The organism is Streptomyces sp. NPDC001920 (assembly GCF_053594495.1).
Genome location: NZ_JBSFEP010000013.1, coordinates 228,705 through 284,505, shown reverse-complemented (window position 1 = coordinate 284,505; position 55,801 = coordinate 228,705). Strand labels below are relative to the sequence as shown.

Annotated in this window: 54 protein-coding genes, 1 pseudogene and 2 riboswitches (2 of these 57 only partly in view); of the genes and pseudogenes, 33 read left to right on the top strand and 22 right to left on the bottom strand. The window is 70.9% G+C overall.

Annotated features, from left to right (window positions below; translation table 11 throughout):
- Together ACWCPI_RS23875 and glgX are read right to left on the bottom strand one after the other, a co-directional pair.
- A protein-coding gene (locus ACWCPI_RS23875; protein ID WP_451040002.1) for an ABC transporter ATP-binding protein crosses the window boundary here: on the bottom strand, window positions 1-443 show its beginning. The gene continues 1,486 nt to the left of window position 1, outside the view; the window shows 443 of its 1,929 coding nt (coding positions 1-443); it begins with the start codon at window positions 441-443; its stop codon lies off the left edge, out of view.
- Window positions 444-627: 184 nt separating this feature from the next.
- A complete protein-coding gene (gene glgX, locus ACWCPI_RS23870; protein WP_451040001.1) occupies window positions 628-2,883 on the bottom strand; it encodes a glycogen debranching protein GlgX in 2,256 nt (751 codons plus the stop codon).
- A 156-nt stretch (window positions 2,884-3,039) separates the two neighbouring features.
- Here glgX and ACWCPI_RS23865 point away from each other — a divergent pair, with 156 nt between their 5' ends.
- From ACWCPI_RS23865 to ACWCPI_RS23850, 4 genes are all read left to right on the top strand, one after another.
- Complete coding sequence (locus ACWCPI_RS23865; RefSeq protein ID WP_451040000.1) at window positions 3,040-4,287, top strand: Ig-like domain-containing protein; 1,248 nt, start codon at window positions 3,040-3,042, stop codon at window positions 4,285-4,287.
- Window positions 4,288-4,458: 171 nt separating this feature from the next.
- A complete protein-coding gene (locus tag ACWCPI_RS23860) occupies window positions 4,459-5,691 on the top strand; it encodes a L,D-transpeptidase (RefSeq protein WP_451039999.1) in 1,233 nt (410 codons plus the stop codon).
- 92 nt (window positions 5,692-5,783) lie between these two features.
- Window positions 5,784-6,551 (top strand): enoyl-CoA hydratase/isomerase family protein, encoded by a 768-nt coding sequence (locus ACWCPI_RS23855; protein WP_451039998.1) that lies wholly within the window; start codon window positions 5,784-5,786, stop codon window positions 6,549-6,551.
- Between the two features lie 319 nt (window positions 6,552-6,870).
- Complete coding sequence (locus tag ACWCPI_RS23850) at window positions 6,871-7,374, top strand: ATP-binding protein (RefSeq protein ID WP_451039997.1); 504 nt, start codon at window positions 6,871-6,873, stop codon at window positions 7,372-7,374.
- Window positions 7,375-7,413: 39 nt separating this feature from the next.
- Here ACWCPI_RS23850 and ACWCPI_RS23845 read toward each other — a convergent pair whose 3' ends face one another.
- Entirely contained in the window at window positions 7,414-8,385 is a 972-nt protein-coding gene (locus ACWCPI_RS23845; protein ID WP_451039996.1) for a helix-turn-helix transcriptional regulator, read from the bottom strand.
- A gap of 130 nt (window positions 8,386-8,515) precedes the next feature.
- Between ACWCPI_RS23845 and ACWCPI_RS23840 the strand changes: the two genes are divergently transcribed.
- The 3 genes from ACWCPI_RS23840 (at window position 8,516) to ACWCPI_RS23830 (ending at window position 10,813) form a co-directional block, all read left to right on the top strand.
- Window positions 8,516-8,911 (top strand): RidA family protein, encoded by a 396-nt coding sequence (locus ACWCPI_RS23840; protein ID WP_451040023.1) that lies wholly within the window; start codon window positions 8,516-8,518, stop codon window positions 8,909-8,911.
- A 52-nt stretch (window positions 8,912-8,963) separates the two neighbouring features.
- On the top strand, window positions 8,964-9,440 hold the full coding sequence (locus tag ACWCPI_RS23835; RefSeq protein WP_451040022.1) for a DUF488 family protein, N3 subclade: 477 nt from the start codon (window positions 8,964-8,966) through the stop codon (window positions 9,438-9,440).
- A 188-nt stretch (window positions 9,441-9,628) separates the two neighbouring features.
- The gene (locus ACWCPI_RS23830; RefSeq protein ID WP_451039995.1) at window positions 9,629-10,813 is read left to right on the top strand and encodes a YncE family protein; all 1,185 of its coding nucleotides are present in this window, start codon (window positions 9,629-9,631) and stop codon (window positions 10,811-10,813) included.
- Here the strand turns inward: ACWCPI_RS23830 and ACWCPI_RS23825 are convergent.
- A pseudogene (locus tag ACWCPI_RS23825) lies at window positions 10,810-11,369 on the bottom strand (GNAT family N-acetyltransferase). The gene ACWCPI_RS23830 and the pseudogene ACWCPI_RS23825 overlap by 4 nt on opposite strands.
- Window positions 11,370-11,508: 139 nt before the next feature.
- Between ACWCPI_RS23825 and ACWCPI_RS23820 the strand changes: the two are divergent.
- The gene (locus ACWCPI_RS23820; RefSeq protein WP_019757682.1) at window positions 11,509-11,727 is read left to right on the top strand and encodes an EF-hand domain-containing protein; all 219 of its coding nucleotides are present in this window, start codon (window positions 11,509-11,511) and stop codon (window positions 11,725-11,727) included.
- Between the two features lie 70 nt (window positions 11,728-11,797).
- Here ACWCPI_RS23820 and ACWCPI_RS23815 read toward each other — a convergent pair whose 3' ends face one another.
- The 6 genes from ACWCPI_RS23815 to gcvT all read right to left on the bottom strand — a co-directional run bounded on the left by ACWCPI_RS23815 (window position 11,798) and on the right by gcvT (window position 17,425).
- Window positions 11,798-12,340: an MOSC domain-containing protein gene (locus ACWCPI_RS23815; protein WP_451039994.1), complete on the bottom strand. Its 543-nt coding sequence runs from the start codon at window positions 12,338-12,340 to the stop codon at window positions 11,798-11,800.
- A 35-nt stretch (window positions 12,341-12,375) separates the two neighbouring features.
- Entirely contained in the window at window positions 12,376-12,933 is a 558-nt protein-coding gene (locus tag ACWCPI_RS23810) for a glycoside hydrolase family 25 protein (RefSeq protein WP_451039993.1), read from the bottom strand.
- A gap of 93 nt (window positions 12,934-13,026) precedes the next feature.
- Window positions 13,027-14,394, bottom strand: coding sequence for an L-serine ammonia-lyase (locus ACWCPI_RS23805; protein WP_451039992.1), 1,368 nt, complete (start codon window positions 14,392-14,394; stop codon window positions 13,027-13,029).
- Between the two features lie 93 nt (window positions 14,395-14,487).
- Window positions 14,488-15,759, bottom strand: coding sequence for a serine hydroxymethyltransferase (gene glyA, locus ACWCPI_RS23800; RefSeq protein WP_451040021.1), 1,272 nt, complete (start codon window positions 15,757-15,759; stop codon window positions 14,488-14,490).
- Between the two features lie 25 nt (window positions 15,760-15,784).
- A complete protein-coding gene (gene gcvH, locus ACWCPI_RS23795) occupies window positions 15,785-16,162 on the bottom strand; it encodes a glycine cleavage system protein GcvH (RefSeq protein ID WP_019759220.1) in 378 nt (125 codons plus the stop codon).
- Window positions 16,163-16,306: 144 nt separating this feature from the next.
- Window positions 16,307-17,425: a glycine cleavage system aminomethyltransferase GcvT gene (gene gcvT / locus ACWCPI_RS23790; RefSeq protein ID WP_451039991.1), complete on the bottom strand. Its 1,119-nt coding sequence runs from the start codon at window positions 17,423-17,425 to the stop codon at window positions 16,307-16,309.
- Window positions 17,426-17,462: 37 nt separating this feature from the next.
- A riboswitch (glycine riboswitch) is annotated at window positions 17,463-17,586 on the bottom strand.
- Window positions 17,587-17,685, bottom strand: a riboswitch (glycine riboswitch).
- A gap of 220 nt (window positions 17,686-17,905) precedes the next feature.
- Between gcvT and ACWCPI_RS23785 the strand changes: the two genes are divergently transcribed.
- From ACWCPI_RS23785 to ACWCPI_RS23745, 9 genes are all read left to right on the top strand, one after another.
- On the top strand, window positions 17,906-18,574 hold the full coding sequence (locus ACWCPI_RS23785) for an AAA family ATPase (RefSeq protein ID WP_451039990.1): 669 nt from the start codon (window positions 17,906-17,908) through the stop codon (window positions 18,572-18,574).
- Between the two features lie 101 nt (window positions 18,575-18,675).
- On the top strand, window positions 18,676-19,467 hold the full coding sequence (locus ACWCPI_RS23780) for an enhanced serine sensitivity protein SseB (RefSeq protein ID WP_451039989.1): 792 nt from the start codon (window positions 18,676-18,678) through the stop codon (window positions 19,465-19,467).
- Between the two features lie 167 nt (window positions 19,468-19,634).
- Window positions 19,635-20,435 carry an enhanced serine sensitivity protein SseB C-terminal domain-containing protein gene (locus tag ACWCPI_RS23775; protein WP_451039988.1) on the top strand — a complete coding sequence of 267 codons (801 nt, stop codon included), beginning with the start codon at window positions 19,635-19,637 and terminating at the stop codon, window positions 20,433-20,435.
- A 361-nt stretch (window positions 20,436-20,796) separates the two neighbouring features.
- Window positions 20,797-21,795, top strand: a complete 999-nt coding sequence (locus ACWCPI_RS23770) for an ABC transporter permease (RefSeq protein WP_388801241.1) — start codon at window positions 20,797-20,799, stop codon at window positions 21,793-21,795.
- Window positions 21,796-21,853: 58 nt separating this feature from the next.
- Complete coding sequence (locus tag ACWCPI_RS23765) at window positions 21,854-23,602, top strand: ABC transporter substrate-binding protein (protein WP_451039987.1); 1,749 nt, start codon at window positions 21,854-21,856, stop codon at window positions 23,600-23,602.
- 69 nt (window positions 23,603-23,671) lie between these two features.
- Window positions 23,672-24,679, top strand: a complete 1,008-nt coding sequence (locus tag ACWCPI_RS23760) for an ABC transporter permease (RefSeq protein ID WP_388801236.1) — start codon at window positions 23,672-23,674, stop codon at window positions 24,677-24,679.
- Window positions 24,676-25,767 (top strand): ABC transporter ATP-binding protein, encoded by a 1,092-nt coding sequence (locus tag ACWCPI_RS23755; protein WP_451039986.1) that lies wholly within the window; start codon window positions 24,676-24,678, stop codon window positions 25,765-25,767. Before ACWCPI_RS23760 ends, ACWCPI_RS23755 begins: the two co-directional genes overlap by 4 nt.
- The gene (locus tag ACWCPI_RS23750; protein WP_451039985.1) at window positions 25,764-27,170 is read left to right on the top strand and encodes a dipeptide ABC transporter ATP-binding protein; all 1,407 of its coding nucleotides are present in this window, start codon (window positions 25,764-25,766) and stop codon (window positions 27,168-27,170) included. Before ACWCPI_RS23755 ends, ACWCPI_RS23750 begins: the two co-directional genes overlap by 4 nt.
- 70 nt (window positions 27,171-27,240) lie before the next feature.
- On the top strand, window positions 27,241-27,897 hold the full coding sequence (locus tag ACWCPI_RS23745; protein WP_388802676.1) for a trimeric intracellular cation channel family protein: 657 nt from the start codon (window positions 27,241-27,243) through the stop codon (window positions 27,895-27,897).
- Here the strand turns inward: ACWCPI_RS23745 and ACWCPI_RS23740 are convergent.
- Entirely contained in the window at window positions 27,806-29,044 is a 1,239-nt protein-coding gene (locus tag ACWCPI_RS23740; RefSeq protein ID WP_451039984.1) for an alpha/beta hydrolase, read from the bottom strand. The genes ACWCPI_RS23745 and ACWCPI_RS23740 overlap by 92 nt on opposite strands.
- 142 nt (window positions 29,045-29,186) lie before the next feature.
- On the opposite strand from ACWCPI_RS23740, the gene ACWCPI_RS23735 reads away from it, so the two are divergent.
- A complete protein-coding gene (locus ACWCPI_RS23735) occupies window positions 29,187-30,050 on the top strand; it encodes a thioesterase family protein (RefSeq protein ID WP_451039983.1) in 864 nt (287 codons plus the stop codon).
- 133 nt (window positions 30,051-30,183) lie between these two features.
- Here ACWCPI_RS23735 and ACWCPI_RS23730 read toward each other — a convergent pair whose 3' ends face one another.
- A complete protein-coding gene (locus ACWCPI_RS23730; protein WP_451039982.1) occupies window positions 30,184-30,810 on the bottom strand; it encodes a TetR family transcriptional regulator in 627 nt (208 codons plus the stop codon).
- Window positions 30,811-30,954: 144 nt separating this feature from the next.
- On the opposite strand from ACWCPI_RS23730, the gene ACWCPI_RS23725 reads away from it, so the two are divergent.
- From ACWCPI_RS23725 to ACWCPI_RS23715, 3 genes are all read left to right on the top strand, one after another.
- Window positions 30,955-31,107, top strand: coding sequence for a hypothetical protein (locus ACWCPI_RS23725; protein WP_451039981.1), 153 nt, complete (start codon window positions 30,955-30,957; stop codon window positions 31,105-31,107).
- 43 nt (window positions 31,108-31,150) lie between these two features.
- Window positions 31,151-31,417: a DUF4190 domain-containing protein gene (locus ACWCPI_RS23720; protein ID WP_451039980.1), complete on the top strand. Its 267-nt coding sequence runs from the start codon at window positions 31,151-31,153 to the stop codon at window positions 31,415-31,417.
- 108 nt (window positions 31,418-31,525) lie between these two features.
- Window positions 31,526-32,701, top strand: coding sequence for a cysteine desulfurase family protein (locus ACWCPI_RS23715; protein WP_451040020.1), 1,176 nt, complete (start codon window positions 31,526-31,528; stop codon window positions 32,699-32,701).
- A 238-nt stretch (window positions 32,702-32,939) separates the two neighbouring features.
- Here ACWCPI_RS23715 and ACWCPI_RS23710 read toward each other — a convergent pair whose 3' ends face one another.
- Window positions 32,940-33,605, bottom strand: a complete 666-nt coding sequence (locus ACWCPI_RS23710) for an N-acetylmuramoyl-L-alanine amidase (RefSeq protein WP_451039979.1) — start codon at window positions 33,603-33,605, stop codon at window positions 32,940-32,942.
- A gap of 60 nt (window positions 33,606-33,665) precedes the next feature.
- Between ACWCPI_RS23710 and mnmA the strand changes: the two genes are divergently transcribed.
- The 4 genes from mnmA to ACWCPI_RS23690 all read left to right on the top strand — a co-directional run bounded on the left by mnmA (window position 33,666) and on the right by ACWCPI_RS23690 (window position 37,153).
- Window positions 33,666-34,796: a tRNA 2-thiouridine(34) synthase MnmA gene (mnmA, locus tag ACWCPI_RS23705; RefSeq protein WP_451039978.1), complete on the top strand. Its 1,131-nt coding sequence runs from the start codon at window positions 33,666-33,668 to the stop codon at window positions 34,794-34,796.
- A 338-nt stretch (window positions 34,797-35,134) separates the two neighbouring features.
- Window positions 35,135-35,824, top strand: coding sequence for a sensor histidine kinase (locus ACWCPI_RS23700; RefSeq protein WP_451039977.1), 690 nt, complete (start codon window positions 35,135-35,137; stop codon window positions 35,822-35,824).
- A gap of 201 nt (window positions 35,825-36,025) precedes the next feature.
- On the top strand, window positions 36,026-36,685 hold the full coding sequence (locus ACWCPI_RS23695; protein WP_451039976.1) for a response regulator: 660 nt from the start codon (window positions 36,026-36,028) through the stop codon (window positions 36,683-36,685).
- 129 nt (window positions 36,686-36,814) lie between these two features.
- Entirely contained in the window at window positions 36,815-37,153 is a 339-nt protein-coding gene (locus ACWCPI_RS23690) for a TcmI family type II polyketide cyclase (RefSeq protein ID WP_451039975.1), read from the top strand.
- 94 nt (window positions 37,154-37,247) lie between these two features.
- Here the strand turns inward: ACWCPI_RS23690 and ACWCPI_RS23685 are convergent, their stop codons facing one another.
- Window positions 37,248-39,470: an MMPL family transporter gene (locus ACWCPI_RS23685; protein ID WP_451039974.1), complete on the bottom strand. Its 2,223-nt coding sequence runs from the start codon at window positions 39,468-39,470 to the stop codon at window positions 37,248-37,250.
- 111 nt (window positions 39,471-39,581) lie between these two features.
- On the opposite strand from ACWCPI_RS23685, the gene ACWCPI_RS23680 reads away from it, so the two are divergent.
- The 4 genes from ACWCPI_RS23680 to ACWCPI_RS23665 all read left to right on the top strand — a co-directional run bounded on the left by ACWCPI_RS23680 (window position 39,582) and on the right by ACWCPI_RS23665 (window position 45,436).
- A complete protein-coding gene (locus ACWCPI_RS23680) occupies window positions 39,582-40,322 on the top strand; it encodes a response regulator transcription factor (protein WP_451039973.1) in 741 nt (246 codons plus the stop codon).
- Window positions 40,319-41,785: a HAMP domain-containing sensor histidine kinase gene (locus tag ACWCPI_RS23675; RefSeq protein WP_451039972.1), complete on the top strand. Its 1,467-nt coding sequence runs from the start codon at window positions 40,319-40,321 to the stop codon at window positions 41,783-41,785. The genes ACWCPI_RS23680 and ACWCPI_RS23675 overlap by 4 nt, the downstream gene beginning before the upstream one ends.
- Window positions 41,786-41,897: 112 nt before the next feature.
- Window positions 41,898-44,552, top strand: coding sequence for an alpha/beta fold hydrolase (locus ACWCPI_RS23670; RefSeq protein WP_451039971.1), 2,655 nt, complete (start codon window positions 41,898-41,900; stop codon window positions 44,550-44,552).
- Complete coding sequence (locus ACWCPI_RS23665; protein WP_451039970.1) at window positions 44,552-45,436, top strand: ABC transporter permease; 885 nt, start codon at window positions 44,552-44,554, stop codon at window positions 45,434-45,436. The genes ACWCPI_RS23670 and ACWCPI_RS23665 overlap by 1 nt, the downstream gene beginning before the upstream one ends.
- Before the next feature lie 83 nt (window positions 45,437-45,519).
- Here ACWCPI_RS23665 and ACWCPI_RS23660 read toward each other — a convergent pair whose 3' ends face one another.
- The 7 genes from ACWCPI_RS23660 to ACWCPI_RS23630 are packed head-to-tail and all read right to left on the bottom strand — an operon-like array spanning window position 45,520 to window position 50,712.
- On the bottom strand, window positions 45,520-46,767 hold the full coding sequence (locus ACWCPI_RS23660; protein ID WP_451039969.1) for a beta-ketoacyl synthase N-terminal-like domain-containing protein: 1,248 nt from the start codon (window positions 46,765-46,767) through the stop codon (window positions 45,520-45,522).
- A complete protein-coding gene (locus ACWCPI_RS23655) occupies window positions 46,764-48,050 on the bottom strand; it encodes a beta-ketoacyl-[acyl-carrier-protein] synthase family protein (RefSeq protein ID WP_451039968.1) in 1,287 nt (428 codons plus the stop codon). The genes ACWCPI_RS23660 and ACWCPI_RS23655 overlap by 4 nt, the downstream gene beginning before the upstream one ends.
- The gene (locus tag ACWCPI_RS23650) at window positions 48,047-48,931 is read right to left on the bottom strand and encodes a cupin domain-containing protein (protein ID WP_451039967.1); all 885 of its coding nucleotides are present in this window, start codon (window positions 48,929-48,931) and stop codon (window positions 48,047-48,049) included. Before ACWCPI_RS23650 ends, ACWCPI_RS23655 begins: the two co-directional genes overlap by 4 nt.
- A gap of 20 nt (window positions 48,932-48,951) precedes the next feature.
- Complete coding sequence (locus tag ACWCPI_RS23645; RefSeq protein ID WP_451039966.1) at window positions 48,952-49,203, bottom strand: phosphopantetheine-binding protein; 252 nt, start codon at window positions 49,201-49,203, stop codon at window positions 48,952-48,954.
- Window positions 49,200-49,598 (bottom strand): antibiotic biosynthesis monooxygenase family protein, encoded by a 399-nt coding sequence (locus ACWCPI_RS23640; RefSeq protein WP_451039965.1) that lies wholly within the window; start codon window positions 49,596-49,598, stop codon window positions 49,200-49,202. Before ACWCPI_RS23640 ends, ACWCPI_RS23645 begins: the two co-directional genes overlap by 4 nt.
- Complete coding sequence (locus ACWCPI_RS23635) at window positions 49,595-50,353, bottom strand: SDR family oxidoreductase (RefSeq protein ID WP_451039964.1); 759 nt, start codon at window positions 50,351-50,353, stop codon at window positions 49,595-49,597. The genes ACWCPI_RS23640 and ACWCPI_RS23635 overlap by 4 nt, the downstream gene beginning before the upstream one ends.
- Complete coding sequence (locus ACWCPI_RS23630; RefSeq protein WP_388801166.1) at window positions 50,350-50,712, bottom strand: SchA/CurD-like domain-containing protein; 363 nt, start codon at window positions 50,710-50,712, stop codon at window positions 50,350-50,352. The genes ACWCPI_RS23635 and ACWCPI_RS23630 overlap by 4 nt, the downstream gene beginning before the upstream one ends.
- Before the next feature lie 411 nt (window positions 50,713-51,123).
- Here ACWCPI_RS23630 and ACWCPI_RS23625 point away from each other — a divergent pair, with 411 nt between their 5' ends.
- From ACWCPI_RS23625 to ACWCPI_RS23610, 4 genes are read left to right on the top strand one after another with little or no spacing between them, the layout of a single operon-like run.
- Window positions 51,124-52,356 (top strand): FAD-dependent oxidoreductase, encoded by a 1,233-nt coding sequence (locus ACWCPI_RS23625; protein WP_451039963.1) that lies wholly within the window; start codon window positions 51,124-51,126, stop codon window positions 52,354-52,356.
- Window positions 52,353-53,216 carry an SAM-dependent methyltransferase gene (locus tag ACWCPI_RS23620; protein WP_451039962.1) on the top strand — a complete coding sequence of 288 codons (864 nt, stop codon included), beginning with the start codon at window positions 52,353-52,355 and terminating at the stop codon, window positions 53,214-53,216. Before ACWCPI_RS23625 ends, ACWCPI_RS23620 begins: the two co-directional genes overlap by 4 nt.
- 43 nt (window positions 53,217-53,259) lie before the next feature.
- Entirely contained in the window at window positions 53,260-54,462 is a 1,203-nt protein-coding gene (metK, locus tag ACWCPI_RS23615; RefSeq protein ID WP_451039961.1) for a methionine adenosyltransferase, read from the top strand.
- 1 nt (window position 54,463) lies between these two features.
- Window positions 54,464-55,477, top strand: coding sequence for a carbohydrate kinase family protein (locus ACWCPI_RS23610; RefSeq protein WP_451039960.1), 1,014 nt, complete (start codon window positions 54,464-54,466; stop codon window positions 55,475-55,477).
- A 106-nt stretch (window positions 55,478-55,583) separates the two neighbouring features.
- Here the strand turns inward: ACWCPI_RS23610 and ACWCPI_RS23605 are convergent, their stop codons facing one another.
- Window positions 55,584-55,801 carry the final stretch of an alpha/beta fold hydrolase gene (locus ACWCPI_RS23605; RefSeq protein ID WP_451039959.1) on the bottom strand. 565 nt of this gene lie beyond the right edge of the window, so 218 of the gene's 783 nt are visible here — the last part of the coding sequence; its start codon lies beyond the right edge, outside the window; its stop codon occupies window positions 55,584-55,586.

Sequence of the window (55,801 nt, the reverse complement as noted above, 5' to 3'; positions counted from 1 at the left end):
AACATCCGCAGCAGCATCAGATCGGTCGTGCCCCGCGACAGCAGCTGTCCCGACGCCCACCGGTCGTGGAAGGCCACCGGCAGCCGCTGGAGATGCCGGTACAGATCCGCCCGCATCGAGGCCTCGACCCCCGCCAGCGGCCGCGCCACCAGCCACCGGCGCAGTCCGAACAGCAACGCCTCCGCGACCCCGAGCAGCAGGAGGTACAGCGCCCCCAGCCACACCCCGGCCGGGTCCCGGTCGGCCACGGGCCCGTCCACCATCCACTTCAGGACGAGCGGAATGACCAGGGCCAGACAGGAGGCGACGACCGCCACGAACGCGGCCGTGAACAGCCGCAGCCGCACGGGCCGCACATACGGCCACAGCCGCAGCAGCGTGCGTACGGCGGAACGGCCGGCTCGGTCAGGGCTGTCTTCGGCGGTTGCTCGTGTCGTCACCATCAGTAGCGAGCGTACGGATCGCCACTGACACTGCCCACTGAGTTTTGGCCCGTCCGGGTTCGGCCGTCGGTCCTACGACCTGGGGGGTGTGCGAGGGACGTCCCGGCAGACGGGGCCGTACCCGCGTACGCGGCGCGGGCCGCGTCGCCGGGGCGGCCGGTCCGGGGTGTCGGGCGGGGCCGCCTCAGCCGTGCGCCCTCAGCAGCAGCACCGCCCGCGCCGGCACCGTGATCTCCGTCCCCGCCCGATGTTCCTCGCCCGGCGCTTCCCGCTGCTCCTCGCGCGAGGTGTCGACGACCACCTCGTACCGCTGCGCCCACGGCGGACCGGGCAGCACGAAGCTCACCGGCCGGTCGCCCGCGTGCAGCACGGCCAGGAAGCTGTCGTCGACGATCGGCGCCCCCCGCTCGTCCCGCCCCGGGATGTCCCGTCCGGACAGATACATGCCCAGCGTGGCGGCGGGCGCGTACCAGTCCCGTTCCGTCATCTCCGTGCCCCGCACGGTGAACCAGGCCAGGTCCCGCAGCCCGTCGGCCGAGTGCGCCCGCCCGGAGAAGAACGCCCGCCGCCGCAGCACGGGATGCCGGTGCCGCAGCTCGATCAGCCGGGACGTCAGGTCGAACAGGGCCCTCCAGGCCGGGTCCTGCAGCAGTCCCCAGTCCAGCCAGCTGATCTCGTTGTCCTGGCAGTAGGCGTTGTTGTTGCCGCGCTGGGTCCGCCCCAGCTCGTCACCGGCGACCAGCATCGGCACCCCCGTGGACAGCAGCAGGGTCGTCAGCAGGTTCCGCAGCTGCCGCCGCCGCAGCGCCCGTACCCGCTCGTCGTCCGTCTCGCCCTCGGCACCGCAGTTCCAGGACCGGTTGTCGTCCGTGCCGTCCCGGTTGCCCTCGCCGTTGGCCTCGTTGTGCTTGCGCTCGTAGGACACCAGGTCCCGCAGGGTGAAACCGTCGTGCGCGGTCACGAAGTTGACGGAGGCGTACGGCCGTCGCCCGCCCCACGCGTACAGGTCGCTGGACCCCGACAGGCGGTACCCCAGGTCCCGTACGTCCGGCAGCGCGCCTCGCCAGTAGTCCCGTACGGCGTTGCGGTAGCGGTCGTTCCACTCCGTCCACAGCGGAGGGAAGGCGCCCACCTGGTAGCCGCCCGAGCCCACGTCCCAGGGCTCGGCGATCAGCTTCACCCGCCGCAGCACCGGGTCCTGGGCGATGACGGCGAGAAACGGGGACAGCATGTCGACGTCGTGCATCGAGCGCGCCAGTGCCGCCGCCAGGTCGAAGCGGAAGCCGTCCACCCCCATCTCCGTCACCCAGTACCGCAGCGAGTCCGTGATCAGCCGCAGCACGTGCGGCTGGACGACGTGCAGGGTGTTTCCGCAGCCCGTGTAGTCCGCGTACCGGCGCGGGTCCGACTGCAACCGGTAGTACCCCCGGTTGTCGATGCCCTTCAACGACAGCATCGGGCCCAACTCGCCGGCCTCCGCCGTGTGGTTGTAGACGACGTCGAGGATGACCTCGATCCCGGCCGCGTGCAGCGCGCGGACCATCCGCTTGAACTCGCCGACCTGCTGGCCGGTCGTACCGGTGGCGGCGTACGCGGCGTGCGGCGCGAAGTAGCCGATGGAGTTGTAGCCCCAGTAGTTGCGCAGCCCCTTGCGGAGCAGATGGTCCTCGTGCGCGAACTGGTGCACCGGCAGCAGTTCCACCGCCGTCACGCCCAGCTTCACCAGGTGCTCGATCGCCGCCGGATGGGCCAGACCGGCGTAGGTGCCGCGCAGTTCCTCCGGGATCCCGGGGTGCAGCCTGGTGAAGCCGCGCACATGCACCTCGTAGATCACCGAGTCCGCCCACGGCGTCTTCGGCCGGCGGTCGTCCAGCCACTCGTCGTCGGGCGCCTCGTCGTGGACGACCACGCCCTTCGGGACGTACGGCGCCGAGTCCCGCTCGTCGCGCACCGTGTCGGCGACATGCTGCTGCGGCCAGTCCCGGACATGGCCGTACACCTCCGGCGGCAGGCTGAAGTCGCCGTCCACCGCCCGCGCGTACGGATCCAGGAGCAGCTTCGCCGGGTTCCAGCGGGCACCGGTCCACGGGTCCCAGCGGCCGTGCACCCGGTAGCCGTAGCGCTGGCCCGGCATCACACCCGGCACGAAGCCATGCCAGATCTCATGCGTCAGTTCGGTCAGCCTGGCGCGCGTCTCCTTGCCGTGTTCGTCGAACAGGCACAGCTCGACCGCCTCCGCCCCGCCCGCCCACAGCGCGAAGTTGGTGCCCGCCACCCCGTCCGGTCCGACCCGGAAGCGGGCGCCGAGCGGCACCGGCGTGCCCGGCCACACGGGCACCGCGGGCACCTTGCGCCGCGCCCCGTTCACCACCGAGGCCGGGCGCCCCTCCTCAGCGGCGACCTGCTGGGGCACCGCCTCCTGCTCGGCTGCGCTCGACACCTGTCGGCCTCCCACGGCTCAGGGACCACACGAACGGGGAAGGAGCCCACGGAGTCCCGGTCCGCGGCTCCCCTCGCGTCGTCCTCCCCACTGTTCTGCCCACCGGGTGCCTCGCACTCACGTTTCCCCAGGGCCACCCCGGTCGTTGGGGTCTTCGTGAGGCACGTACAAGGGCGCGCGCGGCGCGCGGGGGCCGTGTTGGCCGCCGTACTGACATGGGCCGGCCTGCTGGCCGGGGCGGCCGGCTGCACCTCGGACGCCGGCCGGAGCGGCATCGACCGGATGCTCGGCAAACCGCCCGCGCCCGAGGACGTCATCCGGGTCACGCCGGACGACGACACCGAAGGCGTACGCCCCGACGACCGGCTCGGTGTCCGTGTGCTCAGCGGGCGCCTGGAGTCGGTGAAGGTCGTCAGGTCCCAGGACGCTCAGGAGTCCGAGGTGCCCGGCCGCATCTCCGAGGACGGCCTGCGCTGGGAACCCCGGGACACCGGCCTGGCGCTGGCCGCCAGGTACACGGTCGACGCGGTGGCCGTCGACGGCCACGGGCGGCGCAGCGCCCGGCACACGACCTTCACCACGTACGTCCCCGAGGAGCGCTTCATCGGATACGTCACCCCGGAGAACCGCGCCACCGTCGGCACCGGGATGATCGTCTCCCTGGAGTTCAACCGGCAGATCGCGAACCGCGCCGAGGTCGAACGCGCCGTCCAGGTCACCGCCGAGCCGGCCGTGGAGATCCGCCCGCACTGGTTCGGCAGGGCCCGCCTCGACTTCCGCCCCGAGCGCTACTGGAATCCCGGCACCCGGGTCACCGTCGCGCTGCGCCTGCGGGACGTCGAAGGGGCGCCCGGGGTGTACGGGCTGCAGTACAAGACGTTCTCCTTCACCGTGGGCCGCCACCAGGTCTCCCTCGTCGACGCCGCGAAGCACACCATGGAGGTACGGCGCGACGGCGAACTGCTCACCAGTGTCCCCATCACGGCCGGCGCCCCGAGAACCACCACCTACAACGGCAAGATGGTCGTCACCGAGATGCTCGAACTGACCCGCATGAACGGTGCCACGGTCGGCTTCAAGAAGAAGAACGGCAAGGGCGAGTACGACATCCCGGACGTCCCGCACGCCATGCGCCTGACCGACTCCGGCACCTTCCTGCACGGCAACTACTGGGCGGACGCCTCGGTCTTCGGCCGCAGCAACGTCAGCCACGGGTGCGTGGGACTCAGGGACGTCAAGGGCGGCGGCTCCGAGACGCCCGCGGGCTGGTTCTTCGACCGCAGCCTCGTCGGGGACGTCGTCGAGGTCGTCCACAGCAACGACAAAAAGGTCGCTCCCGACAATGGCCTCGGGGGCTGGAATATGGGTTGGAAGGAGTGGAAGGCGGGGAGTGCGGTGAAGTAACCGGACAGGGGGGTGTGTTGCTCGACCAACCGGCTATCTGCCGATGTTGGAACGGAACGGTGACAATCGCGCGGCGCCGACGCCCCTGGCCTTGTGGTTAATATGCGCCGGTGCGCGCGGTAGCCGCGCGGGGGAGCGGGTCCTGGGGGGCCCGGGGAGGGGAGAACGACTTTGAACGTGCGGCCGATATCGGGGGCGTCGGTTGATGCGCGCAGGCGCAAGGGGATGGCGGCACTCGCGGGGGTACTGCTGCTCACGGTCACCGCGTGCGGGGGGAGCGGCGGATCGGGCTCGGGAACCGGCGACGGCAAGGGCGGGGACTCCGGTGCGGCCCGGGCCAAGGAGTCGCGGGCGGTCGTGACGATAGCCCCCAAGGACGGCGCCAAGTCCGTCGAGACCAGCGGAGCGCTGAAGGTCACCGCCGACAAGGGCAGACTGACGGCCGTCGAGGTCAAGGACGCCAAGGGCAACGCGATAGCCGGGAGGATATCCGGCGACGGCGCCACATGGACGCCGTCCACACACCTGGCCGCCGCCACGAAGTACACGGTGCACGCGGTCGCCAAGGACGCCGAGGGCGCGGAGGCCGCCGAGGAGGCCGACTTCACCACGCTGACCCCGAAGAACACCTTCCTCGGCCGTTTCACGCCCGAGGACGGATCCGAGGTCGGCGTCGGGATGCCGTTCTCGATCCGGTTCGACCGGGGCATCACCAACCCCGAGGACGTCGAGAAGGCGATCACCATCAAGACCGAGCCGGCCGTCGAGGTGGCGGGTCACTGGTTCGGCAACGACCGTCTGGACTTCCGGCCCGAGAAGTACTGGAAGGAAGGCACCAAGGTCACCGTCGACCTCAACCTCGACGGTGTCGAGGGCCGCTCCGGGGTCTACGGCGAGCAGGACAAGAAGGTCTCCTTCACCATCGGCCGCGACCAGGTCTCGGTCGTCGACGTGAAGACCAAGAAGATGAGGGTCATGCAGGACGGCAAGGTCGTCAGGACCATCCCCGTCACCACCGGCGCACCCGGGTACGAGACCTGGAACGGCCAGATGGTCATGACCGAGAAGTTCGTCCAGACCCGCATGAACGGCGACACGGTCGGCTATGAGGGCGAGTACGACATCAAGGACGTGCCGCACGCCATCCGCCTGACCGACTCCGGCACGTTCGTCCACGGCAACTACTGGGGCGGCGACGCCTTCGGCAACCGCAACGTCAGCCACGGCTGCGTCGGCCTGCGCGACGTCAAGGGCGCGTGGGACAAGAACGCCCCGGCGGCGTGGTTCTTCAACCACTCGATCGTCGGCGACGTCGTGGTCGTGAAGAACTCCGAGGACGCGACGGTGGCTCCGGACAACGGCCTGAACGGCTGGAACATGTCGTGGGAGAAGTGGAAGGCCTGACCAGGTGCTCTCGGCGCACGGCCCCGGATGTCCGCCTCGGTGTGAGGTACGGCACCGGGGCCGTCCCCGTTAGTCGACGTTAACCTGCTCGCATGACCGTGAATCTCGAAGTCGCCGAGGGCGTCGGCACCCTCCGTCTCGACCGCCCGCCCATGAACGCGCTGGACGTCGCCACCCAGGACAGGCTCAAGGAACTGGCCGAGGAGGCGGGCCGGCGTGACGACGTACGGGCCGTGGTGATCTACGGCGGGGAGAAGGTGTTCGCGGCGGGCGCGGACATCAAGGAGATGCAGGCCATGGACCACACGGCCATGGTCCTGCGCGCACGGGCCCTGCAGGAGTCGTTCACGGCGGTGGCCCGGATCCCGAAGCCGGTCGTAGCGGCCGTGACGGGGTACGCGCTCGGCGGCGGCTGCGAGCTGGCGCTGTGCGCGGACTTCCGGATCGCCGCGGACAACGCGAAGCTGGGCCAGCCGGAGATCCTGCTCGGCCTCATCCCGGGCGCGGGCGGCACCCAGCGGCTGGCCCGTCTCGTGGGCCCCTCGAAGGCGAAGGACCTGATCTTCACCGGCCGCATGGTGAAGGCGGAGGAGGCCCGGGAGTTGGGCCTGGTGGACCGTGTCGTGGCGGCGGACCAGGTGCACGCCGAGGCGCACGCCTGGGCGGCGAAGCTGGCGCAGGGCCCGGCGCTCGCGCTGCGCGCGGCGAAGGAGTCGATCGACATGGGTCTGGAGACGGACATCGAGACCGGTCTCGCGGTCGAACGGAACTGGTTCGCGGGCCTGTTCGCCACCGAGGACCGGGAGCGCGGGATGCGTAGCTTCGTCGAAGAAGGGCCGGGCAAGGCGAAGTTCCTCTGACCGTCCGGCCGAGGCCGGATGATCGCCTGGTAGACGTCAGATGTGAAACTCCGTAGAACCACTTGCAATTGACGGTGTGTCTGATCCGGGTCCCTCGATGGGGCGGTTTATGGCAGCCTTAAGGCAGCCTTAAGCGTGCCTTGTCGAGGGAGCCCGTCGATTGCCTCCAGCAGACCCTTCGCCGCAGGTCGGACAGGCTGCGGCGGGCTCTGAACTGCCGCTGTCATATGCCGTCGGAGTGTTGTGGAATGCCGGATTCCGGGGGGTGTATTCCACAGGAACGGCCACGCGGGGCGCCGTCGGCGGCCATGATGGGGGCATGGCGGGGCTGGAGGGTATCGAACAGCCGCGGGGACACAGCCGTGCGACCACGGCACGCTGGTCGCCGGCGGCCGAGGACGAAGCTGCTGGCAAGGCGCTGGAGTTGTTCGGTAATCCCACGGAGGCGGAGGTTCCGCTCCCGTCCCGTCCCGAGTCCGCCGCAACGGCGCGCAGGCTGGCCCAGGTGGTCGTGCTCCGCCAGTGGGGTCTGGGTCCGAAGATGACCGAGGACGCGGTCCTGCTCGTCTCGGAACTCGTCGGCAACGCCGTCCGCCACACCGGTGCCCGCGTCTTCGGACTGCGTATGCGCCGCCGCCGCGGCTGGATCCGTATCGAGGTTCGCGATCCGTCCCGCGGACTGCCCTGCCTGATGCCGGTGCAGGAGATGGACGTCAGCGGCCGGGGCCTGTTCCTGGTGGACAAGCTCTCCGACCGCTGGGGCGTCGACCTGCTGCCGCGCGGCAAGACCACATGGTTCGAGATGCGGGTGGCCGACCGTTAGGGGGTGTGCGCGTGTGCCGGCCGCGTGCCTGACCCGCTCTCAGGGCGCGTCCGCGTAGCGGGTGGCGATCGCGGCGGCGCGGTCGCGCAGACAGGTGCGCAACGAGGCCGGCGCCAGGGCCTCAGCGTCCGTACCGAGCTGCCACAGCGCCCACTCGGCGTGCCGTAGATCCTGGAACGTCACCTCCAGCCGCAGCCAGCCGTCCGCCTCGGGTTCTGCGGTGCGGACGGCCACCGCGGTGCTCAGCAGGTCCTCACGCCGCTCCGGCTCGACCCGGACCAGCGCGGCGACGTGGCCGCCGGACAGAAACCGCGCGCAGCGTTCCCGCCAGATCCGGTCCAGATCCACCGTGTCCGGCCGCTGGGCCGGCTCGCGGAGTTCCTCGGCGGCCAGCACCCGCGACAGCCGGTAGGTGCGGTCCGCGCCTGATCTCGTGGCCAGCAGATAGCTCCGGTCGCGCACGGTCACCAGACCGACGGGGTCCACCGTGCGCCATCGCGGTGGCTGGTCCGTGGCGGCGTAGTGGATGCGCAGTCGGTGTCCGGCGAACACCGCGCGCCGTATCTCGACCATCGTCGTGCCGGGCACCTCCTCGGTGGCCGACCGGCGTGAGAGCAGATCGGTCTCCGGCTCGACGAGAAGGCGCCGGGCCGCGTCGCTCGCGGTGGCCCGGTGTCCTTCGGGCAGCGCGTCGACCACCTTGCGCAGGGCCGAGGCGAGCGCCGAGCCGAGGCCGAACGCCCGCTCGCCGCTCCCCGCCCCGGCGGTCAGCAGGGCGAGGGCCTCGTCGTGGTTCAGTCCGGTGAGCTCGCTCCGGAAGGTGGGCAGCAACGCGAACCCGCCGTGTCGGCCGCGTTCGGCGTAGACCGGGACGCCGGCCGCGGACAGCGCCTCGATGTCGCGCAGCACGGTACGCGTGGACACCTCCAGCTCGCGGGCCAGCGTGTTCGCGGTCAGCCGACCGCGCTGACGCAGCAGCAGCACCAGCGAGACCAGCCGATCGGCGCGCATGCGAAAACCCTATCGAATACATGACCAAGGGTGTCGTGCTTTGTTGGAAGGGTCGTGAGCACGACGTCGACGAGCGCGGTTGCCGCACCGACGGCGTACTCCCGATGATGCGAACGGAGCTGATGTGGCAGTGGAACGAACGGCGGTCAACCCGGTGACCTGGTCGGCGGAGCTGGGATTCAACCAGGGTGAGCTCGTCTGCGGGCACACCCGGACGCTGTACTGCTCCGGACAGACCGCGATGAGCGACGCCGGCAGGCCCCTGCACGACGGTGACTTGGCCGCACAGCTGGCGCTGAGCCTCGACAACCTGGAGGCCGTGCTCGGCGCGGCCGGCATGTCCCTCGCGAACCTCGTCCGCCTCAACGTCTACACCACCGACGTCGATCTGCTGTTCCCGGACTACGGCGTACTGGCGTCGCGCCTGGCCGCCGCCGGGGCGGCACCGGCCACCACGATGCTCGGGGTGACACGGCTGGCCGTCCCCGGCCAGATGGTCGAGCTCGAAGGGACGGCCGTGGCGTGACACGACCTGACCGCCCGAGCAGCAGGCAGGAGGGTGACCTCGGGTGCTCACCATGGTGACGATCGGCGTCTACGGCTTCGACGCCGAGACCTTCCTGACGCGGCTTGGGCACGCGGACGTCCGCCTCCTGCTCGACGTACGTCAGCGCCGCGGGGTCCGTGGACCCGAGTACGCCTGGGCGAACTCACGCCGACTGCAGACCGCCCTCGCCCAGGCCGGCATCGCCTACGAGCACCACCCCGAGCTCGCCCCCACCACCGAACTGCGCCTGCTGCAGTACGCCGAGGACGACCGCCGAGGGGTCGGCAAGCGCACGCGCCGTGAACTCGCCGCCGAGTACACCCGCCGCTACACCACCGAGATCCTCGACCGCGCCGACCTCACGCCGATCGTGTCGGCGCTGTCGCAGGTGGGGACGGCGGCGCTGTTCTGCGTCGAGCGCGACCCGCAGGCCTGCCACCGCTCGCTGATCGCCCGGCGCCTGACCGAGCGGCACCAGGTCACGATCGAGCACCTGCGCCCGGGGTGAGGGGCGGTGGGTGCCGGGGCGCACCGCGGCGGCGGAGAAGTCGGTGGACGGCCCGCGGCGGTGCATCTGGCGTGTCACCGCCCGCAATGAGCGTCCTGGGCTGACGCGGCTGTGACCGGGCGACCCGCACATATCCGCCCTTCGGGTGAATCATGAGCTTTTCGGCACCATGCTCATTAAATGGTCCGGTGAACCTGACCCACCGCACCCTCCTCGCCGGCGTCGGTCTCCTCGCGCTCGCCGCCTGCGGCACCGAGTCCGCCACGGGCGGGAGCCGGGCCGCCGAGTCCCGCGACGGCACCCGGGCCGCCGTCCCCGCCCCCGCGAAGCAGCGGCCCGTCGACGGACTGCCCGGCATGCCGCCCGTCCTCGACCCCAAGGACGTCTACGCCGCCGACCGCCCGAACAAGCTCTCCCCGGTCGTCAAGGACTTCCCGTCCCGCGTCTACGTCCCCAACACCGAGTCGGACACCGTCTCCGTCATCGACCCGAAGACGTACAAGATCATCGAGACCATTCCCGTCGGCCGTCAGCCCCAGCACGTCGTGCCGTCCTGGGACCTGAAGACCCTGTGGGTCAACAACAACCGCGGCCACACCCTCACCCCCATCGACCCGAAGACCGGCAAGGCGGGCAAGGAGGTGAAGGTCCACGACCCGTACAACCTCTACTTCACGCCCCACGGCAAGTACGCCGTCGTCATGGCCTCCCTGGACCGCGAACTCGTCTTCCGCGACCCCCACACCATGAAGCGGGTCAAGACCGAGCCGGTCACCTGCTACGGCGTCAACCACGCCGACTTCTCCCTCGACGGCCGGTACTTCATCGTCTCCTGCGAGTTCAGCGGGGAACTGCTCAAGGTCGACACGCAGAAGATGAAGGTGGTCGGGCAGCAGAAGCTGCCGTTCGAGGGGGCCATGCCGCAGGACGTCAAGGTGTCACCGGACGGCAAGCGGTTCTACATCGCCGACATGATGGCCCACGGCATGTGGGTACTGGACGGCGACAAGTTCGACAAGCCGACGCTGCTGCCCACCGGCAAGGGCTGCCACGGCCTCTACGTCAGCCGCGACTCGCGCGAGATGTACGTCTCCAACCGGGGCGAGGGCAGCGTCTCCGTCTTCGACTTCACCAAGAACAGGCTCACCAAGAAGTGGCACCTCCCCGAGGGCGGCAGCCCCGACATGGGCGGTGTCTCCGCCGACGGCAAGGTGCTGTGGCTGTCGGGACGGTACGACGCCGAGGTGTACGCCATCGACACCCGTACCGGTGAGCAACTCGCCCGCATCCCGGTCGGCAGCGGCCCCCACGGCCTCGCCGTGTACCCGCAGCCGGGCCGGTACTCCCTGGGACACACCGGCATCTTCCGTTAGCGCAGGGGTGGTTGCGCAGCAGCGGGCGCAGGGGTCGCCGCACGGGTGCGCAGCAGCAGCTCCGCACCCACCGGCCGGTAACCGGCTGCCTGGAACGCCCGTACGCTGCGGGCGTTCCCGGGCGCGACCTGCGCCCACAGCGGCTCCGTGACGAGATGCCGGGCGGCGGTCACCAGCAGCCGCCCCAGCCCTCGCAGCCGTACGCTCTCGTCCACCTCGACGAGACCTCCAGCCGCCCGCCGACCGGGTCACCCGGGAGCGGGGAGCCGACCAGGAGCGCGTCGACGGTCTCGGAGATCCGCCCGGTCCGCTCCATGAGAGCCGCGAGGAAACGCGGGTTCATCGGTGCGGCGAGCGCGTCGCAGTCCGCGGCCCGCAGGGTCTCGCGGACCCATCCGGGATCCTCGTCGGTGAAGACGACGCTGTGCGCGGTGAACGCGAGGACCCCCGCGTCCCGTGCGGACGGCTGGGGCACGACCGTCGTACGGCCGTCCTCGGGCGGGAAGACACCCCGTGCCGCCGCGTCCAGCATGTCCCGCAGGCTCTGTGCCACCATCGCTCCTCCGTGTCCCGTGACTCCGCGCCCGCCCGGTGGCCGCCGCACCCGGTGAGCGGGCGGGCGGTTAATCTGACCTGCGGCAGCAAGCCAGCACAACACGACAGACGCGAGCAGACGCGAGTAAAGGGGCGGACCGGTGGCGAACATCGACATCGAGGAAGCACGTAAGCAGTTCGAGCGCATCGATGCGGACGGGGACGGCACCATCACCGCCGCCGAGTTCAAGACCGCCCTGGCTCAGGGCGGCGACTGGAACGTCACCGAGGCGGTCGCCGAGGCGATCATCAAGAGCCGTGACCTGAACGGCGACAAGCTCCTGTCGTTCGACGAGTTCTGGACCTTCCTGAACAAGTGACGCCCGCGTAGGGGCGCCCGGCCACCGCCCGCGCGGCCACGGGCGCCCCTTCGTCATCGGGGGCGCTCGGTCACACGACCTCCAGCGGCCGGTGCGGTCCGTCCGGCAGCTCGACACGGACCGGGTCCCCGGCCCGCACCACACCCCCCTCGACGACCACACTCATGATCCCGGCCTTGAACCGCACCCCGCCCTCGGCGTCCCGCCCGACGACCTGCCGCATCAGCCCCTTCTGGAAGCCGTCGATCTGAGCGCAGGGGTTGCGCAGCCCGGTCACCTCCACCACGGCCTCGTCCCCGAGCCGCAGCCGGGTCCCGGTGGGCAGGCCCAGCAGATCGAGCCCCCGGGTGGTGACGTTCTCCCCCAGTTCCCCGGCCGCGACCTCGAACCCGGCCGCACGCACCTCGTCGAACAACTCCGCGTGCATGAGGTGCACCTGCCGCAGATTCGGCTGCGAGGGGTCCTGCCGCACCCGGAACCGGTGCTTCACCCTCTCACCGGCATGCACGTCCCCTTCCACCCCGAACCCGGCGACGAGCGTGATGCTCTCCCGGTTCGGCTTGGTGAACGAGTACGTCCCGTTGCTGCTGACCGCGGCGACAGATGCACCCATGCCGAAATCTGCTCCCTTGCTCGGTGATCGAATCGTCAGGCGTTCTCGGCCCACGCGCGCAGCGCCGCCTTGCTGGGGAAATCCGCCACGTTCTTGTCCAGCGGGTCGTCCGTGTACTGGTGGAAGCGCCACTTCGCCCGGATGCGGGGCTTGCCGGCGGCCACGTAGTCGGCGATCCAGAGCCCGTCACCCGCGTACGAGGTCCTGTCGACGTCGAGCCAGTAGTGACGGTTGGCGTACAGAACCACCGGATTGCCGGGCCGCCTCTCCTTCACCTTCCGGATGAAGAGGTCCTTCTCCGCGTTGCTCGCGTGCGTCCCGTCGCTCGTCGTCTCCCAGTCCACGGCGAGGATGTCACCGGCCCGGTCCGGGGCGTGGCGGACGAAGTAGTCCGCCTGGGCCGACAGGTTGCCGGGCCACAGGAAGTGGTAGAAGCCGACCACCAGGCCGGCGTCGCGGGCGCGTTCGGTCTGGGCGGTGAGTTTGGGGTTGACGTACGAGCGGCCCTCCGTCGCCTTGATGAAGACGAAGGAGAGGCCGTCGGTGTCGTAGGACGAGGACTGGTACGAACTCACGTCGATGCCGCGCAGCATGGGGGAACTCCCTGACGTGCCGGTGGGGGGCAGGAGTCGGCTCCGGTGTATGTCCCACTTTGGCACCTGTGACGCGTCCCTGACGTGGAATCGTCAACATTCGATGATGTTGACCGCCAGCCCTCCTCGCGCCGTCTCCTTGTACTTCACCGACATGTCGGCGCCGGTGTCCTTCATGGTCTTGATGACCTTGTCCAGGGACACCTTGTGCGAGCCGTCCCCCCGCATCGCCATCCGCGCCGCCGTGACCGCCTTCACCGCGGCCATGCCGTTGCGCTCGATGCACGGGATCTGGACGAGGCCGCCGACCGGGTCGCAGGTCAGGCCCAGGTTGTGCTCCATGCCGATCTCGGCGGCGTTCTCGACCTGCTCCGGGGAACCGCCGAGCACCTCGGCCAGCGCGCCCGCCGCCATCGAGCAGGCCGAGCCCACCTCGCCCTGGCAGCCGACCTCGGCGCCGGAGATGGAGGCGTTCTCCTTGAAGAGCATGCCGATCGCGCCGGCCGCCAGCAGGAAGCGGACGACGCCTTCCTCGTCGGCGCCCGGCACGAAGTTGACGTAGTAGTGCAGCACGGCCGGGATGATGCCCGCGGCACCGTTCGTCGGGGCGGTCACGACGCGCCCGCCCGCCGCGTTCTCCTCGTTCACGGCCATCGCGTAGAGCGTGATCCACTCCATGGCCAGGGCCTTCGGGTCGCCCTCGGAGCGCAGCTTGCGCGCGGTGTTCGCGGCCCGGCGGCGCACCTTCAGACCGCCCGGCAGGATGCCCTCGCGGGACATGCCGCGCGACACGCACGCCTGCATCACCCGCCAGATCTCCAGCAGACCCTCGCGGATCTCCTCCTCCGTGCGCCACGCGCGCTCGTTCTCCAGCATCAGCGCGGAGATCGACAGGCCGGTCTCCTGCGTCAGCCGCAGCAGCTCGTCACCCGTGCGGAAGGGGTACTTCAGCACCGTGTCGTCGAGCTTGATCCGGTCCGCGCCCATCGCGTCCTCGTCGACGACGAAGCCGCCGCCCACCGAGTAGTACGTCTTCGACAGCAGCTCCGCCCCGGAGGCGTCGTACGCCCACAGGGTCATGCCGTTCGCGTGGTAGGGGAGCGCCTTGCGGCGGTGCAGGACCAGGTCGTCGTCGAAGGAGAACGGGATCTCGTGCTCGCCGAGCAGCCGGAGCCGGCCCTCCGCCTTGATGGTCTCGATGCGCTCGTCGGCCGTCTCCACGTCCACCGTCCGCGGGGAGGCCCCCTCCAGGCCCAGCAGCACCGCCTTCGGGGTGCCGTGGCCGTGGCCGGTCGCGCCGAGCGAGCCGTAGAGCTCGGAACGGACGGACGCGACGGAGGGCAGCAGGTCCTCGTTGCGCAGGCGGCGGGCGAACATGCGGGCCGCGCGCATCGGGCCGACCGTGTGGGAGCTCGACGGGCCGATGCCGATCGAGAACAGGTCGAAGACCGAGATGGCCACGGGGAACTCCTCAATACGGGGTGGTGCAGAAGGGCTTCCACGGGGTGCCCCGCCCGCTCACGACCAGTGTGCGGGACACCCCACGGAAAGGAACTACTTGTTCAGACCGGGGTACAGCGGGTGCTTGTCCGCCAGCGCCCTGACCCGGGCCCTGAGCGACTGGGCGTCGTAGGACGGCTTGAGCGTCTCCGCGATCACGTCCGCGACCTCGGCGAAGTCCTCGGCGGTGAAGCCGCGGGTCGCCAGGGCGGGCGTACCGATCCGCAGGCCCGACGTCACCATCGGCGGGCGCGGGTCGTTCGGGACCGCGTTGCGGTTGACCGTGATGCCGACCTCGTGGAGGCGGTCCTCGGCCTGCTGGCCGTCCAGCTCGGACTCGCGCAGGTCGACCAGGAGCAGGTGCACGTCCGTGCCCCCGGAGAGCACGTTCACACCGGCCGCACGGGCGTCGTCGGCGGTCAGCCGCTCGGCGAGGATCTTCGCACCCTCCACCGTACGGCGCTGGCGCTCCTTGAACTCCTCGCTCGCGGCGACCTTGAAGGAGACCGCCTTGGCCGCGATCACGTGCTCCAGGGGGCCGCCCTGGAAGCCCGGGAAGACGGACGAGTTCAGCTTCTTCGCGAAGTCCTTCTTCGCGAGGATGATGCCGCCGCGCGGGCCGCCCAGCGTCTTGTGGGTGGTGGAGGTGACGACGTCCGCGTACGGCACCGGGTTCGGGTGCAGACCGGCCGCGACCAGACCCGCGAAGTGGGCCATGTCGACCCACAGGTACGCCTCGACCTCGTCGGCGATCCGCCGGAACTCGGCGAAGTCCAGCTGCCGCGGGTACGCCGACCAGCCGGCGATGATCACCTTCGGCCGGTGCTCCTTGGCGAGCCGCTCGACCTCGGCCATGTCGACGAGACCGGCGTCGTCCACGTGGTACGCGACCACGTTGAACTGCTTGCCGGAGAAGTTCAGCCGCATGCCGTGGGTGAGGTGGCCGCCGTGGGCCAGGTCCAGGCCGAGGATCGTGTCACCGGGCTGGGCCAGGGCGAACAGGGCGGCCTGGTTCGCGGAGGCGCCCGAGTGCGGCTGGACGTTGGCGTACTCGGCGCCGAACAGCTCCTTGACCCGGTCGATCGCGATCTGCTCGGCGACGTCGACGTGCTCGCAGCCGCCGTAGTAGCGGCGGCCGGGGTAGCCCTCGGCGTACTTGTTGGTCAGGACCGAGCCCTGGGCCTCCATGACCGCGATCGGCGCGAAGTTCTCGGAGGCGATCATCTCCAGGGTGGACTGCTGACGCTCCAGCTCGGCGTCGAGCGCGGCGGCGACGGCCGGGTCGAGCTCGTGCAGGGGCGTGTTCAGAAGCGACTTGTCGGACATCTCAGTCATAAGGGGCTACGACTCCTCAGCCGGCGGTGTGGGCGTCGTACTCGTCGGCGGAGAGCAGGTCGGCCGGCTCCTCCGTGACGCGTACCTTGAACAGCCAGCCGCCCTCGAAGGGGGCGGAGTTCACCAGCGCCGGGTCGTTCACCACGTCCTCGTTGATCTCGGTGATCTCGCCGGTGACCGGGGAGTACAGGTCCGACACCGACTTGGTCGACTCCAGCTCGCCGCAGGTGTCACCCGCGGTCACGGTCGAGCCGACCTCGGGGAGCTGGGCGTAGACGACATCGCCGAGCGCGTTCGCCGCGAACTCGGTGATGCCGACCGTCGCGACGCCGTCCTCGGCGGTCGACAGCCACTCGTGCTCCTTGCTGTAGCGCAGCTGCTGGGGGTTGCTCATGGCCTGAATTCTCCTGTACGCGCGGGAGGGGTGCGGAATGGGGTGTGCTGGAAACCCGGATGAGCAGCGCAAACGTGCGCGAGGTCACGCACGGGTCGCTGCCGGTGACTGCTGCGGGGCCGGTCTCTGCTTCCGGCCAAGTGTCTACTTCTGCCGCTTGTAGAAGGGCAGCGCCACGACCTCGTACGGCTCATGGCTGCCGCGGATGTCCACGCCGACCCCGGCCGTCCCCGGCGCCGAGTGGGCCGCGTCGACGTACGCCATCGCGATCGGCTTGCCCAGCGTGGGGGAGGGGGCGCCGGAGGTGACCTCGCCGACGACCTCGCCGCCGGCGACGACCGGGTACCCGGCCCGCGGCACACGACGCCCCTCGGCGACCAGGCCGACGAGGACGCGCGGCGGGTTCTCCGCGGCACGGGAGGCGGCCCGCTCCAGGGCCTCGCGCCCCACGAAGTCGCCCTCCTTCTCGAACTTCACCACCCGGCCGAGCCCGGCGTCGAAGGGCGTGAGCGAGGTCGACAGCTCATGGCCGTACAGCGGCATGCCCGCTTCCAGGCGCAGCGTGTCCCGGCAGGACAGGCCGCAGGGGACCAGTCCGACGCCCTCGCCCGCCTTGGTCAGCGCCTGCCACAGCTCGACGGCGTGCTCCGGCCTCACGAACAGCTCGAAGCCGTCCTCACCGGTGTAGCCGGTGCGGGCGATCAGGGCGGGCACGCCGGCGACGGTGCCGGGCAGTCCGGCGTAGTACTTCAGGCCGTCGAGGTCGGCGTCGGTCAGCGACTTCAGGATGCCGGGGGACTCGGGGCCCTGGACGGCGATGAGCGCGTACGCGTCCCGGTCGTCGCGGACCTCGGCGTCGAAGCCGGCCACCCGCTCGGTCAGCGCGTCCAGCACGACCTGGGCGTTGGAGGCGTTGGCGACGACCATGTACTCGGTCTCGGCGAGCCGGTAGACGATCAGGTCGTCGAGGATGCCGCCGTCGGCACGGCAGATCATGGTGTAGCGGGCGCGGCCGACACCCACGGAGGCGATGTTGCCGACCAGGGCGTGGTTCAGGAAGGCGGCGGCCTGCGGACCGGTGACGGTGATCTCGCCCATGTGGGAGAGGTCGAAGATCCCGGCCTTCGTCCGCACCGCGATGTGCTCGTCGCGCTCGGAGCCGTAGCGCAGGGGCATGTCCCAGCCGGCGAAGTCGGTCATCGTCGCGCCGAGCGAGCGATGCAGGGCATCGAGCGCGGTGTGACGGAGTGGCGTACTGCTCACGGTCGGTCGTCTCCCAGATGCGTGAGGGCGAGGTCGGTCCTCCCCATCTGTCATCGGAACCTGAGAGGTTCGCCATGACCCGCGGGGGTCCATGGCTTGCACCTTGGGTGGGGCAGCGCCCGCCCTCGACGAGGGGGATGCGGCCCACTTTTCAGATGTGCCTCGCCCGCGCGGTAACGGGGCCTGAGAGATTCAAGGGAGGGACTTGCTCCTTCGGCGCCCCGGCGATGCACTGCCAGGGACTCTCCCGCGCGGATTCAAACGGCCGGTATGCAGTTGGCGCGGACATCATTGCACGCATCCCCGCACTGCGTCAGGGGGGTGGTGCACAGGGGCCGCGGCGAGTACACAGGCGTACACAGCACCCTGTAGCAGGCTTGTTGCTGTAAGAGGACTGAAACGAGAGACACCGGGCATTACCTTCTCTTTACACTCGACGGGGAGGAGACTCGTGAACCGCCCCAGGGGAGGACGATCACGGTGGACAGGACCACGGCGTACGCCACGACCTTGGGCCTCGCGCTGCCGAAGCAGCCCACGACCTCGGCCCGGGAGGCGTGCGAGGCGCGCCCGGCCTGCGTGGTCCGCGATCTGCGTGAGCGCGCCGGCCACAGCCCGCACGCCCTGCTCTTCGCCCCCGAGGACCTCGTCGTGATCACCGGCCTGCCCGGCAGCGGCAAGTCCACGCTGATGCGGCGGACGGTGAAGGGCATCCGTATCGACTCCCAGGACGTCCGGGACCGCTGGGAGGCCCGGATGCCCGGCTTCCTCCCCTACGCCGTCTACCGCCCCCTGGTCCGCCTCGCGCACTACGCCGGACTGCGCCGCGCCCTGCGCTCCGGCGAGGGCGTCGTCGTGCACGACTGCGGCACCCAGGCCTGGGTGCGGGGCTGGCTGGCCCGGGAGGCCCGGCGGCGCGGCGGCACCCTGCACATGCTGCTGCTCGACGTCGCCCCGGACACGGCCCTGGAGGGTCAGCGCGAGCGGGGGCGGGGCGTCTCCCGCTACGCCTTCCTGCGTCACCGCACGGCCGCCGCGCGGCTGCTGCGCTCGGTCGAGAAGGGCCACCTGCCCCGGGGCTGCGGCGCGGCGGTGCTGATCGACCGGGAGGCGGCGGACACCCTGCGCAGGATCGCCTTCACCGGCTGACCGGCCGTATCCGTGCGCGGGCCCGGCCGTATCCGTGCGCGCGCCGGCCACCGGCTAGCCTTTCGGTCCACAGACGTAGTTCACAGCAGGCGGTCGGACAGATGGACATCCCAGCGGATCTCCCCGCGGACTTCCCGGCACAGACACACCTCCACCCGCACGGCGGCTGGCCCGGCAACGAGCTGGAGGAGGTGCTCTCGGCCTCCCTCGGGCTGCCTTCGGCGGGCGGCCGGATCATCGAGGTGCTGGGCCGCAGCTTCGTCTGGGTGCCCCTGCCGGGCGGCGGCGGCCCGCACAGCGGCCCCCTGGACCTGCCCACGCTGGAGATCGGCGGCCAGGCCTACGTCCCGGTCTTCAGCTCCGAGGAGCAGTTCCGTCAGGTCGTCGGCTCCCACATGTCGTTCGCCGTCGCCCCCGCCGTGGAGTTCGCCCGCGGTCTGCCCCCGCAGGTGGGCATCGCCGTCAACCCGGACGGCGTGGTCGGCGTCCCGCTGCCCCCGGCGGCGGTGGCCGAGCTGTGCCGGGCGGGCCGCACGCCCCTGGACGGCCTCGCCTCCGGAGGTCGCGTCAAGCTCTACGAGCCGGACTGGCAGGACGACCCGGTCGACTTCCTCGCGGCCGCCTCGGCCGAGTTCGCCGCCACCGGCGTGGTCACCACGGCCCGCCGCTGCCTGGCGACGATCGAGACGGCCACCCCGGTGATGTTCATCGGTGTCGAACTCGCCCACTGGGAGGGCGACCTGCGCGCGGCCCCCATGGACGCCGTCGCCCGCGCCCTGGGCAGCAGCCCGGTCAGGTGGCCGGTCAACCTGGTGCTGCTGGACGTGGCCCAGGACCCGGTGATCGACTGGATGCGCCGGCAGGTCCGCCCCTTCTACCAGCGGGACTTCTGAGCGCCGCGCAGGGCGAGCGCCCCCGGCGGGGTGCGGGGACCCGCGCGAGGCGGCCACGACGAACCCGCAGACGGCAGACCACATCAAGTCCCGAGCTCTCAACGGTTCTCCCGGTGGAGAGCCTAAGCTGGGCCCACAGCCAAAATTTCCCGAAGGGGCGGTAAAAGGTGAGCGCGAGCGGCACAACCTCGACCGGGCAGGTCGAGCACATGCTGCGCCAGGTGACCCCCGGGCGCTACGACGCCTACGAGGCCCTCCTGCGCGCGCTCGCGACGCCGTCCCTGGGCCAGATCTGGATGCTGCTGTGGCACGGCCAGGCCGGCTCCCCGGACGCCCAGTACGGGAACATGGAGGTCGACGGCTACGGCTACGCCCCGTGCGTCACCTCCGCCCAGGAGCTGTCGGCCAGCGGCTGGAACCGCTCCTACGAAGTGGTCGACGGCGTCGACGTCGCCCGCACCCTCTACCCGGACCACTTCGGCCTCTGGCTCAACCCGCACGCCCCGGGCGGCGGCGTCGGCATCCCCTGGCTCGACCTGCGCCGCATCGCCACCGGCCTGGACCGCCAGCCCGCCGGCCCGCTGCGGCTGTCGGAACCCGGCATCGAGATCCCGCAGTTCTACGCCCTGCTCGCGCAGAACGCCCACCGCACCCCGGCCGTGCGCGCGCTGCGCCGCGCCTGGGTGCAGCCGGCGCTCGGCGCGCCGTATCTCGCCATCGGTCTCGACGTGTACGACACCAGCCCGCCGGCCGTGGACTCGGTGCGCTCGATGATGTCGCAGTCGATCGGCGCGGTCCCCGACGGGCTGCCCGTGTCGACCGTGGCGATGTCCGACGAGGACGACCCGGTCGCCATGTGGATGCGGGCGAACACCCGGCCGTTCTACGACCGCGAGGCGCACGCCGCCGCCCCCGCGCAGGCTCCGGCGTCCGGTTACGGCTACCCACCGGCGCAGGGCCGTTACTGATCTTTCACGCGTTACCCTACTGATCGGTCAGCAGGCCGATTCTCATAGGTCCAAAGGCTGGCGGACTGTGGTTTCGCAGGCAGATCTCCGCGCGTAGATGCGATCGGAAGGTCCCGGTCCGCCCGCATACGCCCCGACTGGCGCACGTCCGACGGGCGTTACCTGCTGTTCGGATAACGGAACTCCTCAGACAGCATCACGGTTGCGCATCCTTTCCCTGCCAGCTCTGGCGACTGATCGCCAAAGCGTTGAAGACTCCCCGCAAGACACGGGCCGGTCGGTCCCGTGTACGAGTGGAAGCAACCGCTACAGCGGCAGCCAGGGGGTCGGCAACCGCCGGCCGAGAGGGGTCAAGCGCAAAGTGACGGCACCGATCGAGACCACCGGATCGCAGGCCGAGGCCCAGCCCGAGGCCGTGCTCGCGGGGGTCGAGTCCAAGCAGATCGAGGGTCGGTCTCTGGGGCAGATCGCCTGGACCCGCTTCAAGAAGGACAAGGTGGCGGTCGCCGGAGGGATCATCGTGATCCTTCTGATCCTGCTGGCCGTGCTGTCCCGTCCCATCCAGGCCCTGTTCGGGCTGGACCCGAACGCCCTGAACCAGGACCTGATCGACCCCAACACCTCGCTGCCCAAGGGTGACTTCGGCGGCATGAGCTGGGAGCACCCGCTCGGTGTCGAGCCGAAGTTCGGCCGCGACATCGCCACCCGCATCCTGGAGGGCTCCTGGGTCTCGCTGGTCGTCGCCTTCGGCGCCACGATCCTGTCCAACACGATCGGCGCGGTCCTCGGCGTGGTCGCCGGCTACTACGGCGGCCGGGTCGACACGATCATCAGCCGGCTGATGGACACCTTCCTGGCGTTCCCTCTCCTGCTGTTCGCCATCGCCATCTCGGCCACCCTGCAGGGCGGTGCCTTCGGGCTGGAGGGCCTGCCGCTGCACATCACGGTGCTGATCTTCGTGATCGGCTTCTTCAACTGGCCCTACCTGGGCCGTATCGTGCGGGGCCAGACGCTGGCCCTGCGTGAGCGGGAGTTCGTCGACGCCTCGCGGGGGATGGGGGCCAAGGGGCCGTACATCCTCTTCCGGGAGCTGCTGCCGAACCTCGTCGGCCCGATCATCGTCTACTCGACGCTGCTCATCCCGACCAACATCCTCTTCGAGGCGTCCCTGAGCTTCCTCGGCGTCGGCATCCAGCCCCCGCAGGCGTCCTGGGGCGGCATGATCAACCAGGCGGTCGACTACTACCAGGTCGACCCGCAGTTCATGATCGTGCCTGGTCTGGCCATCTTCGTGACCGTCCTGGCGTTCAACCTGCTCGGCGACGGTCTCCGTGACGCTCTCGACCCGCGCAGCCGCTGACCCGCGGCCGCGGAGCGAGTCCAAAAGATTTCCAACAATGGAGGGGAAGCGGACCATCATGCGAAGGTCAACGCTGGCCGCGGTTGCGGCTCTCGGCAGTGCGAGCCTGCTGCTCTCGGCATGCAGCAAAGCCGATGACGGCAGTGAGAACGGAAACAAGTCGGCTGGGGCCAACGCAGCGACCAAGGGTGTCGTCAACGCCTCCACCCAGAAGGGGGGCACGGTCACGTACGAGTACTCGGACGTGCCGGACTCCTTCGACCCCGGCAACACGTACTACGCGTACATGTACAACCTCAGCCGGCTCTACGCCCGCCCGCTGATGACCTTCAAGCCCGCCGCGGGCGAGGCCGGCAACGAGCTGGTCCCGGACCTCGCGGCGAGCCCCGGTGAGCCCAGCGACGGCGGCAAGACCTGGACGTACAAGCTGCGTTCGGGCCTGAAGTACGAGGACGGCACGCCGATCACCTCGAAGGACGTCAAGTACGCCGTCGAGCGCTCCAACTTCGCGCGTGACGTGCTCTCCCTCGGCCCGAACTACTTCCAGCAGTTCCTGGACGGCGGGGACAAGTACAAGGGCCCGTACAAGGACAAGAGCGGCAAGGGCCTCGCGTCCATCGAGACGCCGGACGACACCACGATCGTCTTCAAGCTCAACCGTGCCTTCCAGGAGTTCGACTACCTGGTCGCGACGCCGCAGACGGCTCCGGTGCCCAAGGCCAAGGACAAGGGCATCGACTACGTCAAGAACATCGTGTCCTCGGGCTCGTACAAGTTCCAGAGCTACGACGAGGGCAAGCAGGCCGTCCTCGTGCGCAACGAGAACTGGGACGCCAAGACGGACCCGCTGCGCAAGCAGTACCCGGACAAGATCGTCGTCAAGCTGAAGGTCAACGCCGAGACCATCGACCAGGACGTCCAGGCCGGTACGGCGATCGACCTCGGCGGCACCGGCGTCCAGGCCGCGACCCAGGCGAAGGTCGTCAACGACGCCGCGCTGAAGGCCAACACGGACAACACCTACGGTGGCCGCCTGGTCTACATGGCGATCAACACGCAGGTCGCGCCGTTCGACAAGGTCGAGTGCCGCAAGGCCGTCCAGTACGCCATCGACAAGGTCTCCGTGCAGACCGCCGAGGGCGGCCCGATCCGCGGTGACATCGCCACCACCGTCCTGCCGCCGGACATCCCCGGTTACGAGAAGGCCGACGCCTACGCCACCAAGGACCACAAGGGTGACGTCGCCAAGGCCAAGGAGCAGCTGAAGGCCTGCGGCAAGTCGAGCATCAAGACCAACATCTCGGCGCGCAGCGACCGCCCGCAGGAGATCGACGCGGCCACCGCGATCATCGCCTCGCTGAAGAAGGCCGGCATCGACGCCACCCTCAAGCAGTACCCGTCGGGCAAGTACTTCACCGACTACGCGGGTGTGCCGGAGTTCGACAAGAAGCAGAACATCGGTCTGCACATGATGCAGTGGGGTGCCGACTGGCCGTCCGGCTACGGCTTCCTGCAGCAGATCCTGCACGGTGACGCGATCGGCGCGTCCGGCAACACCAACCTCTCGTACATCGACGACAAGCAGATCAACGAGATGCTGGAGAAGGCCATCGCCACCGAGGACGAGGCCCAGCGCAACAGCCTGTACGCGCAGATCGACAAGCGTGCGATGGACCAGGCGGCCATCGTCCCGCTGACCTACTTCAAGGTCCTGTTGTACCGCCCGGCCAACTTCACCAACCTGGTGTCCACGGCGGCCTTCAGCGGTCAGTACGACTACCTCAACATCGGCACGACCAAGAAGTAGCCCCGGAAGGCAGGTGAAGGCTTTGGTGCCCGTGGGCTTCGCGGCCCACGGGCACCGGCGCCGGTCCCCGTGATCTCGTACATCCTCCGTCGGACGGTCGCGGCAGTGATCCTGCTGCTGGTCGTCACCGCGGTCACCTTCGCGATCTTCTTCCTGCTGCCACGGCTCGCCGGCCAGACCGCCGACCAGCTCGCGCAGCAGTACATCGGAAAGAGCCCGACGAAGGCCGACATCGCCGCGGTCAAGCAGAACCTCGGTCTGGACCAGCCCCTGTACGTCCAGTACTGGCACTTCATCAAGGGGATCGTGGCCGGCGCCACCTACGACCTGGGCCCCACCACGACGCAGTGCAACGCGCCGTGCTTCGGCTACTCCTTCAAGAACCACGTCGAGGTGTGGCCGCAGCTCACCTCCCGCCTTCCGGTGACCCTCTCGCTGGCCGCCGGCGCCGCCGTGCTGTGGCTGGTGTCCGGTGTGCTGATCGGCGTGATCTCCGCGCTCAAGCCCCGCAGCTTCTTCGACCGCACCTTCATGGGCGTCGCCCTCGCCGGTGTGTCGCTGCCCATGTTCTTCACGGGCAACCTGGCGCTGCTGCTCTTCACCTTCCAGTGGCCGATCTTCGGCCGCACCTACGTACCGTTCACCGAGAATCCGGCGCAGTGGGCCAACACCCTCTTCCCCGCGTGGTGTTCGCTCGCCCTGCTGTACTCCGCCATCTACGCGCGGCTGACCCGCTCGGGCATGCTGGAGACGATGAACGAGGACTTCATCCGCACGGCCCGCGCCAAGGGCCTGAGGGAGCGCAAGGTCGTGGCCCGGCACGGGCTGCGGGCCGCGCTGACCCCGATCATCACCGTCTTCGGCATGGACCTGGGTCTGCTGCTCGGCGGCGCCGTGATCACCGAGACCGTCTTCTCGCTGCCCGGCATCGGTCAGTACGCGGTGCAGGGCATCACCGACAACGACCTGCCCCCGATCCTCGGCGTCACCCTGCTCGCCGCCTTCTTCGTCGTGATCGCAAATCTCCTGGTGGACCTGCTCTACGCCGCCGCCGACCCGCGCGTGAGGCTCTCGTGACCGAACTCTCCAAGACCGGCGCCGCCGTGGGCGAACCCTCGCCCTCGAACGCACCCGACGCCTTCCTCGCGGTCCGCGACCTCAAGGTGCACTTCCCGACCGACGACGGCCTGGTCAAGTCCGTCGACGGGCTCACCTTCCAGGTGGAGAAGGGCAAGACCCTCTGCATCGTCGGTGAGTCCGGCTCGGGCAAGTCCGTCACCTCGCTGGCGATCATGGGCCTGCACCGGCTCGGGGCGCGCGGCAAGAACGTGCAGATGTCCGGTGAGATCTGGCTCGGCGGCAAGGAACTGGTCGCCGCCGACCCGGACGAGGTGCGCCGGCTGCGCGGCCGCGAGATGGCGATGATCTTCCAGGACCCGCTGTCCGCGATGCACCCGTACTACACGATCGGCAACCAGATCGTGGAGGCCTACCGGGTCCACCACGACGTCAACAAGAAGACGGCGCGCAAGCGGGCGATCGAGATGCTCGACCGGGTCGGCATCCCCGAGCCGGACAAGCGCGTCGACAACTACCCGCACGAGTTCTCCGGCGGTATGCGCCAGCGCGCGATGATCGCCATGGCGCTCGTCAACAACCCCGAACTGCTCATCGCGGACGAGCCGACCACCGCCCTCGACGTCACCGTCCAGGCGCAGATCCTCGACCTCATCCGGGACCTGCAGAAGGAGTTCGGCTCCGCGGTCGTCCTCATCACCCACGACCTCGGCGTGGTCGCCGAGATCGCCGACGACGTCCTGGTGATGTACGGCGGCCGGTGCGTGGAGCGCGGCTCGGTCGACGACGTCTTCGAGCGCCCGCAGCACCCGTACACCTGGGGCCTGCTCGGTTCGATGCCGCGCATCGACCGGGAGACCTCCGAGCGGCTCATCCCCGTCAAGGGCCAGCCGCCGAGCCTCATCAACGTCCCCTCGGGCTGCGCCTTCCACCCCCGCTGCCCGTACGCGGACGTCCCCAAGGGCGATGTCACCCGTACCGTGCGCCCGGAGCTCCAGCAGGTCGGCGGCGGGCACTTCTCCGCCTGCCACCTCTCGCCGGAGGACCGTACGCGGATCTGGACCGAAGAGATTGCGCCGAAGCTGTGAGTGAGACGAAGAAGACGGACGAGGCGCCCGCGGCGGTCGACGACCGTGAGGTGCTCCTCAAGGTCGAGGGCCTGCAGAAGCACTTCCCGATCCGCAAGGGCGTGCTCCAGCGTCAGGTCGGCGCGGTCAAGGCCGTCGACGGCATCGACTTCGAGGTGCGCAAGGGCGAGACCCTCGGCGTGGTCGGTGAGTCGGGCTGCGGCAAGTCGACCATGGGGCGGGTCATCACCCGGCTCCAGGACCCGACCGGCGGCTCGATCCACTTCGAGGGCAAGGACATCACACGGCTGAACACGGCCGGGATGCGTCCGCTGCGGCGGGACATCCAGATGATCTTCCAGGACCCGTACGGCTCCCTGAACCCCCGGCACACCATCGGCGGAATCGTCTCGGCGCCGTTCCGCCTCCAGGGCGTCGAGCCGGAGGGCGGGGTGAAGAAGGAGGTCCAGCGGCTTCTGGAGCTGGTGGGCCTGAGCCCCGAGCACTACAACCGCTACCCGCACGAGTTCTCCGGCGGCCAGCGCCAGCGCATCGGCATCGCGCGGGCGCTCGCGCTGAAGCCCAAGCTGGTGGTGGCCGACGAGCCGGTCTCGGCGCTGGACGTGTCGATCCAGGCGCAGGTCGTGAACCTCATGGACGACCTCCAGGAGGAACTCGGCCTCACGTACGTGATCATCGCGCACGACCTCTCCGTCGTACGGCATGTCTCGGACCGTATCGCCGTGATGTACCTCGGCAAGATCGTCGAGCTCGCCGACCGCACCTCGCTGTACGAGGCGCCGATGCACCCGTACACCAAGGCCCTGATGTCGGCGGTCCCGGTCCCCGACCCCAAGCGCCGGGGTGCCAAGAGCGAGCGCATACTGCTCCGCGGCGACGTCCCCTCGCCGATCTCCCCGCCCAGCGGCTGCCGCTTCCACACCCGGTGCTGGAAGGCGACGGAGATCTGCCGGACCACGGAACCGCAGCTGCTGGAGCTGAGGCCGGGCCAGCGCGTGGCCTGCCACCACCCCGAGAACTTCGAGGACCAGGCCCCGCAGGAGACGGTCCTGCTCGCCGAGGCCAAGGAGGCGGCCGAACTGGTCGCCGACGAGGTCCTGGCGGAGTCGGCGGTGACGTCCGCGGCGGTGGCGGCGAAGGTGGAGGCCGGCGACGAGAAGCCGGCGGGGGCGGAAGCCGGGCGGACACCCCTGGCCGAGGAGCCGGCGGAGGAATCCGCGGGGGCCGCGGACGCGGCCCCGGGGACCGGCCCCGGCGACCGGACGACGCCCGACGTGCCCGCGGCCGGCGCCGAAGGCCCCGCCGAGGAGCCGACCGACTCCACCGGTCCCGCCACCGACGCCCCGTCGACGGAGCCGGAAGCGGTCGCCGAGCAGAAGAGCCGGGACTCCGAGGGCTCGTAACTCCGCACCACCGAGCAGCCCCCGCCTTCATTTGCAAGGCGGGGGCTGATTCCTGCGCGAGAATGTACGGGTGCTCCAGCAACTGTTCAGCCCGTCCGTCCAGCACACGCTCGACCTGATCGGCATCTTCGTCTTCGCCATCTCGGGCGCCCTGCTGGCGGTCCGCAAGAACTTCGACGTCTTCGGTATCGCCGTCCTCGCCGAGGTCACCGCCCTGGGCGGCGGGCTGTTCCGGGACGTCGTCATCGGCGCCGTGCCCCCGGCAGCCTTCACGGACCTGGGGTACTTCCTCACCCCGCTGCTCGCCGCGCTCCTCGTCTTCTTCCTCCACCCGCACGTGGAGCGCATCCAGACCGGCGTGAACGTCTTCGACGCGGCGGGCCTCGGCCTGTTCTGCGTCGCCGGGACGACCAAGGCGTACGACTACGGCCTGAACCTCACCGCGTCCGCCACCCTCGGCCTCGCGACCGCCGTCGGCGGCGGTGTGCTGCGCGACGTCCTGGCCAACGAGGTGCCCTCACTGCTGCGCTGGGACCGCGACCTGTACGCGGTCCCGGCGATCGTCGGCGCCACGATGGTCGCGCTGTGCATCCACTACGACGCTCTCACCCCGCTGACCAGCACGCTCGCGGCCGTCACGGCCTTCGTGCTGCGGCTGCTGGCGATGCGGTTCCACTGGCGAGCTCCGCGTGCCTGGAACCGACGGTCGACGGTGCGAGAGGAGTAGCCCCCGGCACCGTACGGACCCGATGGCCCGTCCCCATCACATCGGTCAGCCAGCGGAACGCCGGGACCACCTGCGGCTTCCACAGCGCCATGGTGTGGCCTCCCGCGCTGCTCGGGATGAACACCACGTCCACGGTCGTGGGTGCCTTCGCGATCCGCTGCACGGCCAGGGCCGCCTCGTACCCGTCCTTCGGCTGGCCGGAGAAGTAGAGCGCGACACGCGGCGGGATGCGGGACTTGCCGAGCAGCTCGTAGGGGTTGTTCGCGGCTCGCAGGGCCGGGGTCTTCCCCGCCAGCGAGTTCGGTACGGCGACGGGGTCGTTGTAGCCGGACATGCTGACCGCGGCCCGGTAGCGGTCCGGGTGGGCGACGGCGAGCTTCGCCGCGCAGTGCGCGCCCGCCGAGTAGCCGGCGACCGCCCAGCCGTCCGGCGCGGCCTGGGCCCGGAAGTTGTCCATGACCATCTTCGGCACGTCGACGCTGAGCCAGCTGTCGGCGTTCACCTTGCCCGGGATGTTCGCGCAGCCGGTGTCCACGCCCGGCAGCAGCGTGGTGCGCGGCGAGACGATGATGAACGGCTCGATCTGCCCGCTGCGCATCAGCGGCGCGAGCTGCTGGGTCGCGTCCATGGTCCCGAACCACGCCTTCGACGAGCCGGGGTAGCCGGGCAGCACCTCGACGACCGGGAACTTGTGGTCGCGGTAGGCGGGGTCGCGGTACTGCGGCGGCAGCCAGACGTTGACCTCGGCGTGCACCCCGGACACCCGGCCCTTGAGCTGGGTGACGACCACCCCGCCCTCCTCGCGCATGCCCGGTCCCTTGGCCGGCTTGAAGACCTGCCGGACCTTCGGCAGCTTCTCCAGCGCGATCCCGCCGGTGCCGCTCGTCCCGAGGTCGGCCGCCTTGTGGACATGGTCGCTGGTGCCGAGCAGGTCCCCCCAGTTGTCGTACAGCTGGTTGGAGTTGTTGACCAGGGTGAAGACCAGGGCGACCGCCGTGCCCTGGGCGAACAGCACCATCAGCACCCGGGTTGCGCCCCGCACGACTCTGGGACCGCGGATCCGCGACCAGAGGACCAGCGGCAGCACGACGGCGACGACGCACAACGCGACGAGGGTGTAGAGGAAAGGGGCCCCGGTGAGACTCATGTCCTCATAGAGGGGGAGATCGGGGCTCGGGTTTCGGGCGAGAGGGGACACTTACCGAAAAGTTGCGCAGGTCTCAGCTCCGGTGGCGGCGGGTTCCATTCCAAAGCTACCGCTTAGTAGTTAGCTGTTGTACGGTTCATCCATGCCAGAAGCAGCCTCCGCCCCGACGGCCCCGCGAGCCTCGATCGGCGACAGCGAGTTCGACCGCGACACCGCGCTCACCCGGCGCGCGCCCGGCGTCTACGACATCGACCTCTCGGCCGGCTGGACCATCATCAGCGCCGTCAACGGCGGCTACCTGCTGGCCGTCCTCGGCCGCGCCCTCGCGGACGCCCTGCCGCACAGCGATCCGTTCACCATCTCCGCGCACTACCTGACCGCCTCCCAGCCGGGCCCGGCGGTCGTCCGCACGGACGTGGTACGCACGGGCCGGACCCTGTCGACCGGCCAGGCCTCGCTCCTGCAGTACGACGAGGAGGGCCGTGAGGTCGAGCGGATCCGTGTCCTCGCCTCCTACGGCGACCTGGACTCCCTCCCCGACGACGTGCGCACGACGGCGAAGCCGCCCGCGATCCCGCCGATGGACCACTGCTTCGGTCCCGAGGACGGGCCGGCCCCGGTGCCCGGCAGTTCGGCGATCACCGACCGCCTGATGCTCAAGCTCGACCCGTCCACCCTGGGCTGGGCGCTCGGACAGCCTTCGGGCAAGGGCGAGATGCGTGCCTGGTTCGGCCTCGCGGACGGCCGCGACCCCGACCCGCTCTCCCTGCTGCTCGCGGTGGACGCCCTGCCCCCCACCGCCTTCGAGATCGGCATCTCCGGCTGGGTCCCCACGGTGGAACTGACGGTCCACGTGCGCTGCCGCCCGGCTCCCGGCCCGCTGCGGGTGTCGATCACGACCCGCAACCTGGCGGGCGGCTTCCTGGAGGAGGACGCCGAGGTCTGGGACAGCGCGGACAGGCTGGTGGCCCAGTCGAGGCAGTTGGCGAGGGCAAGGCTGAGCTGAGCCCCGCGCGGCGGCCCACGGCTGACGCGGGACGCTTCGTACGCACGACAGGGCGGTACCTCCGGTGCGGGGGTGCCGCCCTTCTGCGTCCCCGGCCACCAGTGCCGTGCGTACACCCGACCGTGACGGGTACTCAGTTCAGCCAGTGCTCCCGGCCGATGTTGATCAGGCGCATCTGGCGGGTCGCGACCTGGGCGACGCGCCGCCGTTCCTCCTCGGGTTCCTCCAGGGCGTCCAGGAAGAGGGAGGCCGTCATCAGCATCTGGTCGACGTAGAGGTTGGCGAGCATGAGGAGGTCGTCGTCGTCCCAGCCTTCGGAGACCGGGTCCTTGGTGAGCGCGGCCTTCACCTCGTCGGCGAAACGGGCCAGTTGGTCCTGGATCGCCTCCCGCACCGACTGCACCCCGCCATGCCGCTCGCGGGCGATGAAACGTACATGGGCCGGATGGGTCGCGACGTGCTGGGCGATCAACCCGACGGCGCGCTCTATGCGTTGCTCGCTGTCGCCGGACGAGGAGACGATCGTGCGGATCATCGGGTGCAGGCTGCCGAGCGCCTCCTCGACGAGGGCCACGCCGAGGTCGGCGGTGGAGCGGAAGTGTCGGTAGAAGGCCGTCGGGGCGACGCCGACCGCACGGGTGACCTCGCGCAGGCCCAGGCTGCTCAGGCTCTGTTCCTCCAGCAGTCCCAAGGCCGCGTCCAGGAGGGCCTGTCGGGTCTTCTGTTTCTGGGCCTGCCGAATGCCGAGGGTGTGACTCATACCATGCAGTTAACAACTGTTCTCTGGAATTGAAAAGCCGTGGGGCGCGCTAGACTTGGAGTCAGTGAACAACTGTTACTACAACTGTTCACCGAAATGTCACGAGAGAGATCGACGCGAGAGATCTGGAGGGGGATCCATCTCATGCTGTTCCTCGTCGCCGCGCTGCTGCTGCTGGGTGTGCTGCTGGGCGCCGTGGCTCACGCGCCGCTCGGCTTCACCGTCGTCGCCGCCGCCGTGATCGCGGTGTGGCTGGCCGTCTTCGCCGCCCGCGAGCGCCACGCGCGCCGTCACTGACTCCGTGATCCGGACCGAACCGACTTCTCTGGAGCTGACACCCATGCATCTCACCGCACCGGCCACCGCTCGTCCCCGCACCCGCGATGCCGACGGCATGGCCGTGGCGTCCTTCGTCCTCGGCCTCGTCGGCCTCCTCGTCTTCAACATCTTCCTCGGCCCGGTCGCCATCGTCCTGGCCGCGGTGGCGCTGTGGCGAGGCACGAACCGCAAGGGCCGCGCCTACCTGGGCATGGGCCTCGGGGTGGCCGACCTGGTGGTCCTGTTCACCTTCATGCAGGCGGACAACACGCTCTCGTGGAGCTTCTAGCGGGCTCAGGGGCTCGCGGGACCGCACCCGCAAAGGCGCCACCCACCCGCACCCGGACCGACCTTGACACCGGCCCCCTTACCGGCGCCCTCTAGAATCATGGCCACCATGGCTTACCTCGACCACGCCGCGACCACTCCCATGCTCCCGGAGGCGGCAGAGGCGCTGACCGCCCAGCTGAGCATCACCGGCAACGCGTCCTCCCTGCACGCATCCGGCCGTCGCGCGAGGCGATCCGTCGAGGAGGCCCGCGAAATACTCGCGGAAGCGCTCGGCGCCCGCCCCAGCGAGGTCGTCTTCACATCCGGCGGCACCGAGGCGGACAACCTCGCGGTCAAGGGCCTGTACTGGTCCCGCCGCGACGCCGACCCGGCCGGCCGCCGCACCCGCGTCCTCGCCAGCCCCGTCGAACACCACGCCGTCCTCGACGCCGTCCACTGGCTCGGCGAACACGAGGGCGCCACGATCGAGTACCTCCCGGTCGACACCCACGGCCGTGTCCACCCCGACGCCCTGCGCGAAGCCATCGCCCGCAACCCCGATGACGTCGCCCTGGCCACCGTGATGTGGGCCAACAACGAGATCGGCACGGTCATGCCGGTCCGTGAACTGGCCGAGGTGGCCGCGGAGTTCGGCGTTCCCCTGCACGCCGACGCCGTCCAGGCCTTCGGCCAGGTCCCCGTCGACTTCGCCGCCTCCGGGCTCGCCGCGATGACGGTCTCCGGCCACAAGATCGGCGGCCCGTACGGCATCGGCGCCCTGATCCTCGGACGCGACCACGCCCCCGTGCCCGTGCTGCACGGGGGAGGCCAGGAGCGGCACGTACGCTCCGGCACCCTCGACGTCCCCGCGATCGCCTCCTTCGCGGTCGCCGGCCGCCTCGCCGCCGAACAGCGCGAGTGGTTCGCCACCGAGATCGGCGCCCTGCGCGACGCCCTGGTCGAAGCGGTCCGTACGGCCGTCCCGGACGCGATCCTCGGCGGCGACCCGGCACCCGGCGGACGCCTCCCCGCCAACGCCCACTTCACCTTCCGGGGCTGCGAGGGCGACTCCCTGCTGCTGCTCCTGGACGCCCAGGGCATCGAGTGCTCCACCGGCTCCGCCTGCACGGCGGGCGTCGCCCAGCCCAGCCATGTCCTCCTGGCCACCGGCACCGATCCCGACCTGGCCCGCGGCACGCTCCGCTTCTCCCTCGGCCACACCTCCACGGAGGCCGACGTCGAGGCCGTCGCCAAGGCCATCGGCCCGGCGGTGGAACGGGCCAGGGCGGCAGGGCTGACATAAGGGGCGCGCGCAGTCCCGGCGCGCGCTCTTGCTCAGGGACGGACAGAGGCGGACGGCCCGCCCGTGAACCTCGTCACACAGGTCTTCGCCCTCGTCGCAGCGCTGACACATGTCGGCGCCGGCACCCTGGAACGCTTCGGCCACGACCGCCCGGCGGCCCTTCCCCCGCCCGTGGCGGGGAGCGGCCGGCCAGGACTCCCACCCGCCGTGACCCTGGTCGCCGCGCTCTTTCGACCGCTCACGCCGGTGCGGTACGAGCCTTGCGGACGAGCTTCATGTACCGGTCCCAGTCCCAGTGCTCCCCGGGATCCGTGTGATCGGTCCCCGGTACCTCCACGTGCCCGATGATGTGCTCGCGGTCGACGGGGATGTCGTACCGCGCGCAGATCCGGGCCGTGAGCCGCGCCGAGGCCTCGTACATCTCGTCCGTGAGGTCCTGCGGCCGGTCCACGAAGCCCTCGTGCTCGATGCCCACACTGCGCTCGTTGTAGCCGCGGTTGCCCGCGTGGTATGCCACGTCCAGCTCGCGGATCATCTGCGTGACGTGGCCGTCCTTGCGGACGATGTAGTGCGCGGCCGCACCGTGCTCCGGGTCCTGGAAGACCTTCACGGCGCTGTCGAAGCTGCCCTGGGTGACATGGATGATCACCATGTCTATGCCGTAGTCGTCGGGGCGGTCCGCCCGCCGCCAGTTCGCGTCCGACGCCGCCACCCACCGCGCGCCGGCATGGTCCACCTCGCCCTCCTTGCGCGGCTTCTCCACGCCGGGAACCCGCCACCACAGCCGCGCGAGCTCGTCGCGGGCCAGCACGGCCGATCCCGCCGCCGCCACCGTCCCGCCGATCAGCAACGCGCGGCGCCCGACCTTCCGGTCGCCGTCCTTCGGAGCCTTCCGCTGTCCCATGTGATCGTCAACGGATACTCGCGGGTCCCGGTTCCCGCGCCCCCGTACCCTGGAAGGGTTATGACTGACACCGCGCAGCCCTCCCGCCCCCTCCGCGTCCTCGCCGCCATGTCCGGCGGGGTCGACTCCGCCGTAGCCGCCGCCCGCGCGGCCGAGGCGGGCCACGACGTGACCGGCGTCCATCTCGCGCTCTCCGCGAACCCGCAGTCCTTCCGCACGGGTGCGCGGGGCTGTTGCACCATCGAGGACTCCCGGGACGCCCGCCGTGCCGCGGACGTCATCGGCATCCCGTTCTACGTGTGGGACCTCGCCGACCGTTTCCGCGAGGATGTCGTCGAGGACTTCATCGCCGAGTACGAGGCCGGCCGCACCCCCAACCCGTGCCTGCGCTGCAACGAGAAGATCAAGTTCGCCGCCCTCCTCGACAAGGCCCTGGCCCTGGGGTTCGACGCGGTCTGCACCGGCCACTACGCCAAGGTCGTCCTGAACGAGGACGGCACACGCGAACTGCACCGCGCCTCCGACATGGCCAAGGACCAGAGTTACGTCCTCGGCGTCCTGGACGAGAGGCAGCTGGCGCACGCCCTCTTCCCGCTCGGCGACACCGTGACGACGAAGGACGAGATCCGCGCGGAGGCCGAGCGCCGGGGCCTTGCGGTGGCCAAGAAGCCCGACTCGCACGACATCTGCTTCATCGCCGACGGCGACACCCAGGGATTCCTCGCGAACCGCCTCGGCAAGGCGGAGGGCGACATCGTCGACGAGACGGGCGCCAAGCTCGGCACCCATGAGGGCGCGTACGGTTTCACCATCGGCCAGCGCAAGGGCCTGCGCATCGGCACCCCGGCCCCCGACGGCAAGCCGCGCTACGTCCTCGACATCTCGCCGGTGGACAACACGGTGACGGTCGGCCCCGCCTCCGCCCTGGACGTGGGCGCCCTGACCGCCGTCAAGCCCCGCTGGTGCGGCGCCGCCCCGACCGGCCCCGGCACCTACACCGCCCAGCTGCGCGCCCATGGCGGCGAGACCGAGGTGACCGCCGAGCTGGTCGACGGCTCCCTGCAGGTCACCTTCACCGAGCCGGTCCGTGGTGTCGCACCCGGCCAGGCGATCGTCCTGTACGACGGCACGCGCGTGGTGGGCTCGGCGACGATCGCGTCGACGGTACGGGCGGCGGCCTCGGCCGTCTGAGAATCCGGAATGCGGCCGGATTCGGCATCCCGATAAATGGAATGTTGAATTCCCAACCGGCTCACGCGGAATCCGTTCAACAATGCCTGACCCGGGGCGTCGCTCTCTGGGGGGACTCACAGAGAACTCTAAGAGGTTACTCAGGGTTCGTCATGATCCCGCTCCCCGTACTCAACGAGCCCATGGTACGGTCGTTTGAAAGACCGGTGGATGTTCTTACGGGGGGATGATCCACTGTGGGGAGCGGAATATTCTCCATTCTTTCACTTGTGCGTAGCCTATTTATTTTCGAGCTCGTGGCATTCTCGTTCGCGCTGGGAGTCCTGGTCCGCTCAAGAATGCGGGGGCGTCAGCTCAAGGAATTCGCCCGGCAGGAGAGGATCCGTGAGCGGATCCGCATCGCCTCGGAACTGCACGATGGTGCAGGTCACCGAATGCTGGGCATCGTCATGCACGCCCGGCAACTGTCCGCCGACGCGCCAAAGACGGCGCACGCCATCGAAGACCTGGCCCTGGAGGTCCAGCGAGAGATCCGTGAGGCCGTCGGCTGGCTGCCGCGATCCGGAGGAGCGCCGGCGAAGGACGCCTCACTGTCGGACCATGTGATCGCCCTCGGCATCGACCTCCCGCAGGTGGACCTCGCCGTCCACTTCGTCAATGTCGAGGCCGAGGCGAATCTGCACGCCAGCACACGACTCGCTGCGCTGCGGATCATCCAGGAGGGCGTCACGAACGCCATCAAGCACGGTGAGGGGCCCATAGAGGTACGGGTCGAGTTCGGCGAACAACTCGATGTGAGCATCGTCAACGGACCCGCTGCCAGGAGCGACGACGGCGTGCGCTCCCTGGGGCGCGGCCCCTCCACGGCCCCTCTGGTCCCCGGCGCCGGACAGGGCCTCTTCCACATGCGCCGACGCGCCGCCGAACTGGGCGGCTCCCTGGACTACGAGGAACTGCCCGGCGGCGGCGTACGGATCACGACCGCCCTGCCCAGCCGTCCCGGTCGGCCCCTCCCGGCAACCGCCTAGGCCCTGCCTGGCGCGACCGGTCGGGTCGGTGCCCAGCCCTGCCCGACGCGACCGGTCGGGTCGGCTCCGGCACCGGCGGGCGGAGCGCCGCCGTAGGACGGTCGCCCATGCCGACGGACTCCCGGCTCGTGCGCCTCGGCCTCCGCGGGTGGCCCAGGCGCGGCACGAACGCACTCCGACCGAGAGTTCCCAGGAAGGCCCATGAAACCGATACGCCTGCTCATCGCCGACGACCAGCCACTGGTGCGCCAGGGGCTGCGCGCCGTGTTCGCACCGCTGGAAGACATCACCATCCTCGGGGAGGCGTCCAACGGCGCCGAGGCGCTGGAACTCGTTCGGCGCACCGCGCCGGACGTCGTCCTGATGGACGTGAACATGCCCCGGATGAGCGGCCTGGAAGCGACCAGGCGGATCTTCTCCGGCGGCCCGCGGGACGCGGCGCCGAAGATCGTCATGCTCACCATGTACGACCAGGACGAGTACGTCTTCGAGGCGCTCAGGGCCGGAGCCAGCGGCTTCCTGGTCAAGGACTCCTCCCCGGCGCGACTCGCCGAGGCGGTACGGGAGGTGGCCGACGGCGGCGCCCTGCTGTCCCCGTCGGTCACCCGGCGCCTCATCGGGGAGTTCGTCCGCCGGCCCGCCGTCCCTTCCTCCGCCGCCGCCGAACTGACGTCCCTCACCAGCCGGGAACTCGATGTATTCCGGCTGCTGGTCCAGGGATACGGAAACGCGATGATCGCGGAGAAACTCACCCTGGGGGAAAGCACGGTCAAATCTCATGTGCAGCACCTGTATCGGAAGCTGGGCGTGCAGGACCGGGTGCAGGTGGTCATTTACGCCTACGAGAACGGGCTCGTCTGACCTTCGCGCATCCGGTGGGCCTCCTCCGCGCGGGGGAGGCTGAATTCCCCCCGGGTGGGGAAGACGGATCGGGCCGGGCCGCCTTAGCGTGACTGCCGGATTATGTCCGCCGTCACACAGGAGACGCCCATGGCCGATCGGATTCTCATCGTCGCCCGCATGGCACCGGAGAAAGCGGAGGAAGTCGCTTCCATATTCGCGGCCTCCGACCGGACCTCGCTGCCGGCCGACCTCGGGGTGACACGCCGCGAACTCTTCCACTACCACGACGACCTTTACTTCCACCTGGTGGAGTTCGACGGGGACGCCGACCGCGCCATGGCCGCCGCACGGGTCCGTGAGGACTTCCAGCGGCTGTGCGCCGATCTGGATCCCCTCATCGCGCCCTACGACCCCGAGACCTGGCGCAGCCCGGCGGACGCCAGCGCGACGTCCTTCTACCGCTGGACCCCTCACGAGGGGGCGTAGCGGCCCTGCCCGGCGCCCATCGCCGCCATGGACGACCGCTGCGGGTCGGCCGTGGCGGCGATGCGCGCCGGGCGGCCAGGGCAGCGACAAGGCGTCAGCCGCGCCCGGTGCCGGCCGTGCCCACCGGTTCCGGATCGGCCGGCCGCTCGTGCGTCACCGCCTCCTCGCGGACCGGTGACGGCTCGACCCGCAGCAGGCGGGCGGCCCAGGCGGGCAGCCACCAGTTCCACTTGCCCATCATCGCGACCGTGGCCGGCACCAGGAGCCCGCGGATGAGCGTGGCGTCGATCAGGATGCCCAGCGCGATGCCGGAGGCGAAGATCGACACGTCCAGCTCCCCGCCGGAGGCCATCGAGGCGAAGGAGCAGAACAGGATCAGCGCGGCACAGGTGACCAGCCTGCCGGTGCGTCCGACGCCGTTGACCACGGCGGTCCGGGTGGATCCGGTGCGGTCGTACTCCTCCCGGATCCGGGACAGGATGAACACCTCGTAGTCCATCGACAGCCCGTACAGGAAGGCGAAGATGGTCACCGGTACGAAGGTGCCGATGGAACCGTCCGGCTGGATGCCCAGCACGGCCTCGGTGCCCCAGCCCCACTGCCACAGGACGACCATCGCGCCGAGCACCGCCCCGAGCGACAGCAGGTTGAGCAGGATCGCCTTCAGCGGCAGGAGCAGGGACCGGAACGCCCGTGCCAGCATCACGAAGGTGACGAGCGACAGCACGGCCAGCATCCAGGGGAAGGCGGTGTAGGTGACGTCCACGTAGTCGATCTGCTGGGTGACGTTGCCGCCGACCAGGGTGCCGTCCGGCACCGCGTCGACCACCCGGGCGATGGTCTCCTCTCCGGCGGGCGAGCCGCCCTCGTCGCTCGGCAGCACGGTGACGACCGCGGAACCGTCCCGGCGCCACTGCCCGTCCTGCGGCGCGGCCACCGCGTAGACCCCGTCCGTGGCGCGGAGCGTGTCCGCCACGCCTGCCGGGTCGGTGCCCTCGGGGACGTACACGTCGAAGGACGTGAGGGTGCCCGAGGGCACGTCGCTGTCCGTCAGCGCGGTGAGTCCCGCCCGGCCCGCGCCGGAGTCGGAGAGGTGGTCGGTGGTCGGCACCGACAGGTTGAGGCCGAACGCCGTGAAGGACAGGGCCAGCAGGACCGCACCGCTCGCCGCGGCGGTCAGCCACCTGAAACGCACCACGTTCTTGGCGACCCCGGTCCAGAACCGCCCGGCGGACGCCTCCCGCTTCAGGGCCTCGCGGTCCGCCCGCCCCGCCTGCCTGCGGCGCTGCAGGCGCTTGCCCGAGGAGCTGAGCAGCAGCGGCAGCAGCGTCAGCGAGACCAGGGCGCTCGCCGCGGTGACCATCATTCCGCCGACGCCGAGGCTGCGGATCAGCGGAATCGGCAGCAGCACCATGGTGACCAGGCCGATGGCGACCGCGCCCGCCGAGAAGACGATGGCGTGTCCGGAGGTGGCCATGGCGCGGCGCACCGCGTCGTCACCGTGGTGGCCCTTCGCCTCCTCCTCCCGCCAGCGGGTGACCAGGATCAGCGCGTAGTCGATGGCGATGCCGACCCCGAAGAGCGGCAGCATGATGACGGTCGTCTCGTGCACGGAGATGAACGGGCTCACCGCGAGCAGTCCCACGAACGAGACGGGCACCGCGACCAGCGCGGTCAGCAGCGGCACGAACGCCAGCGCGGAACGGAAGACGTACAACAGCACGGTGATCGCCGCGCCGATGGTGACCAGCAGCTTCACCGGGACGTTGAGGCCGCCCTGGTCGGCGCCGGTCGCCAGCGTGTCGAGCCCGGTGACATGAACCTCGGAGCCCGGCGGCAGTTCGTCGCGCATGGCGTCGACGATCAGCGGGCCGAGCTCGGGCGCCTCGCCGAGCGCGCTGCCCGGCAGCCCGCCCTGTTCCACGGGTCCGCCGAAGACCAGGCCGAAGGTCGTCCGGCCGCCGTCGCCGAGGAACGCCTCGTCGGAGGTGTTGGCGTACGACGCGACGCGGGCGTCCAGCTTCTCGGCGGCCTCGTCGAACGCGCGGCCGAGCGCCGCCTTCGCCTCCGGGTCCTCGGCCCGTTGCCCCTCCGGCAGGGTCACCACGGGAACGAAGGGCCGTTCGTAGCCGCCGTTGCCGTAGGTCTTCATGATCTGCTGGTTGGCCTCGTACCCGGGCAGTCCGGGGTAGGCGTTGCGCTCGTCCATGTTCGGGAGCAAGAGGCCGATGGCCGCGCCCCCGGCGAGCAGCATCAGGATGACGAGCATCCGCACAAGTCGCTTCCGTCCAAGGACGAAGTCGCAGATTTTCTCCATGCGACCAGGCCATCAGAAAGTTCTTCGACGGCTCATAGACCGTTCTTAGAGATCTCTGTCAATGCGGCGACACCCCCGCGGACGGGAACCCGGCCGGGTGACACTGGCGCTGTGAACCTGACGACGCTGCGTGTCCTGGTTGTTGACGACGAGAGCTATCTGGCGGACCTCATTGCCACCGCGCTGCGCTACGAGGGGTACGACACCGCGGTGGCGGGCACCGGGAGTGCCGCCGCCGAGCTGGTCGAGGCGTTCCGGCCGCACCTCATCGTGATGGACGTCATGCTGCCGGACGGCTCCGGTATCGACGCCTGCCGCCGGCTGCGGCAGGCCGGGTTCGAGGCACCCGTGGTGTTTCTGACGGCCCGTGACTCCACCGAGGACAAGATCGCCGGGCTGACGGTGGGGGGCGACGACTACGTCACCAAACCCTTCAGCCTGGAGGAGCTGATCGCCCGTATCCGCGCGGTGCTGCGCAGGACCGCGCACCCGCAGGAGCGCACCAGGCTGACCTTCGCGGATCTGGAGATCGACGACGAGGCGCACGAGGTCCGCCGGCACGGGGTGCGGGTGGACCTGACGCCGACGGAGTTCAAGCTGCTGCGCTATCTGGCGGCGCACGCGGGCCGAGTCCTGACGAAGCGTCAGATCCTGGACCACGTCTGGGAGTACGACTTCGGCGGCAGCGACGCCGTGGTGCAGACGTACGTCTCCTACCTCCGCCGGAAGATCGACGTCTTCGAGCCGGCGCTCATCCAGACCGTCCCCAGGGTCGGCTACGTGCTGCGCCTGCAGGACGCCGACGCCCGGCGCCGGGAGACCGGGCGGCAGGACCGCGGGGCCGGCCGATGACCCTGCGCACCCGGCTGGTCCTGGTGCTCTCCGGACTCCTGGCCCTCGGCATGGCCCTCTCCGTCGGTGCCACCTTCGGCGCCCTGCAGGACTGGCGTCACGACCAGAACGACGAGGTGCTCGCCGCCGTGTCCGGGCAACTGCGCGCGGACCTGACCGCGCCGGGCAGCGACGGGCGGCTCACGCTGCCGCACGACGCGGACCAGCTGACCGGAGTCTGGCGGGCATCCGTCGAGCAGGGCGACCTCCCGTCCTTCTTCCAGACCCGCACCCGGGACGGTCAGGTGCGCGAGACCTCCGACTTCGGCGTCCGCCCGGACCTGCCGCGCACCCTGCCCTCCGCACTGTGGCCCGAGCGGGCCACCGCCGACGGCACCCCCGAGGGCTCCTTCCACACGGTGCCGGGCGCCGACGGCGGCGACTGGCTGCTGCACTCCTCGCCCCTGCCCGACGGCATCCTGCTCGTGGGCATGCGGACGACGGTGGCCGACGAGCTCATGCACCGCACCGGCGTGGTCGCGGCGACCTCGGCCGCGGCCGCCCTGCTGGCGGTGACCCTGCTGTCGTGGCGGGCCGTACGCCGTGGACTGCGCCCCCTGGAGTCGATCGCCACCACCGCCGCGGCCATCGGCGACGGCGACCTGGCCCGCCGGATCCCGGCCGCCGGGCCGCGCACCGAGGTCGGCAGGCTGGGCCTCGCGCTGAACGCCATGCTCGGCCAGATCGAGTCCGCGTTCGACGAGCGCCGCCGGGCGGAGGAGCGGCTGCGCCGCTTCGTCGCCGACGCCTCGCACGAACTGCGCACACCGGTCGCCACGATCCGCGGCTACGCGGAGCTGTTCCGGCGGGGCGCCGCGCACCGGCCGGACGACCTCGCCCAGGCGATGGCCCGCATCGAGTCGGAGGCCCGCCGCATGGGCTCCCTGGTCGAGGAGCTGCTCCTCCTCGCCCGGCTGGACCAGGGACTTCCGCTGGCCCTGGCGCGGGTCGACCTCGGCGCCCTGGCCGGGGAGGCCGTCGACGACGCCAGGATGCTCGCCCCGGACCGTCAACTCCTGCTGGAGACCGCCTCGGCCGACGGCCCGGTGGTGGTCCGGGGCGACGCGGACCGGCTGCGGCAGGTCCTGGCGAACCTGCTCTCCAACGTCCGCCAGCACACCCCGGACGGAACCGAGGCCTGGGTACGCGTCGGCGCCCGGGACGGACAGGCCCTGATCGAGGTGGCGGACAGCGGACCGGGGCTCGACGAGGAGCAGGCCCAGCACGTCTTCGAGCGCTTCTTCCGCGTCGACCCCTCCCGCAGCCGCGCCCAGGTGCCGGGCGACAGCCCGAAGGAGGGCTCCGGGCTCGGGCTGGCCATCGTCGCGGCGGTCGCCCAGGCCCACGGCGGCAGCGCCGAGGTCGACGCGACCCCCGGTGAGGGCGCGGTCTTCCGGGTCCGGCTGCCGCTCGACCACCCATGACCGGGCCCCCGGCTCCCCGGCCGGTCCCCGGCGCATCCGCGCGGTGCACCGGCATCGCCGTACCGACAAGCGCGGTGCACCGGCATCGCCGTACCGAGAAGAGAGCGAGACGGTGAAGACGGACACGTTACGACGGCGGCTGCGGGCCCTGCGCGGGCCACGCGGGCGGTGGACCGCGGCTGCCGCGGCCCTCACCCTCGTCGCCCTCACACTGACCTGGACGGCGACGGCGGACGACCCGACGCGGGTACACCGGGAGGACCGCTTCCTGACCGGTGCGGACGGCGTCCGCCTCGACACCTCGTACTACACCTCGCCCGGCGGCGGGAGGCGGCCGGGCGTGATCCTCGCGCACGGCTTCGGCGGGACCAAGGACAGCGAACGCGACCAGGCGCGGTTGCTCGCCCGCGCCGGGTACGCCGTCCTCACCTACTCGGCGCGTGGCTTCGGCGCCTCGGGCGGCCGGATCGGACTCAACGCGGCCGACGGCGAGGTCGCGGACGTCGGCAGGCTGCTCGACTGGCTCGCCCGGCGACCCGAGGTCCGCACGGACCGTGCGGGAGATCCGGTCGTCGGCATGGCCGGAGGGTCGTACGGCGGCGCCGTGTCGCTGCTGGCCGCGGCCCAGGACCGCAGGATCGACGCCATCGTTCCGTCGGTCACCTACTGGGACCTGCACCAAGCCCTTTTCCCCGGAGGGGTGTTCAAGAAGCTGTGGTCCGGGATCCTCTTCGGCCAGGGGCTGACCGATCCCCGTGATCCCGCGTGCGGACGCTTCACCGCCGAGGTGTGCTCCGCCTTCCAGCGTTCGGCCGTCACCGGCCGGGCCGACGCACGGACCCGGGAACTGCTGAGGGAGGTCAGCCCGGCGGCGTTCGCGCGGCGGATCTCCGTACCCGCGCTGGTGGTCCAGGGCCAGACCGACTCGCTGTTCCCCCTGGACCAGGGCGACGCCATCGCGCGGGCCGTCGCGGGGAACGGCACGCCCGTCGCCGTCGACTGGATCCTCGGCGGCCACGACGGCGGGGAGGACGAGACCGGCCGCGTGCACCGGCGCACGGTCGGCTGGTTCGACACCCACCTCAAGAAGGCGGGCGGCGCCGGCGCCGGGCCCGCGTTCCGGGTCAGCCGCAAGGGCGGAACCGACACCGCCACCGGGACCGCCACGCTCGACGGAGCGACGGCCGCCCGCTACCCCGGGCTCGGCGGGACGGCACGCAGGACCGTGGCCCTGCGGGGCCCCGAGCAGACCCTGGTCAACCCGGCGGGCGGCACCCCGCCGAGCGTGACCGCTCTTCCCGGACTCGGTTCGCTGTCCTCCCTCGCGAGTGCCGCCGGCATGGGCCCGGCATGGGAGTCCCGTGGCGCGAGCGCGGCCTTCACCAGCGCCCCGCTGGACGCCCCGCTGCAGGTCACCGGCGCGCCGACCGTGGAACTCACGGTCCGCGCGGACCGCGACGCGGTGCTCTTCGCCAAGCTCTACGACGTCGGCCCGGACGGCGGTCAGATCCTGCCCCGCGAACTGGTCGGCCCGGTCACGGCGACGGACGGCGGGACGACACGGGTCTCCCTGCCCGCCGTCGACCACCGCTTCGAGACCGGCCATCGGCTGCGGGTCGTGGTGTCCAGCACGGACCTGGGCTTCGCCTCACCGGCCGAACCCGCCACCTACCGCATCCGGGCGGACCACCTCACGGTGCCCACCTCCGCCGCGCTCACCGTCACCGAGTCCGCCGGTGTGCCCTGGTGGACCTGGGCCCTGCCGGTCGGGGCGGTGGCGGCGGCCGCCGTACTGCTGCTGACCGCCCGGCGCCCGGCCCGCCGCACGGCGCCCGCGCCCGATCAGGCACCCGCCGGCGTGCCGCTGCGGATCACGGGGCTGACCAAGAAGTACGCCGGCGGCGGCGACCGCTACGCGGTGCACGATCTGTCGTTCACCGTCGAGCGAGGGCAGGTCCTGGGCCTGCTCGGCCCCAACGGCGCCGGCAAGACCACCACCCTGCGGATGCTGATGGGCCTCATCCGGCAGGACTCCGGCTCCATAAGGATCTTCGGGCAGGAGGTGCGGCCCGGGGCACCGGCCCTGTCCAGGCTGGGATCCTTCGTCGAGGGCCCCGGCTTCCTGCCGCACCTCACCGGCCGCCAGAACATCGACCTGTACTGGCGGGCCACCGGTCGTCCCGAGGCCGACGCCCACCGCGAGCCGGCGCTGGAGATCGCCGGTCTGGGCGCCGCGCTGGACCGCCCGGTCCGCACCTACTCGCAGGGCATGCGGCAGCGCCTCGCCCTCGCGCAGGCCATGCTCGGGCTGCCGGACCTGCTCGTTCTCGACGAGCCGACCAACGGACTCGACCCGGCGCAGATCCGTGAGATGCGGGACGTCCTGACCCGTTACGCGGCCACCGGCCGCAGCGTCATCGTCTCCAGCCATCTGCTCGCCGAGGTCGAGCAGTGCTGCACCCATCTGGTGGTGATGGACCGGGGCCGCCTGGTCGCGTCCGGGCCCGTCGCCGAGATCACCGGGGACGACGGGCTGCTGCTGGTCGGCACCGCGGATCCAGCGAGCGAGGCGCTGGCGCGGAAGGTCGCCGCGCTGCCCGGCGTCGCCTCCGCGACCCCCGTCGAAGAGGGCCTCCTGGTCCGCCTCGGCTCGGTCACCGCACCGCAACTGGTCGTGGAACTCGTACGGATGGACGTGGCGGTGGAGCGGATCGGACCGCATCGCCGCCTTGAGGACGCCTTCCTGACCCTGATCGGAGGACAGTGATGGCCCGGGGGATCCGACAGACCGCCGAGGGCGGCACGCCGGTGGCCGCCACCGGCTACCGTCCCGGCGGAGCCCTGCCGCTGCGCGTGGAGGCGCTCCGCCAGTTCCGGCGCCGCCGGACCCTGGTGACGTTCGGCACCGTGACCGCGCTGCCGCTGGTGCTGCTGACGGCGTTCGCCATCGGGGGGTCGCCCACGGACGGCGACGGCGGCGCCCCCGCGCTGGTGGCCATCGCCACGGCCTCCGGTCCGAACTTCGCGGCGTTCGTCCTCTTCGTCTCCAGCAGCTTCCTGCTGCCCGTGACGGTCGCCCTGTTCTGCGGTGACACCGTGGCGTCGGAAGCGGGCTGGGCCTCGCTGCGCTACCTGCTGGCGGCCCCCGTGCCCAGGGCCCGGCTCCTGTGGAGCAAGCTGGTGGTCGCCCTGGGATACAGCGCCGTGACGGTCCTGCTGCTGCCCGCCGTCGCGCTGGGGGCCGGCAGCGCCGCCTACGGCTGGGGCGACGTCCAGTTGCCGGGCGGCGGCACCATGCCGGCCTCCCAGGTCCTGTGGCGGATGGTGCTCGTCGCGGCCTATGTGTACGGCAGCCTGCTGGTGGTCGGAGCGGCCGGGTTCTATCTCTCGACGGTGACCGACGCCCCGCTCGGCGCGGTCGGCGGCGCGGTCGGGCTGTGGATCGTCTCGACCATCCTGGACGCGGTCACGGCCCTCGGCAGGGCCCGTGACTTCCTGCCGACGCACTGGCAGTACGCATGGCTCGACACGCTGCAACCGCGCATCGCCTGGGCCGCGATGGCGCAGGGACTCGCCCTGTCCACGGCGTGCGCGGTGCTCCTTGTCGCCCTGGCCTTCCGGCGCTTCCAGACGAAGGACGTCATCTCCTGAGGCCGGTGGATACGGCTGCGGGCCGTGAGGCTTAGCGCCTCACGGCCCGCGATGACCGTGCCTTGTGTCCGGGCCGGCCCAGGTCAGACCGCTCGCCGGCCGCTCTCCGGCAGGCCCAGGACCGCGGCGGAGTTGAAGCCGCCCTCGCCCCTGGCCACCACCAGCGCGGTGCGCAGACCGGCGTTCTCCCGTGCGGTGGTGACCAGGTCCAGGTCGTCGCCGGGGCCCGCCGTCAGATGCACCGACGGCGGGACGGTGTCGTGCGCCAGGGCGAGTGCCGCCCACGACAGGTCCAGGGCGGCACCCCCCGAACACAGCCTGCCGGTGGCCGTCTTGGGCACCGCCACCGGCACCCCCCGCCTGCCGAAGACCTCCACCAGGGCATCCGCCTCCCGCCGGTCGAGCATCGGATCGCCGGCGCCGTCGGCGAAGACCACGTCGATCCCCTCCGGTGCCAGCCCGGACCGCTCGACCGCCTCGCGGATCGCCCGCGCCAGCTGACGGTGGTCCGGTGCTGGTTCGGTCGGATGGTGCGCGTCGTGCGTCGACGCCGTACCGAGCACCTCGGCGTACGCGGCCGGCGCGCCCCTGCGGGCGGCCCACTCGGCGTCCTCCACCACGACCATGGCGCCGCCCTCGCCCGGCACATGCCCGGGGCTGTCCGGCGCGAACGGCCGGTAGGCCGAGGCCGGTTCCGTCTCCCGGCTGAGCGTCGCCCGGCCCGCCTGGCAGGCCATGGCATACGGCGACAGCGGTGCCTCGGTCCCACCGACCAGGACCGCTCCCGTACCCCGCGTGATCAGCCGCCGCGCCTGGGCCAGGGCGTCCAGCCCGCCCGCGGCGTCCGCGACGAGCACCCCGCAGGCGCCCTTGAGCTGGTCGCGGATGGAGAGCTGACCGCTGCTCGCCGCGTAGAACCAGCCGATCGACTGGTACGCCGTGACCGTGTCCGGCCCCTGGCTCCAGAGGTTGTGGATCTCCCGCTGGCCGAAGGCATTCCCGCCGGAGGCGCTGGCCGTCACCACGGACAGGTCGAAGGGGTCGTGCCGGTGCGGATCCAGGTCCGCGTCCTCGAAGGCCAGCCGGCCGGCGGCCAGGGCCATCCAGGTCCACCGGTCGGTCTGCACCCGCAGCTTGCGCTCGACGTGCTCGCTCTCGTCGAAACCGGTGACCCGGCCCGCCAGGCGCGAGGGCAGCTTCGAGGTGTCGAACTCCTCGATGGGACCGATCCGGCAGACCCGCTCCAGGGTGCGCTTCCAGTGCTCGGTGACGCCGACACCGGTGGGCGCGACCACACCGATCCCGGTGATGACGCTGCGCCGTACGCTCATGCCGCACCGTCCTTCACGTTCTTGGAGAACACCATCGCGGACTGGAAACCGCCGAAGCCGCTGCCCACCGACAGCGCGTGGTCGACGCGCGTCTCGCGTGCGGTCAACGGCGTGTAGTCCAGGTCGCATTCGGGGTCGGGGGTGGTGAGGTTGGCCGTGGGCGGTACCACGCCCCGGTCGATGGCCAGCGCGCACGCCGCCATCTCGATCGAGCCGATGGCCCCGAGCGAGTGGCCGATCACCGACTTGATGGAGCTGATCGGCACCCGCCGGACGGCGTCGCCGAGGGCGTACCGGTAGGCGGCCGTCTCGTGCCGGTCGTTCTGCTTGGTGCCGGAGCCGTGCGCGCTGATGTACCCGAGGTCCTCGCAGTTCAGCCGTGCCTGGGCCATGACGTCCCTGACCGCTTCGCCCAGCTCGACCCCGTCCGGGCGCAGCCCCGTCATATGGAATCCGTTGGCCCGTGCCGCGTAGCCGGCGACCTCGCAGTAGATCCGCGCCCCGCGGGCCCTGGCGTGCTCGTACTCCTCCACGATCAGCACCGCGCACCCCTCGCCGAGCACGAAGCCCTTGCGGTCCGCGTCGAAGGGTCTCGACGCGAGTTCGGGCGTGTCGTTCATCGGGCTGGTGGCCCGGATGGCGTCGAAGCAGGCCACGGTGATCGGCGTGATCGGGGCGTCGGAGGCGCCGGCGATCATCACATCGGCCTCGCCGTCCTCGATCAGCCTCAGAGCGTGCCCGACGGCATCGATGCCGGAGGTGCATCCGGTGGACACCACCGTCGCCGGCCCGCGTGCTCCGAACCGCACGGCGAGCTCGGTCGCGGCGCTGGACGGCACCAGGGCCTGGTAGAGGAAGGGCATGGCGTGCCGCGGATCGACCTCCCACTCCCGGCCGTGGTCGCTGACGACGACGTACTCCTCCTCCAGGGTGATCGAGGCGCCGACGGCCGACCCGAGGCAGACCCCCACCCGTTCCGTGTCCGCAACCCCGAGGTCGAGCCCGCTGTCCTCGACCGCCTCCGCGGCCGAGGCGAGCGCGAACTGCGCGAACCGGTCGGTGCGGCGGATCTCCCTCGGCGTGAGCCCGCGTTCGGCCGGGTCGAAATCGCACTCGGCGGCGATCCGCGACCGGAACGGGCTCGGGTCGAAGGAGGTGATCGTCCGGATCGCCGACTTGCCGCTGACGACCCGGTCCCAGAACTCCTCCCGTCCCACTCCGCCGGGTGCGATCACCCCGATGCCGGTGACGACGGCCCTGCGGCGCCGCTCGCCGGCCCTCACGTGGCGCCCGGACCGGTCAGGGCCGCGGAGCGGTCGCCGTCCGCGGCGGGAGCCGTCTCCCCGGGGTACGGCTCGGTGTCCACGTGCCCGAGGTGCGGCTCGGGAGCGAGCGGCCCGATCTGGAAGACCACCAGGGCCTGCTCGTCGCCCGTGTTGGTCAGCCGGTGCCGGACGTTGCGCGGGATGTGCAGTGCCTGTTCCGCCCCGACCGCCACCGGCTCGCCGTCCAGGTCGACACGGAGTGCGCCGCGGGCGACGAACAGGTACTCCTCCGAGTACGGGTGGTAGTGCTCCGAGACGCCCTCGCCGGGCTCCAGCCGGACCGCTCCGCAAAAGCCCGCGGACGTCCCCGCGTTCGGGGGCGCCAGCAGGGTGCGCAGATCGCCGCCGCGCCGGGTGTTGGACGGCACGTCGTCCATCCCCACCACACAGCGGCGGGCGTGCTCCACACGCTGCTTGATCAGTTGCATCTGCACCGCCGAGTTGCGGTTGATGCGCTCGGTCATCGCCGCCGTGTCCACCGGGGCCTCGGGCCGCATGTGGAAGTCCTGCACCCAGCGCATCCTGGTGGTGTCCGGACCAAGTTCCTCGTAGGTCCAGGTGATGTTCATGAACTCGAACGGTCCGGTCTCCACCCGGCGCGCCCTGACCACCCGTGCGTCCTTGTCCCAGTGGCGCTCGGACACCCAGGACCACACCCGGTCCTGCTCGTCCGGGTGCATGGTCAGCCGGAAGGTGGCCGAGGTGGGCGTCTCGTCCAGGATGTCGATGCTCGCGTACTCGGAGAACAGCTCCGGCCAGCGGCGCAGGTCGTTCGTCCGGTCCCAGACGAAGCCGAACGGGGCTTCTATGTCGATGAAGTTGTCGGTGTGCCCGAACATGGCGTACGTGTCTCCCGTCCTCAAGCGGCGGCGGAAAGCCGGGCGCTGACCATCCGCTCGACGTCCGCGGGCGTGCTCTCGGGGGTGATCTCCTCCTCGATGTCGATGCCGTACCGGCTCTTGATCCGGCTGGCCAGCTCGACACGGGCCAGCGAGTCCAGGTCGAGCGCCTCGAAGGTCTTGTCGAACGCGGCCTCACCCAGGTCCGGGTCGAGACCGACCGAGGTGAGCATGTCGGTCAGCTGACTGTGTACGGTGCCCGTGGCACTCATGTCTCTTCTCCTTCACCGGCCGTACCGGCCGACGATGCGGTGGAAGCGGTCGAAGGTGTCGTCCTCGCCGGTGCCGTCGGGACGGCGGACGTGGTCGACGCGTGAATGTGGAAGCGCAGCGAGCGGGCTTCCGTGAAGCAGTCGCGCATGGGCTTCACCAGATCGCGGTGCTCCTGGGACTGCTCCCAGGTCTCGAAGTCGGTGAGATCACGCCACTCGCTGGTGATCAGCCACTGCTCCGGATCGGTGGCCGACCGGCACACCTGGTCCTCGACATGGCCGGGGACTCCCGCGGCGACCTCGAACCGGATCTTCTCGTAGGCGTCCAGGAACTCCTGTCGCCGTGCCTCGGGTACGCGGATCAGGAAGACCACCCGGGCCCGCGGCGGGCTCACCGGGCCGGCCTTGCGGCACCCGGCGGCGGACCGCCCGCCAGCGCGGAGCTGAAGCCGAACTTGCCGACGACCGGCATGACGCTGCCGTACATCCCGTCGGACTCGGCGCCGGTGAGGAACCGGACGGCACGGCCGACCAGTTCGGCCTCCACCGTGAGCCCGGGGTCGACGTGCGGCATCTCCTTGCGCATCTCGGGGGTCTCCACGAGGGTCAGCGAGATCAGGTTGGCGTGGATCCCGCGGTTCTTGACCTCGTGGGCCAGCGAGCGCACCCAGGCGGTCAGGGCGGCCTTGCTCGCGGCGTAGGAGGACATCGCGGCGAGCGGTTCATCGGCCAGCGGGGTGCCGAAGTAGACCAGTCGGCCGCCCTCCCGCAGATGGGGGAGGACCGCCTGCGTGGCGACCACCGCCGACAGGAAGTTGGACTTCATCAGGTCCTCGTACGAGGTGACGTCGGTGAGCATGACCGGTCCCACCGCGAAGCCGCCCACGAGATGCACCAGGCCGTCCAGGTGGCCGAACTCGCGCACCGCCTCGGCCGCCGCGTACTGGGCGCCGTCCGGCTCCGCGGTGTCGGCGGACAGGGTCCTGACCGTTCCGCGGCCACCGAAGGCGGCGGCCAGCTCGGCGAGTCGGCCACCGTCGCGGCCGGTCAGCAGGAGCCGGTCACCGCGGTCCGCGAGGCACCGCACCGTGGCCTCGCCCAGCCGGCCGGTCGCGCCGGTGACCAGGAGGGTCCGCGGGGCGGCGCTCACGCCTCCTGCTCCTCGAAGACGGCGACCCGGGTGGTGACGTGCTCCATCATCGCCTTCTGGAAGAAGGCCCTCGCTCCGGCGGGTGAACTCATGTCGCGCGGCTCGACCAGGTACTCGTCCAGCTTGCGCTCCAGCTCCTGGATGGCGGGCTGCCTGGCCAGGTGCGCCATCACCCGGGGGAGGCTCCCGTCGATCTCCATCATGCGGACGACCAAGCCGTCCTTCATGAAGATCGAGGTGCCGAGCAGTCGCGTCCCGTCGGGCGTGACCCACTCGGGCGGGGAGTAGGTGGCGAGCAGGTCCTTGACGATCGCCTCGGTGCCCGGTTTGACCCGGAAGCTGATGGCGTAACGTTCCATCGGATTTCTCTCCTCACGAGATGACAGGGAGACCGGACGGTCCGACGGCCGGCTCAACCGGCCTCCGCCAGACTGCCGTTCGGGTCGCGTCCGGGTCTTCCGGCGGCCGGGCGAGATTCGGCCTCCCCACGACGGAGGAGCACTCCCCCTCCGGCACCGGTCCTCTCCTCCGCGCGGCGGGCACCTCCTCCCGGCGGCCGTCGCCCGGTTCGTCCCCGCGCGGGAAGACGGCGGCCGAGGCGTCGCCCTAGCGTCCTTGGACAGTGCGGCGCGGCGACGGCACGGCCTTCCCCCAGCCGTCCTTCTCTCTCCGCCGCGCCGTACTGCTTGCGCGTGACCACTCCTGCCGCAGCCCTGCTCACGGACGTCCGCACGGCTGCGTCCACTGCCGAACCCACCAGAGGAGATGCGATGGCCGACCACCGCGACGAGGTCATCGTCCTGGGCGGCGGAATCGCCGGGCTCACCACCGTGCTGGCCCTGCGGTCCGCGGGCATCCCGGCGAAGGCGTACGAACGATCACCGGCGCTGCGCTCCGCGGCCTCGGGCAACGGCCTGGTCGTCTGGCACAACGCGGTACTCGCGCTGCGCGCCGTCGGCCTGGACAAACACCTGGACACCATCGGGGAGGAGCTGCGCCGGTACCGGTTCCGGTCCCGGCGCAGTGGCGCTCTCGCCGACTGGTCCATCGAGAACGGCACCCGCCGCCACGGCGCGCCCGCCTACACGGTGAGCCGGCCCGCCCTGCACGGCCTGCTCAGCGACCTGGCCGGCGACGACCTGGTGCTCGGCGCGCGGTGCACGGACTTCACCGAGGAGCCCGACGGGGTGACGTTGCGGTTCGAGGACGGCCGCACGGTCCGCGGCCCGCTGCTCATCGGGGCCGACGGGCTGCGTTCGACGGTGCGCAAGGCCCTGATGCCGTACGAACCACCGCCCCGTTACGCGGGCATGACGGCATGTCAGGGAATCGTCCGACTGCCGTCGGAGCAGGTTCCGCCCGGGGTGTTCGTCAACACCTTCGGAGAGGGCAGCTGGTTCGTCTACTACCGCCTCGACGACGAGTGCGTCTACTGGGACGGCGTCCTCAACGACCGTATCGGCCGCCGCCTCGGCCACACGGCCGCCTCCCTCGGCCTCGGCGTCCGCGAGGCACTGCTGCGGGAGTTCGGGCACTGGCCCCACCCCATACCCGCGTTGATCGAGGCCACCGCGGAACCGGAGATCCTCCCCGTGGACATCTTCGACCGCGACCCGGTACCGCGGTGGAGCACGCACCGGGTCACGCTGGTCGGAGACGCCGCACAGCCGATGACCTTCAACCTCGGCCAGGGCGCCAACCAGGCGATGGAGGGTGCGGTCGTCCTCGCCCAGTGCCTGTCCGCCGCCCTCGCGGACGGCCCGTCCGCCGCGTCCGCCGACGCCGTGTCCGCCGCTCTCGCCGCGTACGAGCGGCGGCGCAGCGACCGTGTGGCGCGCGTCGCCCGCCGCTCCCGCGCCAACGGAGTGCTCAGCCGCTGGCAGAACCCGGTCGTGTGCCTGCTTCGCGACGCCTTCATGAAGGTGGCCTTCGACCGGCTGGTGTACCGCAAGACCTACCAACTCACCATGGACACCGACCTCGACAGGGACATCCACTCATGACCACCGAAGCCCGCCCCACCAGCGGAGTCAGCCGGACCGCCGTCATCGTCGCGCAGGCCCGGGCGACCGAGGACGCCCGGCCCGACCGGCTGTTCACCGACCCCTACGCCCAGTCCTTCGTCGACGCCGTCGGATGGATCCAGGTCGCCGAGGCGGGCCGCCTCAACCAGGGCCACTTCGTCCTGCGCACCCGCTTCTTCGACGACTGGTTCCAGGCCGCCGCACAGGCCGGCTGCCGCCAGGCGGTCCTGGTGGCGGCCGGCCTGGACACCCGGGCCTTCCGGCTCCGGTGGCCGGCCGGGTTCCGGCTCTTCGAGATCGACCTGCCCGGGCTGCTGGCCTTCAAGGAGGCGGTACTGGGGGTGCGCGAGGCCGTACCGTCCTGCGAGCGCAGGACCGTACGAGCCGACCTGCGCGAGGACTGGCCGGCCGCCCTGCTCGCCGCCGGCTTCGACCCCGGGCAGCCGACCGCCTGGCTGGTCGAGGGCCTGATGATGTACCTCGACCCGGCGGACAACGACCGTCTCCTCGACCGCATCGGCATGCTCTCCGCCCCGGGCAGCAGGCTGGCGGTCGAGCACATCAACCAGGCGTACACCGAACTGCCGCAGATGAAGGCCGTGCACGAGCGGCTGCGCAGGGTCGGGGCCGCGTGGCGTTCCACGGTCGAGGACCCGTGCGCATGGCTCGGCGCGCACGGCTGGACGGCGACGGTCGTGCCGCAGACCGAACTCGCCGCCCGTCACGGCCGGCCCGTGCCGGAGCTGACCGACCCGGAGCGTGTCGGCAGCGCCCGGATGTGGTTGGCCGAGGCGGTCAGAAGCGCGCCGGCGGATTCCGCCGCCCCCGGCCGCGCGTGAGCGGCAGCGCCCTCCCCACTCGTCCCGATTCCTTTGGAGCATCATGGCCAGCCGTCTGTTCACCTCGGAGTCCGTGACCGAGGGACATCCGGACAAGATCGCCGATCAGATCAGTGACAGCGTCGTGGACGCCCTGCTCGCCCAGGATCCCTCCGCACGGGTCGCGGTGGAGACCCTGATCACCACGGGCCAGGTCCATGTGGCCGGTGAGGTGTCGACGCGCGCTCGGGTCGACATCGCGGCCCTCGCCCGGAAGAAGATCCTGGAGATCGGATACGACCATTCGGCGAAGGGCTTCGACGGCGCTTCGTGCGGCGTGTCCGTGTCCATCGGGTCCCAGTCCCCGGACATCGCCCGGGGCGTCGACAACGCCTACGAGACACGGACGGCCGGGAACGACGAGCCGGCGCAGCAGGGGGCCGGGGACCAGGGGCTGATGTTCGGGTACGCCACCGACGAGACCCCGGAACTCATGCCCCTGCCGGTCAGCCTCGCCCACCGGCTGGCCCGCCGGCTGGCCGAGGTCCGCCGCAGCGGAGTCGTGCCGGGTCTGCGTCCCGACGGAAAGACCCAGGTCACCATCGAGTACCGGGGGAGCCGTCCGTTCCGTCTCGACACCGTGGTGGTCTCCTCGCAGCACGCCGCCGATGTCGAGCTCGACACGCTCTCTCCCGACATCCGCGTGCACGTGGTGGAGCACGTTCTGTCCCTGCTGGCCCAGGAGGGCATCAAGCTGGAGGCGGAGGACTACCGCCTCCTGGTGAACCCCACCGGGAGGTTCGAGATCGGCGGCCCCATGGGAGACGCCGGACTGACGGGCCGGAAGATCATCATCGACACCTACGGGGGCATGGCCCGCCACGGCGGCGGTGCCTTCTCCGGCAAGGACCCGTCCAAGGTCGACCGCTCGGCCGCGTACGCGATGCGCTGGGTGGCCAAGAACGTCGTCGCCGCCGGCCTCGCCCGCCGCTGCGAGATCCAGGTCGCCTACGCGATCGGCAAGGCCGAGCCGGTCGGCCTCTTCGTCGAGACCTTCGGTACCGCCGTCGTCGGGCAGGAGGTGATCGAGAAGGCCATCCGCGACACCTTCGACCTGCGGCCGGCCGCGATCATCCGTGATCTGGACCTCCTGCGGCCCATCTACGCCGAGACCGCCGCCTACGGCCACTTCGGGCGCGAACTCCCGGACTTCACCTGGGAACGGACCGACCGGATCGGCGCGCTGCACGCCGCGACAGGACGGTGACATGCGCATCGCCGTCACCGGATCCATCGCCTCCGACCACCTGATGGTCTTTCCCGGACGCATCCCGGACCTGCTCATCCCCGACCGGCTGCACGCGCTGTCGCTGTCGTTCCTCGTGGACAGTCTCCAGGTGCGCCGCGGCGGGGTCGCCGCCAACATCGCCTTCGCCCTCGGCCTGCTCGGTCTGGACCCCCTGCTGGTCGGCTCGGTGGGCGACGACTTCGCCGACTACGACGTCTGGCTGAGGAGCAACGGCGTCGACACCTCCGCGGTGCGCGTGTCGGACCGGCAGCGCACGGCCCGCCTCGTCCGCATGACCGACCAGGACGCCAACCAGATCGCCTCCTTCTATCCCGGCGCGATGTCGGAAGCACGGCAGATCGACCTCCGGCGGATCCTGACGGCGCGAGAGGGGATCGGTTGCGTGGTCGTCGCTCCCGACGACCCGGACGCCATGCGGCTGCACACCGAGCAGTGCCGGGAACTGGGCCTTCCCTTCGCCGCGGACCCCTCGCAGCAACTCGCCCGGCTCACGGGCGCCGAGGTGCGCGCACTCGTGGACGGCGCTCGATGGCTGTTCACCAACGAGGACGAGGCCGCCCTCCTCCTCGAACGCACAGGGTGGTGCGACAAGGAGGTGCTCGCCCGGGTCGGTGCCTGGGTCACCACCCTCGGGGCGGACGGGGTCCGCATCGACACCGCCGACGGGCACGGCATCACGGTTCCCGCCGTGCCCAAGGTGGAGGTGGTGGATCCCACCGGCGTGGGAGACGCCTTTCGCGCCGGGTTCCTCGCGGCCTGCGGCTGGGGCCGTTCCCCGGTCACCGCCGCCCGGCTGGGCTGCGTCCTCGCGGCCACGGTGCTGGGCAGCGTCGGGTCGCAGGAGTACGAGCTGTCGGCACGGCCCCTGCTCACCACCCTGTCCTGCGCCTACGGCCAGCGGGCGGCGCAAGGGCTCGCGCGGGACCTGCGCCACGTGGGACGTCCCCCGATGAGCGAACGCAGGTCGGCGTGACGGGGCAGTCGGGTGCGCCGGCCGACACAAACGGCCGGGCGCCTGCCGTTCCGAGACGGCGACGCGCGTGCGCGCCCGCGTGGCACAGGCGCGTGCCCGCGATCGGTCACGCCCCGAAGAACTCCGCCAGCACCGGCCCGAGGACGTCCGGCTCCACCATGTGGGTCTGCCCCTCCAGGCTGCGGTACGTCCCCTCGGGCACGCCGTCCGCGATCGTCCGGTTCGCCTCCCGCATCCAGGAGGGGCTCGCGCCGCCCGCGACGGCCAGCACCGGCACGCTGATCGAGGCCAGCCGTGACCGGGGCACCAGGCCGTCGCCCATCA

Excerpts from the sequence above, each read along its gene's own strand:
- ACWCPI_RS23645 (WP_451039966.1), bottom strand. The coding sequence starts at position 49,203 with ATGAGTGCCACGGGCACCGTACACAGTCAGCTGACCGACATGCTCACC.
- ACWCPI_RS23720 (WP_451039980.1), top strand. The coding sequence starts at position 31,151 with ATGCATCTCACCGCACCGGCCACCGCTCGTCCCCGCACCCGCGATGCC.
- ACWCPI_RS23630 (WP_388801166.1), bottom strand. The coding sequence starts at position 50,712 with ATGGAACGTTACGCCATCAGCTTCCGGGTCAAACCGGGCACCGAGGCG.
- glyA (WP_451040021.1), bottom strand. The coding sequence starts at position 15,759 with ATGTCCGACAAGTCGCTTCTGAACACGCCCCTGCACGAGCTCGACCCG.
- ACWCPI_RS23690 (WP_451039975.1), top strand. The coding sequence starts at position 36,815 with ATGGCCGATCGGATTCTCATCGTCGCCCGCATGGCACCGGAGAAAGCG.
- ACWCPI_RS23675 (WP_451039972.1), top strand. The coding sequence starts at position 40,319 with ATGACCCTGCGCACCCGGCTGGTCCTGGTGCTCTCCGGACTCCTGGCC.
- ACWCPI_RS23845 (WP_451039996.1), bottom strand. The coding sequence starts at position 8,385 with ATGCGCGCCGATCGGCTGGTCTCGCTGGTGCTGCTGCTGCGTCAGCGC.
- ACWCPI_RS23850 (WP_451039997.1), top strand. The coding sequence starts at position 6,871 with ATGGCGGGGCTGGAGGGTATCGAACAGCCGCGGGGACACAGCCGTGCG.
- ACWCPI_RS23765 (WP_451039987.1), top strand. The coding sequence starts at position 21,854 with ATGCGAAGGTCAACGCTGGCCGCGGTTGCGGCTCTCGGCAGTGCGAGC.
- ACWCPI_RS23620 (WP_451039962.1), top strand. The coding sequence starts at position 52,353 with ATGACCACCGAAGCCCGCCCCACCAGCGGAGTCAGCCGGACCGCCGTC.
- ACWCPI_RS23685 (WP_451039974.1), bottom strand. The coding sequence starts at position 39,470 with ATGGAGAAAATCTGCGACTTCGTCCTTGGACGGAAGCGACTTGTGCGG.
- ACWCPI_RS23650 (WP_451039967.1), bottom strand. The coding sequence starts at position 48,931 with ATGTTCGGGCACACCGACAACTTCATCGACATAGAAGCCCCGTTCGGC.
- ACWCPI_RS23780 (WP_451039989.1), top strand. The coding sequence starts at position 18,676 with ATGGACATCCCAGCGGATCTCCCCGCGGACTTCCCGGCACAGACACAC.
- ACWCPI_RS23810 (WP_451039993.1), bottom strand. The coding sequence starts at position 12,933 with ATGCTGCGCGGCATCGACGTGAGTTCGTACCAGTCCTCGTCCTACGAC.
- metK (WP_451039961.1), top strand. The coding sequence starts at position 53,260 with ATGGCCAGCCGTCTGTTCACCTCGGAGTCCGTGACCGAGGGACATCCG.
- ACWCPI_RS23625 (WP_451039963.1), top strand. The coding sequence starts at position 51,124 with ATGGCCGACCACCGCGACGAGGTCATCGTCCTGGGCGGCGGAATCGCC.
- ACWCPI_RS23735 (WP_451039983.1), top strand. The coding sequence starts at position 29,187 with ATGCCAGAAGCAGCCTCCGCCCCGACGGCCCCGCGAGCCTCGATCGGC.
- ACWCPI_RS23835 (WP_451040022.1), top strand. The coding sequence starts at position 8,964 with ATGGTGACGATCGGCGTCTACGGCTTCGACGCCGAGACCTTCCTGACG.
- ACWCPI_RS23815 (WP_451039994.1), bottom strand. The coding sequence starts at position 12,340 with ATGGGTGCATCTGTCGCCGCGGTCAGCAGCAACGGGACGTACTCGTTC.
- ACWCPI_RS23665 (WP_451039970.1), top strand. The coding sequence starts at position 44,552 with ATGGCCCGGGGGATCCGACAGACCGCCGAGGGCGGCACGCCGGTGGCC.
- ACWCPI_RS23710 (WP_451039979.1), bottom strand. The coding sequence starts at position 33,605 with ATGGGACAGCGGAAGGCTCCGAAGGACGGCGACCGGAAGGTCGGGCGC.
- ACWCPI_RS23740 (WP_451039984.1), bottom strand. The coding sequence starts at position 29,044 with ATGAGTCTCACCGGGGCCCCTTTCCTCTACACCCTCGTCGCGTTGTGC.
- gcvH (WP_019759220.1), bottom strand. The coding sequence starts at position 16,162 with ATGAGCAACCCCCAGCAGCTGCGCTACAGCAAGGAGCACGAGTGGCTG.
- ACWCPI_RS23700 (WP_451039977.1), top strand. The coding sequence starts at position 35,135 with ATGCGGGGGCGTCAGCTCAAGGAATTCGCCCGGCAGGAGAGGATCCGT.
- ACWCPI_RS23610 (WP_451039960.1), top strand. The coding sequence starts at position 54,464 with ATGCGCATCGCCGTCACCGGATCCATCGCCTCCGACCACCTGATGGTC.
- ACWCPI_RS23855 (WP_451039998.1), top strand. The coding sequence starts at position 5,784 with ATGACCGTGAATCTCGAAGTCGCCGAGGGCGTCGGCACCCTCCGTCTC.
- ACWCPI_RS23715 (WP_451040020.1), top strand. The coding sequence starts at position 31,526 with ATGGCTTACCTCGACCACGCCGCGACCACTCCCATGCTCCCGGAGGCG.
- ACWCPI_RS23660 (WP_451039969.1), bottom strand. The coding sequence starts at position 46,767 with ATGAGCGTACGGCGCAGCGTCATCACCGGGATCGGTGTGGTCGCGCCC.
- ACWCPI_RS23725 (WP_451039981.1), top strand. The coding sequence starts at position 30,955 with ATGCTGTTCCTCGTCGCCGCGCTGCTGCTGCTGGGTGTGCTGCTGGGC.
- ACWCPI_RS23730 (WP_451039982.1), bottom strand. The coding sequence starts at position 30,810 with ATGAGTCACACCCTCGGCATTCGGCAGGCCCAGAAACAGAAGACCCGA.
- mnmA (WP_451039978.1), top strand. The coding sequence starts at position 33,666 with ATGACTGACACCGCGCAGCCCTCCCGCCCCCTCCGCGTCCTCGCCGCC.
- ACWCPI_RS23695 (WP_451039976.1), top strand. The coding sequence starts at position 36,026 with ATGAAACCGATACGCCTGCTCATCGCCGACGACCAGCCACTGGTGCGC.